General features: G+C 41.0%; 46 protein-coding genes (1 of these 46 cut by a window edge). 45 read left to right on the forward strand and 1 reads right to left on the reverse strand.

Features of this window, described 5'->3' with window-relative positions; genetic code table 11:
• The 39 genes from dprA to C4S54_RS08735 all read left to right on the forward strand — a co-directional run.
• Positions 1 to 61 carry the 3' end of a DNA-processing protein DprA gene (dprA, locus tag C4S54_RS08545; protein WP_160110731.1) on the forward strand. It extends 1,142 nt beyond the left edge of the window, so 61 of the gene's 1,203 nt are visible here — the last part of the coding sequence; its start codon lies off the left edge, out of view; its stop codon occupies positions 59 to 61.
• Positions 62 to 279: 218 nt separating this feature from the next.
• A complete protein-coding gene (locus C4S54_RS08550) occupies positions 280 to 1,611 on the forward strand; it encodes an extracellular solute-binding protein (RefSeq protein ID WP_103869157.1) in 1,332 nt (443 codons plus the stop codon).
• Between the two features lie 106 nt (positions 1,612 to 1,717).
• A complete protein-coding gene (locus C4S54_RS08555; protein WP_103869158.1) occupies positions 1,718 to 3,115 on the forward strand; it encodes a carbohydrate ABC transporter permease in 1,398 nt (465 codons plus the stop codon).
• A complete protein-coding gene (locus C4S54_RS08560; RefSeq protein WP_103869159.1) occupies positions 3,115 to 3,978 on the forward strand; it encodes a sugar ABC transporter permease in 864 nt (287 codons plus the stop codon). The genes C4S54_RS08555 and C4S54_RS08560 overlap by 1 nt, the downstream gene beginning before the upstream one ends.
• Before the next feature lie 158 nt (positions 3,979 to 4,136).
• The gene (locus tag C4S54_RS08565; RefSeq protein WP_103869160.1) at positions 4,137 to 5,135 is read left to right on the forward strand and encodes a LacI family DNA-binding transcriptional regulator; all 999 of its coding nucleotides are present in this window, start codon (positions 4,137 to 4,139) and stop codon (positions 5,133 to 5,135) included.
• A gap of 16 nt (positions 5,136 to 5,151) precedes the next feature.
• Positions 5,152 to 7,329, forward strand: coding sequence for a beta-galactosidase (locus tag C4S54_RS08570; RefSeq protein ID WP_103869161.1), 2,178 nt, complete (start codon positions 5,152 to 5,154; stop codon positions 7,327 to 7,329).
• 75 nt (positions 7,330 to 7,404) lie between these two features.
• The gene (locus C4S54_RS08575; protein ID WP_103869162.1) at positions 7,405 to 7,665 is read left to right on the forward strand and encodes a hypothetical protein; all 261 of its coding nucleotides are present in this window, start codon (positions 7,405 to 7,407) and stop codon (positions 7,663 to 7,665) included.
• Positions 7,666 to 7,685: 20 nt separating this feature from the next.
• On the forward strand, positions 7,686 to 9,638 hold the full coding sequence (locus C4S54_RS08580; protein WP_103869163.1) for an EAL domain-containing protein: 1,953 nt from the start codon (positions 7,686 to 7,688) through the stop codon (positions 9,636 to 9,638).
• A 2-nt stretch (positions 9,639 to 9,640) separates the two neighbouring features.
• A complete protein-coding gene (locus tag C4S54_RS08585) occupies positions 9,641 to 11,596 on the forward strand; it encodes an EAL domain-containing protein (protein WP_103869164.1) in 1,956 nt (651 codons plus the stop codon).
• A 78-nt stretch (positions 11,597 to 11,674) separates the two neighbouring features.
• The gene (hisS, locus tag C4S54_RS08590; protein ID WP_103869165.1) at positions 11,675 to 12,940 is read left to right on the forward strand and encodes a histidine--tRNA ligase; all 1,266 of its coding nucleotides are present in this window, start codon (positions 11,675 to 11,677) and stop codon (positions 12,938 to 12,940) included.
• A 65-nt stretch (positions 12,941 to 13,005) separates the two neighbouring features.
• The gene (gene rhaM, locus C4S54_RS08595; RefSeq protein WP_022773127.1) at positions 13,006 to 13,320 is read left to right on the forward strand and encodes an L-rhamnose mutarotase; all 315 of its coding nucleotides are present in this window, start codon (positions 13,006 to 13,008) and stop codon (positions 13,318 to 13,320) included.
• A 12-nt stretch (positions 13,321 to 13,332) separates the two neighbouring features.
• The gene (locus C4S54_RS08600; RefSeq protein WP_103869166.1) at positions 13,333 to 14,613 is read left to right on the forward strand and encodes an HlyC/CorC family transporter; all 1,281 of its coding nucleotides are present in this window, start codon (positions 13,333 to 13,335) and stop codon (positions 14,611 to 14,613) included.
• A gap of 81 nt (positions 14,614 to 14,694) precedes the next feature.
• Positions 14,695 to 14,841, forward strand: coding sequence for a six-cysteine ranthipeptide SCIFF (gene scfA, locus C4S54_RS08605; RefSeq protein ID WP_013281386.1), 147 nt, complete (start codon positions 14,695 to 14,697; stop codon positions 14,839 to 14,841).
• Between the two features lie 106 nt (positions 14,842 to 14,947).
• Positions 14,948 to 16,378: a thioether cross-link-forming SCIFF peptide maturase gene (scfB, locus tag C4S54_RS08610; protein WP_103869167.1), complete on the forward strand. Its 1,431-nt coding sequence runs from the start codon at positions 14,948 to 14,950 to the stop codon at positions 16,376 to 16,378.
• Between the two features lie 31 nt (positions 16,379 to 16,409).
• Positions 16,410 to 18,698, forward strand: a complete 2,289-nt coding sequence (gene secD / locus C4S54_RS08615; protein ID WP_103869168.1) for a protein translocase subunit SecD — start codon at positions 16,410 to 16,412, stop codon at positions 18,696 to 18,698.
• 143 nt (positions 18,699 to 18,841) lie between these two features.
• Complete coding sequence (gene msrA / locus C4S54_RS08620; protein WP_103869169.1) at positions 18,842 to 19,327, forward strand: peptide-methionine (S)-S-oxide reductase MsrA; 486 nt, start codon at positions 18,842 to 18,844, stop codon at positions 19,325 to 19,327.
• 202 nt (positions 19,328 to 19,529) lie between these two features.
• A complete protein-coding gene (locus C4S54_RS08625; RefSeq protein ID WP_103869170.1) occupies positions 19,530 to 21,392 on the forward strand; it encodes a single-stranded-DNA-specific exonuclease RecJ in 1,863 nt (620 codons plus the stop codon).
• Positions 21,393 to 21,554: 162 nt separating this feature from the next.
• Positions 21,555 to 23,042 carry a UDP-N-acetylmuramoyl-L-alanyl-D-glutamate--2,6-diaminopimelate ligase gene (locus C4S54_RS08630; RefSeq protein WP_103869171.1) on the forward strand — a complete coding sequence of 496 codons (1,488 nt, stop codon included), beginning with the start codon at positions 21,555 to 21,557 and terminating at the stop codon, positions 23,040 to 23,042.
• A 151-nt stretch (positions 23,043 to 23,193) separates the two neighbouring features.
• The gene (gene priA, locus C4S54_RS08635) at positions 23,194 to 25,440 is read left to right on the forward strand and encodes a replication restart helicase PriA (protein ID WP_022776156.1); all 2,247 of its coding nucleotides are present in this window, start codon (positions 23,194 to 23,196) and stop codon (positions 25,438 to 25,440) included.
• 90 nt (positions 25,441 to 25,530) lie between these two features.
• Positions 25,531 to 26,034 carry a peptide deformylase gene (gene def, locus C4S54_RS08640; protein WP_022776155.1) on the forward strand — a complete coding sequence of 168 codons (504 nt, stop codon included), beginning with the start codon at positions 25,531 to 25,533 and terminating at the stop codon, positions 26,032 to 26,034.
• A gap of 6 nt (positions 26,035 to 26,040) precedes the next feature.
• Positions 26,041 to 26,715, forward strand: a complete 675-nt coding sequence (locus C4S54_RS08645; RefSeq protein ID WP_022776153.1) for an amino acid ABC transporter permease — start codon at positions 26,041 to 26,043, stop codon at positions 26,713 to 26,715.
• 2 nt (positions 26,716 to 26,717) lie between these two features.
• Positions 26,718 to 27,458 carry an amino acid ABC transporter ATP-binding protein gene (locus C4S54_RS08650; RefSeq protein WP_103869172.1) on the forward strand — a complete coding sequence of 247 codons (741 nt, stop codon included), beginning with the start codon at positions 26,718 to 26,720 and terminating at the stop codon, positions 27,456 to 27,458.
• An 83-nt stretch (positions 27,459 to 27,541) separates the two neighbouring features.
• Positions 27,542 to 28,336 (forward strand): transporter substrate-binding domain-containing protein, encoded by a 795-nt coding sequence (locus tag C4S54_RS08655; RefSeq protein WP_103869173.1) that lies wholly within the window; start codon positions 27,542 to 27,544, stop codon positions 28,334 to 28,336.
• Between the two features lie 92 nt (positions 28,337 to 28,428).
• Positions 28,429 to 29,373 carry a methionyl-tRNA formyltransferase gene (gene fmt / locus C4S54_RS08660; protein ID WP_103869174.1) on the forward strand — a complete coding sequence of 315 codons (945 nt, stop codon included), beginning with the start codon at positions 28,429 to 28,431 and terminating at the stop codon, positions 29,371 to 29,373.
• 51 nt (positions 29,374 to 29,424) lie between these two features.
• Positions 29,425 to 30,135 carry a zinc metallopeptidase gene (locus C4S54_RS08665; RefSeq protein ID WP_103869175.1) on the forward strand — a complete coding sequence of 237 codons (711 nt, stop codon included), beginning with the start codon at positions 29,425 to 29,427 and terminating at the stop codon, positions 30,133 to 30,135.
• A 66-nt stretch (positions 30,136 to 30,201) separates the two neighbouring features.
• Positions 30,202 to 31,599: a 16S rRNA (cytosine(967)-C(5))-methyltransferase RsmB gene (gene rsmB, locus C4S54_RS08670; RefSeq protein ID WP_103869176.1), complete on the forward strand. Its 1,398-nt coding sequence runs from the start codon at positions 30,202 to 30,204 to the stop codon at positions 31,597 to 31,599.
• Between the two features lie 18 nt (positions 31,600 to 31,617).
• Positions 31,618 to 32,685, forward strand: coding sequence for a 23S rRNA (adenine(2503)-C(2))-methyltransferase RlmN (gene rlmN, locus C4S54_RS08675; protein WP_242973768.1), 1,068 nt, complete (start codon positions 31,618 to 31,620; stop codon positions 32,683 to 32,685).
• Between the two features lie 51 nt (positions 32,686 to 32,736).
• Entirely contained in the window at positions 32,737 to 33,498 is a 762-nt protein-coding gene (locus C4S54_RS08680; RefSeq protein ID WP_022776141.1) for a Stp1/IreP family PP2C-type Ser/Thr phosphatase, read from the forward strand.
• Positions 33,491 to 35,527 (forward strand): Stk1 family PASTA domain-containing Ser/Thr kinase, encoded by a 2,037-nt coding sequence (gene pknB / locus C4S54_RS08685; RefSeq protein WP_103869177.1) that lies wholly within the window; start codon positions 33,491 to 33,493, stop codon positions 35,525 to 35,527. Before C4S54_RS08680 ends, pknB begins: the two co-directional genes overlap by 8 nt.
• 7 nt (positions 35,528 to 35,534) lie before the next feature.
• On the forward strand, positions 35,535 to 36,455 hold the full coding sequence (rsgA, locus tag C4S54_RS08690) for a ribosome small subunit-dependent GTPase A (RefSeq protein WP_103869178.1): 921 nt from the start codon (positions 35,535 to 35,537) through the stop codon (positions 36,453 to 36,455).
• Between the two features lie 11 nt (positions 36,456 to 36,466).
• Positions 36,467 to 37,042, forward strand: a complete 576-nt coding sequence (locus C4S54_RS08695) for a histidine phosphatase family protein (RefSeq protein WP_022776137.1) — start codon at positions 36,467 to 36,469, stop codon at positions 37,040 to 37,042.
• A 113-nt stretch (positions 37,043 to 37,155) separates the two neighbouring features.
• Entirely contained in the window at positions 37,156 to 38,310 is a 1,155-nt protein-coding gene (nagA, locus tag C4S54_RS08700) for an N-acetylglucosamine-6-phosphate deacetylase (protein WP_103869179.1), read from the forward strand.
• Positions 38,311 to 39,249: 939 nt separating this feature from the next.
• The gene (locus C4S54_RS08705; protein WP_103869180.1) at positions 39,250 to 40,620 is read left to right on the forward strand and encodes a sodium-dependent transporter; all 1,371 of its coding nucleotides are present in this window, start codon (positions 39,250 to 39,252) and stop codon (positions 40,618 to 40,620) included.
• Positions 40,621 to 40,866: 246 nt separating this feature from the next.
• On the forward strand, positions 40,867 to 42,669 hold the full coding sequence (locus tag C4S54_RS08710; RefSeq protein ID WP_160110732.1) for an EAL domain-containing protein: 1,803 nt from the start codon (positions 40,867 to 40,869) through the stop codon (positions 42,667 to 42,669).
• A gap of 86 nt (positions 42,670 to 42,755) precedes the next feature.
• The gene (locus C4S54_RS08715; protein WP_103869182.1) at positions 42,756 to 43,583 is read left to right on the forward strand and encodes a patatin-like phospholipase family protein; all 828 of its coding nucleotides are present in this window, start codon (positions 42,756 to 42,758) and stop codon (positions 43,581 to 43,583) included.
• Positions 43,584 to 43,596: 13 nt separating this feature from the next.
• Positions 43,597 to 44,607, forward strand: a complete 1,011-nt coding sequence (locus C4S54_RS08720; protein ID WP_103869183.1) for a glycoside hydrolase family 5 protein — start codon at positions 43,597 to 43,599, stop codon at positions 44,605 to 44,607.
• 28 nt (positions 44,608 to 44,635) lie between these two features.
• Positions 44,636 to 46,699 carry an oxidoreductase gene (locus C4S54_RS08725; protein WP_103869184.1) on the forward strand — a complete coding sequence of 688 codons (2,064 nt, stop codon included), beginning with the start codon at positions 44,636 to 44,638 and terminating at the stop codon, positions 46,697 to 46,699.
• 144 nt (positions 46,700 to 46,843) lie between these two features.
• Positions 46,844 to 47,899 carry an FIST signal transduction protein gene (locus tag C4S54_RS08730; RefSeq protein ID WP_103869185.1) on the forward strand — a complete coding sequence of 352 codons (1,056 nt, stop codon included), beginning with the start codon at positions 46,844 to 46,846 and terminating at the stop codon, positions 47,897 to 47,899.
• An 11-nt stretch (positions 47,900 to 47,910) separates the two neighbouring features.
• Complete coding sequence (locus C4S54_RS08735; protein WP_160110733.1) at positions 47,911 to 48,876, forward strand: methyl-accepting chemotaxis protein; 966 nt, start codon at positions 47,911 to 47,913, stop codon at positions 48,874 to 48,876.
• 637 nt (positions 48,877 to 49,513) lie between these two features.
• On the opposite strand, the gene C4S54_RS08740 is transcribed toward C4S54_RS08735, so the two are convergent.
• The gene (locus tag C4S54_RS08740) at positions 49,514 to 50,395 is read right to left on the reverse strand and encodes a hypothetical protein (RefSeq protein WP_103869187.1); all 882 of its coding nucleotides are present in this window, start codon (positions 50,393 to 50,395) and stop codon (positions 49,514 to 49,516) included.
• 242 nt (positions 50,396 to 50,637) lie between these two features.
• On the opposite strand from C4S54_RS08740, the gene C4S54_RS16305 reads away from it, so the two are divergent.
• The 6 genes from C4S54_RS16305 to C4S54_RS08765 all read left to right on the forward strand — a co-directional run bounded on the left by C4S54_RS16305 (position 50,638) and on the right by C4S54_RS08765 (position 57,665).
• The gene (locus tag C4S54_RS16305; RefSeq protein WP_278308908.1) at positions 50,638 to 50,760 is read left to right on the forward strand and encodes a hypothetical protein; all 123 of its coding nucleotides are present in this window, start codon (positions 50,638 to 50,640) and stop codon (positions 50,758 to 50,760) included.
• Positions 50,757 to 51,338 carry an ABC transporter ATP-binding protein gene (locus C4S54_RS08745; RefSeq protein ID WP_103869188.1) on the forward strand — a complete coding sequence of 194 codons (582 nt, stop codon included), beginning with the start codon at positions 50,757 to 50,759 and terminating at the stop codon, positions 51,336 to 51,338. Before C4S54_RS16305 ends, C4S54_RS08745 begins: the two co-directional genes overlap by 4 nt.
• Positions 51,339 to 52,107: 769 nt before the next feature.
• Entirely contained in the window at positions 52,108 to 54,921 is a 2,814-nt protein-coding gene (locus tag C4S54_RS08750) for an ATP-binding protein (protein ID WP_103869189.1), read from the forward strand.
• A 40-nt stretch (positions 54,922 to 54,961) separates the two neighbouring features.
• Positions 54,962 to 56,275: an ABC transporter substrate-binding protein gene (locus C4S54_RS08755; RefSeq protein WP_103869190.1), complete on the forward strand. Its 1,314-nt coding sequence runs from the start codon at positions 54,962 to 54,964 to the stop codon at positions 56,273 to 56,275.
• Between the two features lie 25 nt (positions 56,276 to 56,300).
• On the forward strand, positions 56,301 to 57,317 hold the full coding sequence (locus C4S54_RS08760) for an HD-GYP domain-containing protein (RefSeq protein WP_103869191.1): 1,017 nt from the start codon (positions 56,301 to 56,303) through the stop codon (positions 57,315 to 57,317).
• A 12-nt stretch (positions 57,318 to 57,329) separates the two neighbouring features.
• Positions 57,330 to 57,665: an STAS domain-containing protein gene (locus C4S54_RS08765; RefSeq protein WP_146059976.1), complete on the forward strand. Its 336-nt coding sequence runs from the start codon at positions 57,330 to 57,332 to the stop codon at positions 57,663 to 57,665.
• Positions 57,666 to 57,671: the final 6 nt, after the last annotated feature.

Here is a 57,671-nt window from a genome sequence, read left to right on the forward strand (position 1 = left end):
TCTGACCTATAAAAGATTGATCATCCAGGACGGCGTTTATTACAGAAAACGCATAGGATGAGCTTTTGTGGCACCGATTGCGCAAAACGTTTCCGGCAACGATGCCGAAAACGTTTCCGGTGAAAAAGTCAATGTGCAATCTGTATAAAAGTGTGAACGTTTTATCATAAAAAATGCTTTATTGACAAAAAAGTGCACAAGACCTAAACTTTTTTACAGAGCAACCGATTGCGCGATAGTGCGCAATGTGGAAAGGTACGAAAAAACGGAGGGATAAAAATGAAAAAGAAATTGGTTTCTGTTTTATTGTCAGCAGCAATGGGCGCTACACTCCTTGCTGGATGTGGACAGCAGGCAGCTCAGGAGGCTGCAGAAACAGCTCAGGAAACAGCTGAGACTGTAGCTGAGACAGCTCAGGAGACAACTGAGGCTGTTCAGGAAGCTGCAGAAGAGATTACAGATTATGGCACAGGCGAAGTTAAGGTTTGGGTTGCTGATGCTGTAGTTGATTTTACAAATCAGCAGATCGCTAAATTCCAGGAAGCACACCCTGAAATGTCAGGTTACACATTCACAGTTGAGGCAACTGGTGAAGGTGATGCTGCCGGAAACATGATCACAGACGTTGAGGCTGGTGCTGATGTATATGTATTTGCACAGGATCAGATCGCAAGACTTGTTTCTGCAGGTGCTCTTGAAGAGGTTGAGCCAGCTAACGCAGAGATGGTTAAGGCTCAGAACGATGCAGGTGCTGTTGGCGCTGCTACAGTAGGTAACACACTTTATGCTTATCCTCTTACATCAGATAACGGATATTTCCTTTACTATGATAAGAGCGTTGTAACAGATCCTTCTTCTCTTGAGAAGATCGTTGCAGATTGCGAAGCAGCAGGAAAGAACTTCTACTTCGAGATCAACTCAGGCTGGTACCAGACAGCATTCTTCTTTGGAACAGGTGCACAGCTTACATATGACACAGATGATGCAGGTAACTTCACAAAGTGCAATTCAACATATGCAAGTGATGCAGGTGTAGTTGCTCTTAAAGAGATCATTGAACTTGCTCAGTCAAAGTCATTCCAGAATGGTTCATCAGTTTCTAACGCAACAAACTGCGCAGCAATCGTTGATGGAACATGGGATTCAGAAGCAGCTAAGGCAATGTTTGGTGACAACTATGCATGTGCTAAGCTTCCTTCATTCGAAGGCTCTGATGGAAAGACATATCAGATGAGCGGTTTTGGTGGATTCAAGCTTCTTGGTGTTAAGCCTCAGGAAGATGAGCTTAAGCTCGCTGTATGTGATGCTCTTGCTGCATACCTTTCAAGTGAGGAAGTTCAGCTTGCAAGATTCGAAGCAGTAGGCTGGGGCCCTTCAAACTTAAATGCACAGCAGTCTGATGCTGTTAAGGCTGACGAAGCACTTTCAGCTCTTGCTGATCAGCTTCAGTACACAATTCCTCAGGGTCAGTATCCTGGTGATTACTGGTCACTTGCTACATCACTTGGTGATTCTGTAATTTCCGGTGAGATTGCAGCAACTGCAAGCGATGAGGATATTTTAAAGGCTCTTACAGATTTCCAGACAACTTGCGAAAGCTATGCAAAATAATTAGCTGAAAATTGTATCAAAGCTATGATTTCAAGGCTCGGAATACCTATTATTCCGAGCCTATATTTTCAGTAGAGCACTTAAAGTTAAGAAGGGAGGTCCAGGCATGGCAGGAAGTACTGGAAAAAAGAAAACTAAAAACGTTGGCTCTGGTCTTGAATCTGTTAAGCAGGTATTTAAGAATATTGGGGTGACATTTGTTGAGGGGGATTTTAAAACCAAATTATCATATTTGATCTTTGGTTTTGGTCCGATGCTTAGGGGACAAATTCTTATAGGAGCAGTACTTCTTTTACTGGAAGTTCTATTTTTCTGGTACATGACCGGATTTGGCTGGCAGTACCTTTCTAAAATTTCAACACTTGGAACAGTAGCAACTCAGAAAGTAGGAAGAAAGACTGTTTACGGTGATAACAGCTTCCTTATCCTTTTGTTCGGTGTACTGAGTGCATTCGCAGTGATCGCATTTTTTGTAGTGTGGTATCTGAACATCAGGGAGAACAGAAAAGAAGAGCTGCTGCTAAAGGCAGGAAAAAAACTTCCTTCAAACAAGGATACATTCTTATCTCTTTTTGATAAGAACTTTGATAAGACACTTCTTTTCTTACCTGTTACAGGAATATTTGTATTCACAGTTTTACCTATCGTTTTCATGATCTGTGTCGCTTTTACAAATTACGATGCAAATCATCAGGCGCCATCCAATCTTTTTACATGGGTTGGACTTGAAAACTTTAAAAACCTTGTTTCATTCGGAACAGAGGGCTTTGGACCCACATTTTTACAGGTTCTTTTGTGGACACTTGTGTGGGCTTTTCTTGCTACATTTATAGACTATTTCCTTGGTCTTGGAGTAGCAATACTTATCAATAAAAAAGGAGTAAGATTCAAAAAGCTCTGGAGAACCATCCTGGTTATGACTATTGCGGTTCCTCAGTTCGTATCACTTCTTTATATCATGAAAATGTTCGCTAATGACGGACTTATCAATGGATACCTTATAAAGTGGGGCATCATTAAAACTGCTATTCCTTTCTGGACTGATCCTTTACTTGCCAAGATAACGATCATTGTCGTCAATATCTGGATTGGTATTCCATATCTTATGCTGATTGCAACGGGACTGCTCATGAACATTCCTGAGGACCTCTATGAGAGCGCCAGGATCGATGGTGCCAACGGTTGGCAGATGTTTAAGAGTATCACCCTTCCATATATGTTATTTGTGACTGGACCATTTATCCTGACTCAGTTTACCGGAAACCTCAATAACTTTAATGTTATTTACCTTCTGACTCAGGGCAAACCTCAGTCAATGAATCTTGCCGGCAACGCCGGAAACACAGACCTTTTGGTAACATGGCTTTACAAGATGACTGTAAATGACACTAACTACAAGATGGCAGCAGTAATAGGTATCATGGTATTTATAGTAACTGCTATATTCGCACTTGGTGTATATGGCCTGCTTCCATCAGTAAAGGATGAGGAGGGCTTCCAATAATGAATAAATCATATAAAACAAAAAGAACAATAGGAAATGTGATCGCATATATTGTTCTTATACTTATCAGTATCATATGGCTGTTCCCTTTTGTGGGACTTGTTCTTCAGAGCTTTAGATCATATGCAACAGAATATGGCGGAATGGTTGATTACCTTTTGCCCAAAGCTTTTTCACTTGATAATTACAAATTCCTGTTTTCAGGTGAGACAAACTATGTCAGATGGTATAGCAATACCCTTATAATCGCATTCTTTGTCACTGCTTTCCAGACTATCATTATCCTCTGTGTAAGCTATGCACTTTCAAGAATGAGATTTGCAGGAAGAGAACTACTTATGCGCTTTTGGCTTATTTTAGGTCTTTTCCCCGGATTCCTTACTATGATCTGCCTGTATTTCCTTTTAAAGCAGTTTGGACTTACTCAGGCAGGTGCTATCCCGGGCCTTATCCTTGTATCGGTAGCAAGTTCAGGTATGGGATACTACGTATGCAAAGGATATTTTGACACAATTCCTAAGGCTCTCGACGAAGCAGCAAGAATTGATGGCGCTACAAGAGCAAGAATATTCTTTACAATGATCATTCCTATGTCAAAGCCTATCATCATTTACACAGCACTTGTTGCCTTCATGGCACCATGGTGTGACTATGTATTTGCTTCTTATGTTGCTTTTGGCCACGATCAAAGTTACAATGTAGCAGTTGCCATGACCAGATGGGTATGGACAAACGACTACCAGGGCTACTTTACAAGGTTCTGTGCAGGCGGCGTTCTCATCGCCATTCCTGTAACATTACTGTTCATGTTCCTTCAGAAATATTACGTTGAAGGTGTAACCGGCGGAGCTGTGAAGGGCTGATTTTACTAGATTTTTAAAGCGCAAGCGCATAAAAATCTTAGTAAAATCGTGTTAAGGCTCACATGCTTGCATGTGAGAGCTTAACTTCCTTATGAAAAACATGTGTAGAAGAAATCGTGTTAAGGCGAGCAAGGCGAGCGAAGCGAGAAAAGAGTGTTATGAACAATCCAAAACTCACAATTGATGATGTTGCCAAGGCTCTTGGGATTTCCAAGACCACCGTATCCAGAGCTATTTCCGGAAAAGGCAGAGTTGGAAATTCCACTAAGAGCAAGGTAATGGAATATATTGAAAAGCATAATTACAGACCAAATGTTATGGCAAGAGCTCTGGCAAAACAGAGAACCTATAACATAGGCGTAGTATGGCCTGATGACTATAACGCTGTCGATCTGCCTTTTTTTCAGAGATGTATGGTCGGCATGAGTGAAATAACCTCATCCTTTGGCTATGACATTGTGGTTTCGCTTATTGCCGGCGATGACATTTCAGGTCTTAAAAGAGTTGTTGAGAACCATAAGGTAGATGGCATCATTCTTACCAGAACTTTAGTGAATGATAAGCCGGCTGCTTACCTCAAGGAATGCGGAATTCCTTTTGTGGCTATAGGCAGTTCAACGGATCCTGATATCATTTGTGTAGATAATGCCAACTATGAAGCATGTAAGGAGCTCACATCTGTTCTTATTGCCAAGGGTCTTAAAAAACTTGCACTTATCGGTGGTTCCACAGAGCATATCATCACAAGGACAAGGCATAATGGCTTTGCGTCTGCTTTTGTGGATGCGGGTCTTGAAATGGATCCGGCTCTTGTTTACCTTGATGTTGAAAAGACAGCTAAAGTGGGCGGAATATTAAAAGAACTGCTTAAGAAAAATATAGATGGAGTCATCTGTATGGACGACAATCTTGCAGGAGAGGTTATTGCAAGGTGCAGGGAAGAACATATTCTTGTTCCGGAAAAGCTTAAAGTTGCTTCTTTTTACAACAGCTCCATTTTGGAAAGTTCAGTTCCTTCAGTTACGTCGCTTAATTTTGACGATAGAAATCTTGGAGCGACGGCGGCCAAAAAGCTGCTTGAGCTCATAGATGGGCAGGATGTTTCAAACACTGTTCTTACTAACTACGAAGTAATACTAAAAGAAAGTACTAAATAAGAAACGGGGAGTTTTTATGAAGATATTGTCAGATTCAAAGGTTGGATTTGACCCGATCAGTCTGATTGTTGATGGGAAAAGAGTATTCCCAATGATGGGAGAGATGCACTTTAGCAGATATCCCCATCAGTACTGGGAAGAAGAACTCTGCAAGATGAAAGCGGGAGGAATTGATATAGTTTCTCTCTACGTCATCTGGATCCACCATGAGGAAATCCATGGTGATTTTGATTTTAGCGGAGACAGAAATTTAAGACTGTTTTTGGAAACAGTTAAAAAATGTGGCTTATATGCAATATTGAGAATTGGCCCATGGGCACATGGAGAGGCAAGAAACGGTGGATTTCCTGACTGGCTTTTAAAAGATTCAGTGGATAATGGCTACGAAGTCAGGACTGATGCGCCACGCTATCTTGAACATGTAAGAAAGTTCTATGAAAAGACATTTGAACAGGCGAAAGGTCTTTTGATAAAGGACGATGGTCCCGTGATCGGAGTGCAGATTGAAAACGAATACGGGCACTGCGGTGGAAAAAATGGCGAAGAGGGCGAGCAGCACATGAGAACTCTTCTGGCTATGGCAAAAGAGATTGGCTTTGAAGTACCGATCTACACAGCTACAGGCTGGGGCGGAGCTGTCACAGGCGGAATGATCCCTGTTATGGGCGGTTACTGCGAGGCTCCATGGGATCAGAGAACTACAGAGATCGAGCCAAGCGGCAACTACATTTTTACAAGAGAAAGAAATGATCACAATATTGGCTCAGATCATGGCCTGGGTGATGGAATTACCTTCGACATGAACAAGTTCCCGTTCCTTACTGCTGAACTTGGCGGAGGACTTCAGGTTACAAAGCATAGAAGACCAATAGCGACAGGACTTGATACAGCGGCTATGACCATGACCAAGCTTGGAAGCGGGGCTAATCTTTTAGGCTATTACATGTACCACGGAGGAACCAATCCTGAGGGCAAGCTTACTACTCTTCAGGAGACAAAAGAGACAGGATACCCCAATGATCTTCCTGTATTGTCCTATGATTTTAATGCACCTCTTCGTGAATATGGACAGATGGAGGATACTTACAGACAGGTGCGCCTCCTTGCTTCATTTATTCACGATTTTGGAAGTGATCTTTGCGACATGGCTTATGTGGAGCAGCCTGGCAATCCATTAAAACCTGACAATTTTAATGACCTTAGAAGTGCTGTAAGATGCAAGGAAAGAATCCTTCCAAATGGGGAAAAAGTAAAGTCAGGATACCTCTTTGTTAATAACTATCAGCGCAGATATATCATGGCTGACCATAAAGATACAGCTCTGAAAGCCTATGATGAAGATGGCAGTGTTCTTGCAAGCTTTGAGAGCAGGGATGTTGCAAATGGAGACTTTTTCTTTTATCCATTTAATATGCCGATTGGAGACAAGGCAGTTATCACAACTGATGCTACTCCTGTTTGCCGTATTGCTGACTTTGATGGAAATGGACACGTTGCTTACATTTTCTATAAAGACTCAGAAAAAGAGCCGTCTCTTTCAGTAAAGGGAGATCTCGACGGCAACAAAGTGGTATTTATTACCAGGGAAGAAGCTGTTCATGGAAGCAAGGTTACAATAAATCGAAAAGAGCACTTTGTCATAAGCAGTGGCGATGTTGTAACAAATGCGGATGGAAAGCCGGAGCTTTATTTCGAGGTTTCGGATAATGAGACTAAACATGCTGTATTCAAGGCATTTCCGGAGCTGCGAGTTACACAAGGTGGCTTTGATACTTTGAAAAAAGATGACGAGGTCTTTACGGTCTATAAGAGCAAAAACAGTTATGAAAACAAGGCTGCAGCTCTTTTGACTAAAGATGAGCAGGACGGTGGGCTAAAAGCATCATTAAAAGTAACAGATATGCCTTCCGGTAGAAATGAAATGCTTTTGAGCATAGATTATGAAGGCGATACAGCTCAGATGTACCTTGATGGCAAAATGATCGCAGACAGCTTCTACACAGGCCAGAAGTGGGAAGTTGGACTTAAGCGTTTTTGTGGTAATGAATCCGGTGAATTTGCCTGTGAAATATCTGTTGATCCGCTGAAAGAAGATACAAAGCTGTATCTTCAGGAATGGCCTAAGATGACAGACGGAAAAGCCTGTAGAATCAACGGCGTACATTTAATAGCGCAATTTAAAACAGAAATATAAAAATATGTGTTAAAATAGTGTTATCGAGATGATAAAATTTCGATAACACTTTTTGTTTTTACTTGTGGTGATAATATGTCTGATGAAGAGATGAGAATGACTTATTCTGCAATTGTTACCGGAAAAGATAACAAGAAGATGGTAAGGGTTTCTTTTGAACGGAATGGTAAAAACGGAAAAGAGATTGCAGAAGGTGTTATTCCTGACGGTAAGATAGTTAAAAATAACGGGTATTCTCAGGACGAAATTGCAGGCCTTGAGGTATATCTTAAAGCAAATGCCGATGACATTATTTCCAAAGCAAAAGTCATCAGCAATCCGCTTAAGTGGTTATAAAACAAAGCTGGAGTCTGTGGATGCAATATAATATTTATTTTGATATTTGCGCATTATTTATATTGATCACTATCGCTGTTACTTCCATGTCGAGAAGAGCTGTGCCTTCCTATCGACAGAGAGCTTACAGTGCGCTTTATTTTGCCATTTTCATGGCGACTTTGTGTGAAAGAATAGAAACATATCTGCAGATGCATCCTCTGACCTTTTCTGAGTACGGCATTCTTGAAAAAATAGCCGGAAGTACTTTTTTCTTTTTCCATCTTGGGTCAGCAGTTTTTTATCTTTTATATATCATGTCTGTATTGGATATTTATGTGCCTATAACCACCTGGAAAGGCTTTTGGTATCTCTGGTTCGGGTATATTATCTGCACAGTTCTTTTAGTGGTCAACTGGTTTGAGCCGATCCTGTTCAGCTACTCTGTAGACGGTATCTATCACAGGGGTAAATACCTTTTCCTCTTTTATATCATCGCAACGTATTATCTGATTGTCAGCCTTGTTTTGTTGTTAAAATATAATAATCTCATGCGCAGAAGGACAAAGGTGGTTGTGGCATCATATGTTCTTTTTGTTCTTGCAGGAATACTGATCCAATACTTTTATCCAACTCTGCTTGTCGAGAATTTCTGTAATACCATCAGTGTGACCTTTATTTATATAACCCTTCAAAATCCCAGTGAGATGGTAGATGAAGTCCTTGATATCCTTAATAAAAAGGCTTTTCTGGAGGGACATGATCTTAAGACAAAAAGAAAAGGAGAGCACTTTACAATCTTCCTTACCATAAAAAATATCCGTACTCTCAGTGATGAGATTGGCTATGGAAATGGACAGGATGCGCTTAAGACCATAGCAAAGTATTTAAAGAGTGTAGGCCGCAGGGAACTACACCTTATTACCTATGCTTACAGATATTCCGAGTATGTATTTGCTTTGACTGTTCATACAGATGATGCAGATAAAGCAAAGGCTTTGATGTATAAGATTTCTTACAGGATGCGTGAACCCTGGAGTTTTGGCAACATGAAGCTGAAAGTGGACGGGCAGCTCTTTTTGCTTCATTATCCTGTACATTACAAGACTACAGCTGATCTCATAAACAAGATAGAGATGATGGTTGAGCATGTAAACGATGACCACAATCTTATTATTGATGTGGATAAGGTTGACTTTGAGGCTATCAGAAGAGAAAGCGACTATGATAATCTTGCGAGGGGCAATCTCGACAGCAAGCTGGCGACAATAAAGTTCCAACCATTTTTATCCAAGATCTATAAGATCAATTATTGTGCTGATGTACTTTGTTTCCTTCATGATGCAGCCGGAAACGAAATTGATATGAGGGGAAAGATTCCTGATATTAAAGTTACTCAGGCACTTATGGACGCGGATGAGTTTGTTTTCAGAAGGGCTTGCAGGGCGCTTTCATTTTGGAATGCCGGCGACAAAAACGGCAAATACAGGGCTGTTGTCGCAATGTCTCAGGGTGAAATATCAAAGAATGATTTCATAAAGCGTATAAAGAAAATACTGCGCGAAGAGAATGCTGTAGCATCATGGATCAGCATCAAGCTCACTGAGACAACAATTTCTACCATGAACTCCATCGCTGAGCGAAATATAAAGATGCTTGGCGATTTAAAGAGCTCTATCATTGTTGATAAATTTGGAAGCGGCTATGGAGACCTCAACAGAGTACTCTCACTCCCAGTTTCCCAGATTAACTTAGACAGCTCAATCCTTCACTCTGCCATGGAATCTGAGAAGATGATGCTGGTCGTACAGGGCATTGTCAATCTTTTCCATGACATAAGCATATTTGTCTGTGCCACAGATATTGAGAATGAGACAGACAAAAAAATGGCTGAAGAGCTGGGTTGCGACTATCTTATCGGAGATTATATGGGAGCTCCGATGAAGGATAGTTCTTACGTTAAGTTTATTGATGCATATTTTGAGGAAAATTGATTATGACTCTTTTAACAAATCCACAAAACTACGAAATATGCTTTGCTATATGCTCAATGGTGGTTCTGCTTATCACTGTTTTTGTGCATCTTTTTGGAGAGCATTACTACAGCAGGCAAAATGACATATTTGGCGGGCTGCTCTTTAATGCTTTTTGCATGAATTTATTGGGACTAATACATAAAGTTTGGATACAGTCTGATTTTTTTAAAATGTCCCTCAGCTATGAGGCAGTCTGTGTTCTTGTAATGCTTGAAAAAGTGTGCATTTATATAATGCCTCTTTTATCGGTCATCTATGGGATGGCTATTTTCCGCATTGAGTTCCAGAGCTTTGTCAAAAAGATCCTTATTGGTATTCCTACTATCTGCTCGCAGGTTGTTATCTTCAGCGTTATTTTTACCGGATTCTTTTACAGGTTTGATGAAAATGCTGAAACCAGGTACATATATCCGCAGGCTGTCACCATATATCTGAGTGTCTGGTTCTATCTCATTGTTGCAGCTTACATGATCATTAAGTACAAAAAGTCTTTGAGCACTGAGAAACAGATGGCCCTTGTGGTCTATTATTTTTTGATGGCAGCAGGGGTTCCTATCAGAATACTGACAAGGTCCAGCTCAATCTTTGAGTTTTCAGTTTCGATAGCTCTTTTGCTGTGCGTCTATACATTCCAGAATCCAAGTGAGTTTGTGGACTTAACTTCCGGTGCAGGAACAAAGAAAGCTCTGGATTTCACCATTTCTACCAATCTTTTACAGAAAAAGACATTTTCACTTCTGGGAATATATGTGGATAAGCTTGATGTGTTCCTGAGCGAAGAATCCATTGAGAACTCCTCAGAGCTCCTTAGACACATATCGGATTATCTAAAGAAAATGTGTCCGGAAGGAGGATTGTTTTATCCGTTTGACAGCACGTTTATTCTAATGCTTCCCGGGGCAGACCCAGATGAAACAGTGATAGAAAAAACTGTAGAACAGATAAAGATAAGGTTTAAAGATCCGTGGGTACTAAAAAATGAGGAAATAAAATTATTCCAGAGCCCGTGTGTTTTGGGCTTCCCTACAGAAGTAGATTCTCTTGAGAGATTTAATGAGATATGGAATGTAATGCAGAAGGCTTTCCTGAGGCACAATAGGGATGTTTTAAGGCTTTCTGATCTGAATCTTAAATATGTTGAACATGACAAGAAGATTGATGGGATAGTGAAAAGAGCTCTCGAAGACGGGCTTTTGGATGTTTACTATCAACCGATATATTCTCCGGCTGACGGCAAATATACATCCTGTGAAGCCCTTGTGCGTCTAAAGGACCCTAAGCTTGGATTCATCTCACCTGCAGTATTCATGCCTGTTGCCGAGAGGAACGGAAGTGTTCTTGAAATAGACAGATATGTGCTGGACAGGGTGTGCGAGATGATATCTTCATCCCGGATCATGGACTATGGAATAGAATACGTGGAGGTTAATCTTTCCATAGTTGATTGCATACAGACCAACCTCGCAGAGAATATACTTGGAACTCTTGAAAAATATAATGTCGATCCCAAGTTGATAAATCTGGAGATAACAGAGACCTGGGAAAAGAATATTACTGATGTAATGGACATGAATCTGGGAAGACTGTTAAAATCAGGAATTACTTTTTCTATGGATGACTTTGGAACCGGGTATTCCAATCTTTCAAGGATTGCCATGCTTCCTTTAAAGCTCTTTAAACTTGACAAGAGCATTGTCCAGTCTGTATTTGACTCAGAGACATCCTATATGGTGATGCTCAATATGATCAGGATAATCAAGTCCCTTGGAAAAGAAATTGTTGCCGAGGGCGTGGAAACCGCAGAGCAGGCAAAGCAGATCATAAGGCTTGGCTGTGACCACGTGCAGGGCTTCTTTTACGCAAGGCCCATGTCAAAAGAAAGCTTTATAGAGTTCATAAAAGAGCACAACGCTTAAAGCCATTGCAAAGAAAATGCGGTAAGTGTAAAATATTTCGTGTTTATTATTTATTTCAAGAATTAAGGATGGTTATTTATGGCACTTATTAAGAAACCGGTTACCGGAATGAAGGATATTCTGCCTTCAGAAATGCAGCTTAGAGATTACTGCATCGGAGTTATTAAAAAGACATATGCAGAATTTGGTTTTACTTCTATAGAGACACCTTGTGTTGAATCACTTGCCAATCTTAACAGCAAGCAGGGTGGAGAAAATGAAAAGCTTATCTTCAAAGTTATGAAAAGAGGAGAAAAGCTGAATTTAGAAACTGCCAAGGCGGAAAATGATCTTACAGATTCAGGTCTTCGCTATGACCTTACTGTTCCTCTTGTTCGTTTTTATGCAAATCATGCAAGCGAACTTCCTTCTCCATTTAAGGCGCTTCAGATGGGCAATGTGTGGAGAGCTGACAGACCACAGAAGGGCAGATACCGTCAGTTCATGCAGTGCGATATCGATATTCTCGGCGAAGCAACCAATCTCGCAGAGATAGAGCTTATCCTTGCAACAACAACAACTCTTGGAAGACTTGGATTCAAGGATTTTAAGATAAGAATAAACGAGCGTCGTATTCTTAAGGCTATGGCAGCTTACAGTGGATTTCCTGAAGAGAGCTACGATGATGTGTTCATAACTCTCGACAAAATGGACAAGATCGGTATCGATGGTGTTTCAGAAGAGCTTGAAAAAGAGGGCTTTGAAAGAGCATCAATAGACAAATATCTTGATCTTTTCAGAAGTGTTGAAGGTAAGACTGATATCTCAGGTCTTAAGATAATCGCTGATAAATTAGGTGACTTCCTTGACGCAGAGGTAAGAGAAAGCCTTGAAGAGATCATCACAAGTGTTGATGCTACCAAGACAGCTCAGTTTGAAATGGTATTTGATCCTACACTTGTAAGAGGAATGTCCTATTATACCGGTACTATTTTCGAAGTATCAATGCCTCAGTACGGCGGAAGCTGCGGTGGCGGCGGACGCTATGACAAGATGGTTGGAAAGTTCCTTGGACAGGACACTCCTGCATGTGGATTCTCAATCGGTTTTGAGCGTATCATCATGATCATGATGGATGAAGGCTTTAAGATCCCTGGGGAGGGAAATAGAAAGGCTTACCTCATCGAGAAAGGAATCAAGGGAGAGAGACTTTCCGAGATCATCTCAGAAGCTCAGAAAGAAAGACTTGAGGGCAATCAGGTTCTTGTTGTTCGCATGAATAAGAATAAAAAGTTCCAGAAACAGCAGCTTTCAGAGCAGGGTTACGAAGATGTTAAGGAGTTCTATCTCAATCCGCTTAACTGACAGGTCTTTTGCTAAAAACAGCCATTGGCTGTATGAATAAGAGAATAAAAGGGGAGTAAGAAGGTATGATCAGAAAAGGTTTTAAAATGAAGCTTTATAAGGGGATGGAAAAGGAGTATGAGAAGAGACACAATGAGTTGTGGCCTGAGATGCAGGAAATGATCCATGAGCATGGTGGACGCAACTACAGCATATTCCTTGATGAAGAGACAGATGTTCTCTATGGCTATATCGAAATAGAGGATGAAGAGCTTTGGGCTAAAGGAGCTGATACAGCTATCAACCGCAAGTGGTGGGATTTTATGGCCGACATTATGGAGACCAATCCGGACAATAGCCCTGTAGCTATCGATCTTCACCCGGTATTTCATTTGGATTGATAGGAGGAAGTTTTGGACACTCACGCGATACAGCTCGCAGTATTAATTGTACTTGTTTTGTTATCTGCGTTTTTTTCATCTGCTGAAACAGCCTTTATGACTGTTAACAAGGTGAAAATGAAATCCCTTTCAGATGAAGGGAACAAGCGGGCAAAAAGAGTTCTCTCAATTTGTGAAGATACTCAGAAAATTTTGTCTGCGATCCTGATTGGTAACAATATCGTCAACCTCAGTGCATCTGCTTTGATGACGGTTTATGTTACGGATGTGTTTGGCAGTTTTGCAATCGGCATTGGTACCGGTGTACTTACTTTAATCGTTCTTATATTTGGAGAGATCATTCCCAAAACGGTAGCGACAGCCTATGCAGAGAAAATGTCATTGTGGTATGTGAATGTTATCTTGTTTATCATGGCCATAATACATCCTTTAAGCTTTATCATAAACGGTGTTGCAACACTGATACTAAGGCTCTTCAGGATCGATACCAAAAATAAGCAGACCATGACTGAGACAGAACTTAAGACTTATGTGGATGTCAGTCATGAGGATGGCGTTATCGAGAGCGGAGAAAAAGAAATCATTTACAATGTATTTGATTTTAGCGATGCTCATGCAAAAGATATCATGATACCCAGGATCGATATGTGCTGTGTCAGCTCTGATGCTGATTACAATGAGGTCATGAGAGTTTTCCGCGAGGATATGTACACAAGAATTCCTGTTTATGAAGGCGGAGAGCAGGACAATATCATTGGTCTTATAAATGTAAAGGACCTGGTGCTTATTCAGGACAAAGACAATTTCAAGATAAAGGACTGTCTGAGGAAAGCTTATTATACCTATGAGTATAAAAAGACTGCCGACCTTCTCATGGAAATGAGAGAAAGAAGCCAGAATGTTGCTTTCGTTTTATCAGAATACGGTACTACAGTCGGAATGATCACTTTGGAGGACCTTCTTGAAGAGATCGTAGGAGAGATCAGAGATGAGTATGATTCTGATGAAGAAGAGCTTATAAGGCATGTGGGCGGCAATAAGTATCTCGTCGAAGGAAACATGAAGCTGGACGATATAAATGATGCTCTTGGAACAGAACTTGATTCAGAGGATTATGATTCCATAGGCGGACTTATGATCGAAAAGCTTGACAGACTGCCGGGATATGGTGAGACCGTTACACTTGATAATGGAATTACGCTAACAGCCCGTGGAATAAAGCGAAACAGAATTACCAAAGTTCTGTTAACTGCTAATACTGTCGCAAAAGAGGATGAAAAAGAAACACTTTAATAATTTACCAATATATGGTATACTAGGTCGATGTAAAAACTCGAAAGTGGAACAGTTCACATTTCAAGTAGGAGGCAATTTATGAAGCACGTAAAGTCATTAGTAACAAGAAATCTTAAAGAGTCAATGAAAAAGGGCGGATGTGGCGAGTGCCAGACATCATGCCAGTCAGCATGCAAGACATCTTGCACAGTAGGAAACCAGAGCTGCGAGCAGCTTAGCAAGTAATCTAACTGGAAGAATATTGGTTTTTGTAGGATTAAGTTATCGGGCAGCGGCCGAGGCCGCTGCCTAGTTTTTGCACAACTCGCAGAGTTTAGTTTTAGGAGATTTTATGATTCACGCTTATAAGAACAACGGTTATAACATTGTTCTGGATGTTAACAGCGGTTCAGTACACGTTGTTGATGATGTTGTTTTTGATTTAGTAAATATTGTAGAGGAGAAGCTTGCTGCCAAGTATGGTACTGCAGCAGTTTCAGACGGACAGGAAGAAGCTTCAAAAGAGGATTTTGGATGGCTGTTTGATGAAGTTAAAAAGCTTTCAGAGATAACAGACAAGTACTCTGTAGAAGATATCAAAGAGGCAGTTGATGAGCTTTTAGAGCTCAGAGCTGCACAGGTTCTTTATACTGACGATGTATATGAGAACTATGTAGATGAATTCCAGAACAGAGAGACAGTTATCAAGGCTCTTTGCCTTAACATAGCACATGACTGTAATCTCAGATGTAAATATTGTTTTGCCGATGAGGGAGAGTATCACGGAAGAAGAGCTCTCATGACAGAAGAGGTCGGTAAGGCAGCACTTGATTTCCTTGTTAAGAATTCAGGAAATCGCAGAAATCTGGAAGTAGATTTCTTTGGCGGTGAGCCACTTATGAACTGGGAGGTCGTTAAAAAGATCGTTGAGTACGGCCGCCAGATTGAAAAAGAACACAATAAGAATTTCCGTTTCACAATAACAACAAACGGAACTCTTTTAAACGATGAGATCCTTGAGTATGTAAATAAGGAAATGGGCAATATTGTCCTTTCAATTGACGGACGTAAGGAAGTACATGATGCTATGCGTCCTAAGCGCGGCGGACAGGGAAGCTATGATGAGATAGTTCCTAAATTCCAGAAAGTTGCAGAGAGCCGTCATCAGCTCAGATACTTTGTAAGAGGAACATTTACTCACAATAATCTTGATTTCTCAGAGGATGTTAAGCATCTTGCAGATCTTGGATTTAAGCAGATCTCGGTTGAGCCTGTAGTTGCCAAGCCTGAGGACTGGTACTCATTAAAGGATGAGGATATTCCAAAGCTTTGCGAAGAGTACGACAAGCTTGCCAAGTTCTATCTTGAGAGACAGAAAGAGGGAAAGGGATTTAATTTCTTCCACTTCAACATCGATCTTGAGGGTGGCCCTTGCGTAGCCAAGAGACTTTCAGGATGTGGTTCAGGATGCGAGTATTTGGGAGTTACACCATGGGGTGATCTTTATCCTTGCCATCAGTTCGTTGGTAATGAAGACTTCATCATGGGTAATGTATTTGAAGGTATTACCAGACCTGATATTCAGGAAACATTCAAAAAGAGCAATGTTTATTCAAGACCTGAATGTGAGAAATGTTTTGCCAGATATTACTGCAGCGGTGGATGTGCTGCAAACGCCTATAATTTCAACGGCAATATCAATACGACATATAAGCACGGTTGTGAGCTTCAGAGAAAGCGTATCGAGTGTGCGATTATGATAAAGGCGGCTATGGCCGAATAAGTTAATAAGCTATATGGGAGGATGTATTACAATGAAACGCTTAAAGTCAGTTTTAGCGCTTATCATCGTTCTGTTACTGCTGGGGGGAGTTGGATATTCAGCAGTGTACGGACTTGGTGAAGACAAGTCAGGTTCTTTATCCAGTATCAATTTAGGACTTGATCTTGCAGGTGGTGTCAGCATCACTTACGAAGTTGTTGGAGATGAGAATCCTGATAAGGAGGATATGTCTGATACAATCTACAAGCTTCAGCAGCGTGTAGATCAGTACAGCACAGAGGCTCTTGTTTATCAGGAAGGTTCTAACAGAATCAATATAGAGATTCCTGGTGTCTCAGATGCCAATGCGATCTTAGAGGATCTCGGACAGCCCGGTAACCTTTACTTTATTGCCCAGACTGATGCAGAAGGCAATGAAAACTACACATACCACTCAGGATTTACAGCAGAAGGTGGTCTTGAGACTGATGAAGATGGCAACATTCTTTTTGGTTATGTTCTCAACAAGACACTTGAAGAGCTTCAGGCAGATGGTTCTATAGTTCTTTCAGGAGATCAGGTATCAGTTGCTCAGGCTGCAGCTCAGCAGGATTCATATGGTTCACAGGAACCTGTTGTTTCTCTTGAGTTTACAGAAGAGGGCAAGACAGCGTTTGCTGAGGCTACCAAGAAGGCATATGCAGCTGGAGAGACAATCGGTATCTACTATGATGGCCAGTTCATTTCTGTTCCTAAGGTTCAGGCAGAAATTACTGATGGTAAGGCCGTTATCACTGGAATGAGCTCATATGAAGAGGCTCAGAACCTTGCTTCTATGATCAGAATCGGTGGACTTAAGCTTCAGCTTAACGAACTTAGATCAAACGTTGTAGGTGCTCAGCTTGGTTCAGATGCTATCAGAACATCACTTATTGCAGCAGCTGTTGGTTTCGCTCTTATAGCAGTTCTGATGATCATATTCTTCAGACTCCTTGGTTTTTCAGCTACACTTGCACTTGCATTCTACTGCGGACTTATGGTATTCCTTCTTTCCGCATTTGATATGACACTTACTCTTCCTGGTATAGCAGGTATTATTCTTTCAATCGGTATGGCGGTTGATGCTAACGTACTTGTTTTCTCCAGAATTAAAGAAGAGCTTGCTGTTGGCAAGACAGTTGATGAAGCTAGAAAGAACGGTTACAACAAGGCTCTTTCATCAATCCTTGATGGTAACATCACAACTCTTATCGTAGCTATCGTTCTTAGAATTGGCGGAACAGGTTCAATCAAGGGATTTGCTGAGACACTTATGCTTGGTATCATCCTTTCAATGTTCACAGCTCTTGTAGTTACAAGACTTATTACTTCAATACTTTATGGCCTTGGACTTGAGAATCCTGTTCTCTACGGTAAGGCAAAGGCAGTTAAGAAATTTGATTTCGTTGGAAAGAGAAGAATCTTCTATCTCGTTTCATGTGCAGTACTTGTAGTTGGTATTATCACAATGGCAGTTAACGCATCAGCAGGAAAGGGGGCATTCAACTACAGCCTTGACTTCGTTGGTGGTACATCAACAACAGTTACTTTTGACAGATCATATGAGCTTGCTGAGCTTGAGAGCACAGTAGCAAATGATATCAAGAGCGCTGCAGGAATCAATGAGATTCAGATCCAGACAGTATCTGGTACAAATCAGGTAATCTTTAAGACATCTACTCTTAATGTTTCTCAGAGAGAAGCAGTAGAGGATGTACTTGAGAGCAATTACGGAGTATCTGCTGATAATGTTGCAGCTGAGACAATCAGTTCAACAATCAGTGGTGAGATGAGATCAAGCGCCATCAAAGCTCTCCTTGTAGCCCTTATCCTTATGCTTATCTACATTTGGATCAGATTCAAGGATATCAAGTTTGGTGCAGCTGCTATCATCGCCCTTGCACACGATACACTTATTGTAATTACAGCTTATGCACTTACAAGACTTTCAGTTGGTAATACATTCATCGCTGTAATCCTTACAATCATCGGTTACTCAATCAACGATACAATCGTTACATTCGATCGTATCCGTGAGAACCTTCACAATGCAACAAACAGAAAAGAAGAGGCAGAGCTTGTTAATAGCAGTGTAGCTCAGACAGTAACAAGAAGTATCTTTACTTCAGCAACAACATTCTTCACTGTAGCTGCCCTTTATGTATTTGGTGTAGCAGATATTAAGGCATTTGCACTTCCACTTATGGTTGGTGTTGTTTGTGGTACATATTCATCAATCTTTATTGCATCACCAATGTGGTATGATCTTAAGACAAAGTTCAAAACATTGTTTGCAAAGTAATTTTCGTAGTATAAAATGTTGGAGATATGGTTTATCCATATCTCCATTTTTTATGTAATTGGAAAATGAATGCTAAAGCATTCGCGCTCGGCGCGAGAATGTCGCAAGCGACATTCTAATTAAACTAGAAAGGATTTCAGATTATGAAAGAGGCATATTTTGCAGGGGGATGTTTTTGGTGTGTGACACCTATTTATAAGATGTACGGCGTTGATAAGGTTATTTGCGGCTACGCAGGTGGTGATGAGGAGAATCCAACCTACGAACAGGTTAAACATCAGGAGACTGGCCATCGTGAGACCATAAAGCTTGTATATGACCCTGAGAAGGTATCATATGATAAGTTACTGGATATTTATTTTGCAAATGTAGATCCATTTGATGCTGAGGGACAGTTTATCGACAAGGGATTTTCTTATACTCTGGCAATTTTCTATGGCAATGAAGAGGAAAAGGCTCTTGCCCAATCTAAACTTGATAAAATAGCAGCAGATTCAGGCAAGGAAACATTTGTTGAACTGTTGCCTTATAAAAACTTCTATGAAGCAGAAGAGTATCACCAGGATTATTACTTGAAAAATCCTGAGGCCTTTGAAAAGGAACTCATCGAATCCGGAAGAAAGAAGTAACAATGGGCTGATTTGAAAGACTTGCATCAATTTTAGGCAGTGAGGTAGTAAAATAATCAAACATAAATGATTTATTCATGATGCGGAACGGATAGTATAATCTGTTCCGCATCTTTTTATAAAATATGGTAATATATACAAAGCGCACCGCATAAAATACAAGGTGGTGCGCATTTATTATTATGTAACAAAGAGGATAGATATGGCAAAATGGATGATAGCAAATAAGAAGGCTGATTTTGATGGAATCGCTGCTAAATATGGCATTTCCAATATCACAGCCAGACTTATTGCTAATAGACTTATAAATTCCAGAGAGACAGAAAAAGAAGACTGTTCCTTGGAAAAGGTGGATGAGTATCTGAACGGCGGCGTTTCGATGCTCCATGATCCATTTAAAATGGCAGACATGGAAAAGGGCGCCAGGGTGATGCTCTCCAGAATAGCTGAGGGAGCAAAGATCCGTGTTATAGGCGACTATGACGTAGATGGTATATGTTCTTCATACATACTTGTTGATGGACTAAGGCTCTTTGGAGCAGATGTGGACTGTGTTCTTCCTGACAGGATCAAGGATGGCTATGGCCTTAGTATCAAGCTTGTTGATGCTGCTATTGAAGACGGTATTGATACTATCATTACCTGCGACAATGGAATTGCAGCTTTTGAGCAGATCAAACATGCAAAAGAAAAAGGCATGACTGTAGTTGTTACAGATCACCACGAAGTTCCTTTTGAGACGGCTCAGGATGAAGCAGGTGATGATTCATTTGGACCTGAGACTTGTGTGAAAAAAGAGATATTACCGCCTGCAGATGCGGTTATAGACCCCAAGAGAGCTGAGGGTGAGTATCCTTTTAAAGAGATTTGCGGAGCAGTTGTTGCTTATAAGTTCCTGCAGGTTATGGCGCAGATAAAGGCTTCTGAAAAAGAAGACCCAGAGTTTGATGAGCTGATTGGAAGATTTTTTGCTGAAAAGATCATCTTTGCGGGCATTGCAACAGTTTGCGATGTCATGGAACTTAAGGATGAGAACAGGATAATCGTAAAAGAGTCTTTAAAGCGCATCAGATTTACAGAAAATAAGGGTCTTAAAGCTCTTATTGATGTAAATAGCATTGATGCGAGCGCTATGACTGGATATCACTATGGTTTCATCATAGGTCCCTGTCTTAATGCCACAGGAAGGCTTGATCTGGCCACAAGAGCATTATCATTGTTTTTTGCTGAAGATGAGGCTGAGGCCGCTATGATTGCCGGAGATTTAAAGGCCCTTAACGACAGCAGAAAAGACATGACTAAAGAGGGTGTTGATGCGGCTATAGAAATTGTGGATGAAGAGGCTGGTAAGGGCGAACTTCCCAAGGTTATTGTGCTGTATCTTCCCAATGTCCACGAATCTATCGCAGGTATAATAGCAGGTAAGATAAAGGAAAAGTACTACAGGCCTACGATCGTTCTTACAAAGGCAGCTGATGGAGGCGCAAAGGGCTCCGGAAGGTCTATTGAAAGCTATGATATGTTCCAGCATCTTTCAGCATGTAAAGAGCTCTTTACAAAGTTTGGCGGACATAAGATGGCTGCGGGACTATCACTTCCTGAAGAAAACATTGAGACCCTTCGCACAAGACTCAATAATGAGTGTGAGCTTACAGCCAGCGACTATGAGAGAATAGTCCATCTTGATATGGTAATGCCCCTTAAGTATGCGAGCATGGAGCTTGTTAAGGAATTTAGTAAGTTGGAACCTTTTGGAACAGGTAATACCAAGCCTATGTTTGCCCAAAAGGATGTAAAGCTTTTATCGGGAAGAATCCTTGGTAAAAACAAAAATTGTGGAAAATACAGAGTATCTGATGATTCAAATAATTATTTTGATATGATGTATTTTGGAGATATGGATAAGTGGCATGAATTCCTCAGAGAAAAATATGGCCAGAACGCTGTAGATGAGCTTTATGATGGAAGAGCTTACAATATGAAGGTGAGCATTGCGTATTATCCGGATATTAACAGCTATCAGGGAAGAGAATCAGTTCAGATAGTTATGAGCGACTTCACATGATATAAAAAAACTCCCCCTAAAACCACAAAAACACACGCGAAGCGTGTGTCTGCGGTTTCTTATGAGGGGGAGATAGTGAGCCTTAGCTCATATCTTTAAATATATATTACTCCTAAATTGTGAATAAAATGTGACGAAAAAATAAAAAATGGGAGGGCTTACATGAAGCTTAGTAAATTACTGGAAAATCTCGAATACAAAATCACAAAAGGAAACTCTTTTGAAGAAATCAGTGCTGATTCAGTAGAGATAAGGGACGTTGTAAACGATAACCGTAAAATTTCAGAAGGATCTCTTTTCATCTGTATCAAGGGAGCAAATTTTGACGGACATTCCTGTGCAAAAGAAGCGGCAGAAAAAAAGGCTGCAGCAATTGTTGTAAGTCAGGATGTTGAGCTTCCTGAAAATTCAGAAATAGCAGTTGTCAGAGTTGAGGACACAAGATATGCAATGGCCTTTATTTCAGCAGCATATTTTGACCATCCTGCAAGAAAACTTAAGACAATCGGTATCACAGGAACAAAGGGTAAGACTACAACAACATATCTTATCAGAAACATGCTTGAGAATGCCGGACACAAGGTTGGCCTTATCGGAACAATAGAAGTAATTATCGGTGATGAGCATATCCATGCAGAAAACACAACACCTGAGTCCTATAATCTTCAGGAGTACATGGCTAAAATGGTAGAAGCAGGCTGTGACAGTGTTGTTATGGAGGTTTCTTCACAGGGACTTATGCTACACAGAACACAGGGCTTCATATTCGATATCGGCATCTTTACAAACATTGAGCCAGATCATATCGGACCTAATGAGCACAAGGATTTCGACGATTATATGCACTGCAAAGGTCTTTTGTTCAAACAGTGTAAGGTAGGTATCTGCAATGGTGATGATATTCACACAGACGACATTTTGGAAGGCCATACCTGCGAAGTTGAAACCTATGGATTTGGTGAGGGCAATGATATAAGAGCTATAAATCTTGCTTATATCCACAAACCGGGCCAGCTTGGCGTGTTCTTTGATACAGACGGACTTATAAAGGTTCATGCTGAGGTTGAAACTCCCGGTAAGTTCAGCGTTTTAAATGCTCTTTGCGCAATTGCTGTTGCAAGACACTTTGGCTGCAGTGAAGCTGAGATTGCGCCAGCCCTTAAGGGAGCCAAGGTAAAGGGAAGGATCGAGATGGTAAAGGTTTCTGATGACTTTACACTTATGATCGACTATGCCCACAACGCTATGGCACTTAAGAGTCTTCTTACTACACTTAGAGATTATCATCCAAACAGACTTATCTGCCTCTTTGGATGCGGTGGAAACAGAAGTAAGCTCCGCAGATTTGAGATGGGCGAAGTGAGCGGTAAGTATGCTGACTTTACAATCATTACTTCAGATAACCCAAGATTTGAGGAGCCTGAAGATATCATGAACGATATTGAGACAGGTATGAAAAAGACAGATGGTAAATACATTAAGATCACTGACAGAAAAGAGGCTATTGCTTATGCCATTGATCACGGCGAGCAGGGCGATATCATAGTTCTTGCAGGTAAGGGCCATGAGGACTATCAGGAGATCAAAGGTGTGAAATACCACATGGATGAACGTGAACTCATTCAGGAAATCCTTGAAGAACGTAAGTAATGAGAAGCATATAAAATAACTTGAAAAATGTGTATCTGTTTTTTACATAAGTGGATACACATTTTTTTATTAATGACTGTCATGAGAGCTTTTACGTTATGATAAAATAATCTTTGTAAGTTGGATCAGAGGAGAAATAAAGGTTAGATTTATGTACGCTAACGTTATTATAGATATTTCACATGAAAAAGTTGATAGGACGTTTCAGTATAGGATACCGGACAGGCTCCTTGAGGTGTGTGATATTGGAATGCCTGTGAAGGTTCCTTTCGGAAGGGGAGATAATGTACGAACCGGGTATATTGTTGAACTTACAGAGGAACCCAATTGGGACCCTGACAAGATTAAAGAGATAATTGATGTGGAAAGGGACCTTATTTCCGCAGAGGATATTTCAATAAGGCTTGCTGCCTGGATGAAAAGACAGTACGGCTCTACCATGATAGCTGCCCTTAAGACTGTTCTTCCTGCTTCTAAAAAGCAGGCAAGACAGATACACAAATTTATTTCTTTAAGACTTCCTGAAAGGGAGGCAAGAGACCTCTACAACGAGTGCGTAAGGAAAAAGCAAAAGGCTAGAGAGCGTCTTTTGAAGGAGCTTATAGATAATCCCGATGACAGGATTCCCTATGAATTTATCACAGGCAAGCTAAATGTGTCTTCACAGGCCATAAAGAGCCTTAGTGACAAAGGAATCATTGCCATAGAAAGTGAAGAGTATTACAGAAAACCCATAGCTGCTGATGGTGAAAGGTATGGCAAAAAGACTTTGAGCGATGAGCAGCAGCATATCGTAGATACTGTTAAAAGAGATTATGACGAGGGCAAAAGAGATACTTACCTTATCCACGGAATAACAGGAAGTGGTAAGACAGAAGTGTACATTGCCCTTATTGATGATGTGATAAAAAGAGGAAAGCAGGCGATTGTCCTGATTCCAGAAATTGCCCTTACTTATCAGACTCTGATGCGCTTTTACAGGCACTTTGGCGACAGAGTATCAGTAATGAATTCCACGCTTTCACCGGGAGAAAAGTTTGATCAGATGGAGAGAGCCAGAAATGGGGATATTGATATTATCATCGGCCCAAGGTCAGCTCTTTTCACACCATTTCCAAACACAGGAATTATTATTATCGATGAGGAACATGAGGCCACTTACAAGAGCGAGACTATGCCCAAATACCACGCAAGGGAAGTAGCAATAGAACTATCACACCTTCTTCCTGACGGGGCGGCAGTTGTGCTTGGCTCAGCTACGCCTTCACTTGAGGCCTACTACAAGGCAAAGACCGGGCAGATAAAGCTCTTTGAGCTTAATAAGAGACTTACAGGCGGAACGCTTCCTACCGTTGAGATTGCGGATTTAAGGGAAGAGCTTCGGGCCGGAAATCGGTCCATTTTTTCCAGAAGGCTCTTTGAACTTATGGAGGACAGATTCCAAAAAGACGAGCAGGTCATGCTGTTTATCAACAGAAGAGGACTTGCGGGATTTATCTCCTGCAGGGGCTGCGGCCATGTATTTAAGTGCCCGCACTGCGATGTTTCTTTGTCAGAGCATCGGGGTGGAAGACTTGTATGCCACTACTGCGGATATGAGCAGGCACGGCCCAAAATATGCCCTGAATGCGGCTCAAAATACGTCTCATCTTTCAGAGCAGGAACGCAGCAGATTGAAGATGAGGTAAAAAAATATTTTCCGGATGCTAAGGTCCTTAGGATGGATGCTGATACCACGAGGACAAAGGGAAGCTATGAAAAGATCCTTGGAGCTTTTGCCAACAAGGAAGCAAATGTACTGGTAGGAACTCAGATGATAGTAAAGGGCCATGATTTCCCTGACGTTACCCTGGTGGGGATACTTGCAGCGGATATGTCACTTTATGCCAGCGACTACAGGGCAAGTGAGAGAACTTTCCAGCTGCTTACCCAGGCTGCGGGAAGAGCCGGCAGAGGAGAGAAAAGAGGAAACGTGGTGATCCAGAGCTATCAGCCTGACCACTACAGCATTCTTGCGGCAGCAGATCAGGATTACAAAGGCTTTTACGAGGAAGAGATTGCTTACAGAGACCTTCTAAGGTACCCACCGGTTTCACATATGATGTCTGTTCAGATCCAGTGTAAAAATGAGGCAGAAGGGATTGCATTTGCCACAAAGCTGAGGGCAGTCATGGAACAAAAAAAGATTCCTAATGTTGTCTATATAGGCCCTGCATCAGCAGCTATAGGAAAGATAAACGACATATACCGAATGGCTATCTATGTCAAGGCAGATGATATGGACATTTTGGTGAAGTTAAAAGATATGGTCGAAAAGTATATAAGAATGCTTGAAGACAGGGGATATCTTAAGAATATCACTACCCAGTTTGATTTTGATCCAGTCAATGGATTCTAATGGGATATTGACATTTCTGCTTAAATTGATATCATATAATGAATTGTATAAAATCTAATGTTTTTTGAACAATAAATAAAGGAGGCCAAAATGGCACTTAGAACTATTAGAGAATATGGCGATGAAGTACTTGAGCGTCGCTGCAAAGAAGTTAAGGAAGTAACACCAAGGATCAGAGAGCTTGTAGAGGATATGCTCGAGACTATGTATGATGCAAACGGAGTTGGTCTTGCAGCTCCTCAGGTTGGAATTTTAAAGAGAATAGTAGTTATTGATGTTTCACCTGAAGCTGATGATCCTATAGTTATGATAAATCCTGAGATCCTTGAGACTTCAGGCGAGCAGACAGGATATGAGGGATGTCTTTCTATTCCTGGTAAGTCCGGCGTTGTTACAAGACCTAACTATGTTAAGGCAAAAGCATTTGACCTTGATATGAACGAATTTGTTATTGAAGGAGAGGAACTCCTTGCAAGAGCTATCTGCCATGAGCTCGATCACCTTGACGGACACATGTATGTGGAGAAGGTTGAGGGCGAACTTGTAGACAACGAGGAACTCATGCAGGAGCAGGAGTCAGAGGACGAAGAATAATAATACATGTTTAATGCGCAGACATTGGAGCTTTTGATCAGCTCTTTTCCCAAGATATTAGTATATGGACTTAAGGTTTCGGTACCTCTTGCACTAATAGCTTTCGTGCTTTCAACTGTCATTGCTGTATTTGTGGCAATGGTTCAATATGCAGGGGTTCCGGTAGTCAGACAGATCTGCAGATTTTATATCTGGATCATCAGAGGAACACCGCTTTTGGTACAGCTTATGGTGGCATTTTACGGACTTCCCTTATTCGGTATAAATGCCAATCCCTTTTTGGTAGCGGTAATAGTTTTTTCGATATGTGAAGGTGCTTACAGTGCTGAGACTATGAGAGCAGCCATGGAGGCAGTTCCCGCCGGACAGCTTGAGGCAGGCTACTGCGTTGGAATGAGCTATATGCAGATCATGTGGCACATTATATTGCCACAGGCCTTCAGAACAGCTTTTCCATCTCTTTTCAATGCGCTTATCAGTATGGTAAAAGATACATCACTGGCATCAAGCATAACTGTGGTCGAGATGTTTACAAGGACCAAGCAGATTGCAGGACAGTCCTACAATTATTTTCCTTTGTACATAGAAGTTGCAGCTATATATCTGCTCTTTTGTACAGTTCTTACCTTTGTTCAGAAAAAAGGTGAGAGAAGACTTGGAAATTACGGAGTTCGCAAATAAGTATGGCATTACTAGAGGTAAAAAATCTAAAAAAGTCTTTTGACAAAACTGAGGTTTTGAAAGGCATAGATTTAAAAGTAAATAAAGGCGATGTGGTTTCAATACTGGGACCATCGGGCTCGGGCAAGACGACACTTCTTCGCTGCATAAATTTTCTTGAAAAGCCTGACGGAGGAAAGCTTTCTTTTGATGGGAAAGACTATGATCTTTCCGGGATTTCCAAAAGTGATATAGCTGCCATCAGGAAAAAGACGGGATTTGTTTTTCAGGGCTACAATCTTTTTGCCAATAAGAACGTATTGGAAAATGTGACTTTGGGTCTTACATCTGCGAGAAAGATTCCTAAAAATGAGGCTGACGAGAAGGCTCTTGAAGTATTAAAAAAGGTCGGAATGGACGGCTATACTGACTACTATCCCAGTCAGCTTTCAGGCGGACAGCAGCAGAGAGTTGCAATAGCAAGGGCACTTGCCACTGACCCGAGCATAATATATTTTGATGAGCCCACATCGGCTCTTGATCCGGAACTGACTTCAGAAGTTCTTGAGGTTATGAGAGAACTTGCAGATGAGGGTATGACTATGATAGTTGTCACCCATGAAATGGGCTTTGCAAAAGAAGTATCATCCCATGTGGTATTCATGGCAGATGGAAATGTTGTTGAAGAGGGCAGCTCAGCAGACTTTTTTGACAATCCAAAAGAAGTAAGAACAAGAGAATTTTTAAGACTAACTGAGCACTAATCTATAAGAAATATAATTACCAGCTGTGATAATTTAAGCTAGGTTTTTATATACATTGTTTGTACTCACAAAGGAGGATATTTATGAAAAGGATTCTATCACTGGCACTGACAACAATTCTTGCAACATCTCTTTTGGCCGGATGCGGCGCTAAAAAAAGTGATGACCACCTGGCTCGTATCAAAGAGGCCGGCAAGATCACAATAGCTACTGAAGGTGTGTGGGCGCCATTTACATACCATGACCCTGATACAGATGAGCTCGTTGGATTTGACGTAGAAGTGGCAGCAGCTATCGCTGAGAAGCTCGGTGTTACACCTGAGTTTAAGGAAGTTGCTTTCGACGGCGGTCTTACAGGTGTTTCAACAGGTACATTTGACATGATGGCTAACGGCGTTGATGTTACTGATGAGCGTTCCAAGACCTATGATTTTACTGAGGCCTACGCCTATGACCACGCTGTGGTTGTTACTCTTGCATCCAATACAGATATCGCATCTTTTGAGGATCTTAAGGGACACACAACAGCCAATTCTGCAGGCTCAACCTACGAGGCTATGGGAATCGAGTATGGAGCAGCAGTTTCAAACGTTGATACCATCGGTGAGACAATGACTCTCGTACTTAATGGTACAGTTGATGCTACTATAAATGCCAACACTTCAGCTCAGGACTACTTCAATACAACAGGAACTACAGAGCTTAAGGTTGCAGCTGTTGATCCAGAAGTTACAAAGTACGCAGTTCCTCTTGCAAAGGGAAGTGATAATGATTCTCTCAGAGAAGCTATCAATCAGGCAATTGCTGATCTTCGCGCAGAGGGAAAGCTTGCTGAGATTTCAAAGAAATACTTTGGCGCAGATATTACTGCAGAGTGATTTGCTTAAGCACCTTGTCGATGTACAAAAGAAGCCTGAAATGGTAAACTAATATTTACCGTTTTAGGTTTTTTTTATTAAGGAGATTTGATATGAAGATAATATTTATGGGCACTCCGGACTTTGCAAGGACGGCGCTTGAGAAAATTATAGAGGCAGGGCACGAAGTTACTTTAGTTGTTACTCAGCCCGATAAACCAAAGGGAAGAAGCGGAGAGCTTCAGGTATCTGACGTTAAGGCATGTGCTCTTGAGCACAATATCCCTGTATTTCAGCCTGTAAGGATAAAGCTTCCTGAGAACGTTGCGGAGCTGAAAAAATATGAGGCTGATATTTACGTGGTTGCAGCCTTTGGACAGATCCTTTCACAGGAAATCCTTGATATTCCTAAATTTGGATGTGTAAATATCCATGCATCTCTTTTACCAAAATACAGAGGAGCTGCGCCTATTCAGCAGGCAATTCTTGATGGTGAGGAGAAAACAGGCGTGACTATCATGCAGATGGCAGCAGGTATGGACACCGGTGATATTCTGATCCAGAGAGAGATCACAATTGACCGCGATGAAACAGGCGGCGGCCTTTTTGACAAGCTTTCAGTTCTTGGAGGAGAGCTCATTGTAGATGCGCTTCCTATGATCGAAAGAGGCGAGCTCACACCTGTTCCACAGGATGAGGCAAAGGCTACAAAGTGCGGCAAGCTTTCAAAGGACATGGGAAGGATTGATTTTAATAAAGACGCTGAGACTATTTTCAATCTTGTGCGTGGTCTTAATCCATGGCCTTCAGCCTTCACTTCACTCAATGGCAAGATGCTTAAGATCTGGAAGGCAGAGGTGGTAAAAGAGCTTGATGGCGTAGATGGAGCTGATGCAGCGCCGGGAGAAGTTGTGGCAGTTTATAAGGACAGCTTTGCTGTTAAGACAGGCTGTGATTATCTGAAAGTTGAGGAGCTTCAGCTTGAAGGTAAAAAGCGCATGCTTGTAAAGGACTTCCTTCTTGGATATAAGCTTGAAGAGGGCACTAGATTAGGCTGATAGCATTATATGTGGTAGAATTAATTTATTCATAGGAAAGAGGCGATTTGAATGTATTACGGATATGGTTATGGATATGGATATGGCATGGACCCAATGTACATATTGGTCATTATTATGGCGATACTTTGCATGGTTGCCAGCTATAGAGTTAATTCAGTTTATAAAAAATACAACAGAGTCCGCAGCATGAGTGGTATGACAGGTGCACAGGTCGCAATGGAGATACTGAGGCGAAACGGCGTAAGTGATGTAACTGTTCAGCATGTTCCCGGGGATCTTACAGATCACTATGATCCAAGGACCAGAGTTGTGAATTTATCAGATGCAACCTATGGTTCCAATTCAGTAGCAGCTATAGGGGTAGCTGCCCATGAATGTGGCCATGTAATGCAGCATCAGAATGGATACCTTCCGCTTCAGATAAGGTCAGCCCTTGTTCCTGCAGCCAATATTGGTTCCAAGGCAGGTGTTCCCCTTATCATTTTGGGAATGTTCCTTAGTATTTCACCGCTTATTTCTATAGGAATCTGGGTATTTTCATTGGCAGTTCTTTTTCAGGTTGTAACACTTCCTGTTGAGTTCGATGCATCTCACAGAGCTCTTGTGATGCTTGAAGAGTATGGAATCCTTGGTCACGAGGAAGTAGCGGATTCAAGAAAAGTGTTATCTGCTGCAGCCATGACATATGTGGCAAGTGCAGCGGCAGCAGTTGTTCAGCTTTTAAGGCTTGTAATGCTGAACAACAGAAGAAGAGACTGATGAGTTTTTTTACGGTATCAGATCTTTTTTGATCAAATGAGGGGAGTTCCCGTTTAGGGAGAGGTTATGAGTAATATCAGAGAAATAGTTTTAAGTATACTAATGGAATATGACAGGGATGGCAAAAAAAAGCCATCCCTTTTAAAGGATGCGCTGGAAAAGTATGACTACCTTGAGACAAGGGACAAGGCCTTTATCAAAAGAGTTGTAGACGGATGCCTTGAAAGACAGATACAGGTAGATTACGTTATTGATCAGTTTTCCAAGACGAAAGTTTTAAAGATGCAGCCACTTATCAGAAACATCATCAGGATGGGAACCTATCAGATAATGTTTATGGATCAGGTCCCTGACAGTGCTGCCTGCAACGAGGCTGTAAAGCTTGCTTCAAAGCACAAGTTTGATGGATTAAAGGGCTTTGTCAACGGTGTTCTGCGAAATATAGCAAGGAACAAAGACAACATAAAGTATCCTGATAAGGATGGCTCTTCGAGCATAGAGTATCTGTCAGTATTTTATTCAATGCCGCAGTGGCTCTGCAAAATGTGGGTTCAGGAATACGGTTTTGAGAAAACTGAAAAGATTCTTCAGTTCTTTTTAGAGACAAGACCAACTGTCCTTAGGATCAACATGTATGAGGCAAAAGACACAGAGTCTCAAAAGAAGATCAAGGATGAGCTGGTAGAAGAGATCAGGAAGGCAGGCGCACAGGTTAAGGACAATAATCTCCTTTCCTATGCGATAGAACTTGAAAAGACTGATAATATCAAGTTTTTACCGGGCTTTGATGAGGGCAGATTTGCTGTGCAGGATGTAAGCTCCATGCTTGTTGCGGAGATTGCAGGAGTAACTGAAGGCCAGACTGTAGTGGATGTATGTGCAGCTCCCGGTGGAAAAACCACCCACGCTGCAGAAAAAGTGGGGAAAAGTGGCCGTGTTCTTTCAAGAGATGTATCAGACAGAAAGTGTGAGCTGATACTTGAAAATGCCGAGAGACTTGGCCTTGATAATATCGAAGTAAAGGTTTCAGATGCAAGGATCCATGATGGAAACCTTGGTGATATGGCGGATGTTCTGTATCTGGATGTTCCCTGCTCAGGCCTTGGTATCATCGGAAGAAAGAGCGATATAAAGCTTAATACTTCTCAGAAAGCTCTGAGCGAGATTGAAGCTTTGCAGTGGGAAATCGTAAAGGCTTCCTGGGATTATGTGAAAAAAGGCGGTACAATGATCTACTCAACCTGTACTGTCAACAGGGCTGAAAATCAGAAAGTAGTTGAGAAAATTTGTCGCGAGTTTCCTTTCGAAATGGTGGATATCTCAGATGTTGTTTCAGATATCTTTAAGCCTGAAAAAGACTCAGATATCCTGAAGTCCGCCAAAAAAGGATATATTCAGCTGCTCCCGGGGGAGTATGGCACTGACGGATTCTTTATTGCAAGACTTCGAAGGAAAAGTGATTGAAGAAATAAGGTAAGTATAGTGAATAAAGATTTAATAAAAGCACCAAATGGAAAAACAGATATCAAATCCCTTACGCTTCCTGAACTTACAGAATGCGTAAAAGAGATGGGCGAGCCTAAGTTTAGGGCTGGTCAGCTCTATGAGTGGATGCATAAAAAGCATGCTGCGGGCTATGATGATATGTCAAATATATCAAAGGCCCTGAAAGAAAAATGCCGTGAAAATTTTGAGTACACTTCACTTAAGGTTGTGGAAGTTCTTGAGTCAAAAGTAGATGAGACCAAAAAGTTTTTGTTCGGGCTTTCTGACGGAAACATAATTGAGAGCGTGTACATGAAGTATAAGTTTGGCGTCAGTGTATGTATCTCATCTCAGGTAGGATGCAGGATGGGATGCAGGTTCTGTGCATCAACACTTGATGGCGTTGTGAGGAATCTTTTACCCTCAGAGATGCTGGATCAGATCTATTCGATCTCAAGATATACAGGTCAGAAGATTTCCCGTGTGGTTGTTATGGGAAGCGGAGAACCCTTGGATAACTATGACAATCTCTTAAGGTTCATAGATCTTTTGACCAATGAGGATGGACTTAATCTTGGCCAGAGAAATCTTACGGTTTCCACATGCGGAATCGTGCCAAATATCCTTAAGCTTGCAGACAAGAATCTGTCCATAAATCTGGCCCTTTCTCTCCATGCATCCAACAATGACAAGAGAAAAGAGCTGATGCCTATTGCCAATAAATATAGCCTGGATGAGGTTCTTTCTGCCTGCAGGACTTATTTTGAGAAAACAGGAAGACAGCTTACTTTTGAGTACTCCCTTGTAAGTGGTGTCAATGACACGGATGCAGATGCAAAAGAACTGTCGGAGCTTTTATCGGGATTTAACTGCGTGGTGAATCTTATTCCCGTAAACCCTATAAAGGAGAGAAGTTATCAGCCTACAGACAGGACAGGAGCGCTTGCTTTTAAAAATAAACTTGAAAAAAGCCGAATAAATGTTACTATTAGAAGAGAAATGGGCAGGGATATTAATGGAGCCTGTGGACAACTTCGTAGGCGCCATTTGGAGGAGACAAATTAAGTACCTGCTTATTTTGTTTGATGAAAAAAGTAATTGCTTGGGAGGCAGGATTTGCTAAAAACTTTTTCCGTTACGGATATTGGAAAGAAGCGAAAACTTAATCAGGATTATGTATTTTCTTCTGACAGGAAAATAGGAAATCTTTCTAATGTGTTTATTGTTGCTGATGGTATGGGCGGACATAATGCCGGTGATTACGCATCAAGGTTCACAGTGGACACAATGGTTGAAGAGATAGAAAAGTCTTTTGAACAGAGCCCTGTTAAGATTCTTGAAAATGCTATCAAGACTGCTAATCACAAATTGAGGGAAAAGGCAGCAGAAAATCCCAGCTTATTTGGTATGGGAACGACAGTTGTGGCGTGTACCGTCCTTGGCAGATATCTTCAGGTAGCGAATGTTGGAGATTCAAGGCTCTACGTCATCAATGACAAAATCACCCAGATTACCAGAGACCATTCGCTTGTGGAGGAAATGGTCAGGATGGGAGGCATTGACAGAGAAACAGCCAGAACCCATCTTGATAAAAATATAATAACCAGGGCAATCGGTGCCACTGAAACAGTAGACATCGACTTTTTTAACGTTGAATTAAACCGTGGTGATATTGTGCTCATGTGCTCTGACGGACTTACGAATATGCTTGAAGATGAAGAGATACGAATGATTGTAAGTGGTCAGAGAGATATTATAGAGAAGGCCCAGAAACTTGTTGTGGCAGCTAATAACAATGGAGGTAAGGATAATATAGCCGTTATCCTGATTGAACCCTTTGCTGAAGAACTGACACGCGACGGAGGACTTAATGATTAAGATAGGAATGATTATCGGCGACCGATATGAGGTACTTGAAAAAATAGGTACCGGCGGAATGTCCGATGTTTATAAAGCAAAAGATCATAAATTAAATCGTTTGGTTGCAGTTAAGATTCTCAAACAGGAATTTTCCGAGAATGAGAACTTTGTATCCAAGTTCCGCGTAGAGGCGCAGTCTACCGCCGGACTTATGCATCCAAATATTGTTAATGTGTATGATGTTGGAGATGAGGATGGCGTCAACTACATTGTTATGGAGCTGGTTGATGGCATTACCCTCAAAAAATATATCGAGAAAAAAGCACGTCTTTCTGTTAAGGAAGCAGTCAGCATAGCTATTCAGGTAGCTATGGGACTTGAGGCAGCTCATAACAACAATATTATCCACAGAGATATCAAGCCTCAGAATATTATGATCTCCAAAGATGGTAAGGTTAAGGTTACAGATTTTGGTATTGCTAAGGCTGCAACCAGCAACACTATCACTTCCAACGTTATGGGATCCGTGCATTATACTTCACCTGAGCAGGCAAGAGGCGGATATAGCGATGCCAAGAGTGATATTTATTCACTTGGTATCACACTTTTTGAGATGCTTACAGGAAGGGTTCCGTTTAACGGAGACACCACAGTAGCTATCGCGATCAAGCATATCCAGGAGGATCTTCCAAGTCCTGCTGATTACAACGATGATATTCCTATCAGTGTTGAGAAAATTGTACTTAAGTGCTGCCAGAAGAGCCCTGACAGAAGATATCAGAGCGCAGCAGAGCTTATTACAGACCTTAAAAAGTCCCTTATCACTCCGGATAAGGATTTTGTTTCACTTGTTGATCCTGATGAAGAGGGAGCAACAAGAGTTGCCACAGCAGAAGAGAGCAAGGCAGTTAAGGGTGAGGACAGATTATCTGATACAGAGCAGATGCGTCTTAACCGCGATGTTGTCAGAGAGTATGACAACAAGGATTATGATGACTACGACAGGGATAAAAAGAAATCCCGCAGAGACTATGATGATTTTGATGATGATTACTACTACGAAGAGAGAAGAAAACGTTCATCATCAAATAGTGGAAGCCAGGATAGCAGCAGAATAGAAAAGATGACAGTTGTCATGGCGATTATTTCAGCTATACTGATCGGCTTTATAGTTATAGTGCTTGTAGGAAGAAGCATCGGAGTATTTGGCTCGGAAAGTGCCAGCGAGAGCTCTACGGATGCTTCAAGTGCAGCTTCATCTGCCACATCAGAGGCAGAAACAGCTGATGGTATCTTGATACCTGATGTAAATGGCAAGACCTATGCTGAAGCCAAGTCAATTCTTGATGAAAAGGGCTTTAATGTAGAAAAGGCTGAGGATACAGCCAATACAGCTGCCAAGGATACTGTAGTATCCACAAGTCCGGCAGCGGGAGATCGTGCAAAAGCAGGTTCCAAGATCACTGTTTATGTTAGTAATGGAGCCAACTACAGCGCAAGTGCTGCAACTGAAGTTTCTGTTGCAAAGGCTGATGGACAGGTTACTGTTCCAAATATTATCGGAATGACTTCTGAAGAGGCTGTTATTACTCTTGTCGAGGCAGGACTTCAGGAAGGCACAATTGTAGAAACCAACAATGAAGATTCAAATCTTACAGGTCTTATCTGTGCACAGAGCATAGCTTTTGGTACCTCTGTTTCTGCGGGAACAGTTATCAATATGGAACTTTCAATTGGACCTGCAAGTGTTACATACAGTTATAACGCTGATATATCAGCACCAACTGAAGGTGAGAATTATACCTATGGTATCCCGGTCAAGGTTACACTTGTAACATCTGATGGAACAACACTTCTTAGCACAACAACGTCAGATTTCCCGGTTCAGGGAACTTATAAGGGTATCACATCACCTACCGGAACTATTACTTTTGTTTATACTGCAACTACTCCGACAACTACCAATGCTGAGACTGGTGAGACTACCGGCGGAGAAAGTGTAGAATATACAGTTACAAGAGCTGTTACATTCACCCAGGAGAGTTGATCATTAGATGCGAGGAAAGATTTTAAAGGGGATTGCCGGCTTTTACTACATAGAGACTGTTGAAGAAAAAATCTATGAGTGTAAGGCAAAAGGCATCTTTCGCAAAGACAATATAAAACCCCTTGTTGGTGATGATGCCAATATCGACATCATTGATGAGGAAAAGAGGTTAGGCAATATAACCGAAATTCTTCCAAGAAAGAGTCAGCTACTTAGACCGCCTGTTGCCAATGTGGATCAGGCGGTTATTTTGTTTGCTATAGTTAAGCCTAATCCGAGCTTTAATCTTTTGGACAGATTCCTTATCATGATGAGGGGTCAGAACCTTCCTGTCATCATTTGCTTTAATAAGCAGGATATAGCCACAAAAGAGGAACAGGAAGAACTCACAAAAGCCTATGAAAAATGTGGATATAAGGTTCTTTTCATAAGTGTAAAAGAGGAAAAAGGGTTAGATGAGCTTAAGGCTCTTTTAAAGGGAAAGACAACTACTCTTGCTGGTCCAAGCGGCGTTGGCAAGTCGTCTCTTTTGAATAAGCTGGTTCCGGATGCTGATATGCAGACAGGAGAGCTAAGTAAAAAGATTGAAAGAGGAAAAAATACTACCAGGCATTCAGAGCTCTTTTACGTAAAAGAGCTATCTGATGGTGACGGATTTGATACATTTGTCATAGATACTCCGGGATTTACATCACTTGAGCTTCGTGATGTTACCAAGGAAAATCTGATGGAGTACTATCCGGAGTTTGAAGAGTATGAGCCCCAGTGCAGATTTGGAGGCTGTTCTCATATAGCAGAGCCTGATTGCGGTGTAAAAAAAGCCCTTGAAGAAGGCAAAATTTCAAAAGTAAGATATGAGAACTATAAGGTTTTGTATGATGAGCTTAGAAATGCAAGACCGGATTACAGCAAGAAAGCAAGGAGATAAGAAAAGCTTTTATGAAGATATATGTAACAAGACATGGACAGACTGATTACAACGCAGAGAGCAGAATGCAGGGAAGACTTGATATTCCTCTTAATGAAAAGGGTAAAGAGCAGGCAAGAGCTACCAGAGAAAAGGTTAAGGATATAAAGTTCGATGCTGTTTACAGCAGCCCTCTTATCAGAGCAGTTGAGACTGCTTCGATCGTAGGAAATATTGCAGAAGATCAGATCATAAAGGATGAGAGGATCTTAGAGGCAAATTTTGGAAAATATGAAGGTGTTGTGTATGGTAAGGTTGGCCTTCCTATGACAGGATACTGGGGAATACCTGAAATATTCCCGGCACCACAGGGAGTTGAGACAATTCCTGAAATGATAGAACGTACAAGTTCATTTTTGTCTGAACTTGAAAAGAAGGATTATGAGAATGTTCTTGTGGTTTGTCATGGCGGTATCATCAGAGTTTTAAGAGGATATCTTCAGGATATTAAAAGAGGTTATATCTGGAGACCTCGTCCAAAGAACTGCGAGATTTTTGTTTATGAATCAATTGATGGAAAACACAGACTTGTAGATGACATTAAGTGATGAATTAATCAGGCAGATATAGAGTCATAGATGGCATTAGATGATGAATTGATTAGTGACAGATATAGAGTTATAGATGACATTAAGTGATGAATTGATGGGAGGAAGATGTCATGATCATTGCTAATGGATATGTTTATAGAGATAACAGTGAATTTGAAGATTGTAACGTAGTGGTGAGTGATGGCAGGATAAGCAGGATATCACCTAAAGCTGTGACTGGTGAAGATGAGATCATTGATGCTTCAGACTGTTTTGTTATCCCGGGGCTTATTGATCTGCATTTTCACGGTGCTGTAGGCGAGGATGTATGCGATGGCACCATAGAGGGTTTTAAGAAAATCGCAGAGTACGAGTTGAAAAACGGTATTACATCCATTTGCCCTGCAATGATGACACTTCCTGAGGAAGAACTCATAAGTGATATAAAAACCGGTAAAGAGTTCAGGGATGGTGATGGCAAAGATCATAGTCGCTATGCCGAGCTTCTTGGCTTTAATATGGAGGGACCCTTTATCAGCCCTGTCAAAAAAGGAGCGCAGAATGAGGAATTCATAAAGAAAGCCGATGTAGCTATGGCAGAGCGTTTCATAGAAGCAGGTGATGGGCTTGTTAAGATAATAGGCCTTGCTCCGGAAGAATCGCCAAACTATGAGAGCTACATAGATGCTGTAAAGGACAAGGTTATTATATCTTTGGCACATACTGATTCCGACTATGACACAGCTATGAATGCCATTAAGCATGGAGCAAGCCATGTGGTTCACCTGTATAATGCTATGACCGGCCTTACACATAGAGCTCCCGGAGTTGTCGGAGCTGCTTTTGACAGCAAGAAGGTCACCAGTGAGATCATCTGTGATGGAATCCATATTGCTCCGGCAGCAGTGAGGATTGCCTTTAATGAAATAGGTGCCGACAAAATGGTGCTTATTAGTGACAGCATGAGAGCGACAGGCCTTGAAGATGGCATCTATACTCTTGGAGGACTTGACGTTGAGAAAAAAGGAAGCCTTTGCACCCTTAAAGGCACAGACACCATTGCAGGTTCTGCGACAAATCTATTTGACTGCATGATAAACTGTCACACCAAGATGAACATTCCTCTTGGAACAGCGATTGGAGCTGCCACCTTTAATCCTGCCAAAGTCCTTGGAGTATCAGACAGACTTGGTAGCTTTTCAGAAGGCAAGCAGGCAGATATGCTTATTCTTGATAAGAATTTCGGACTTAAGCATGTTATCAAGAATGGAATCGTCGTTTATTGATTGATAGATGAGTTATTAGAATCAATTTTTAGACAGATACATTCGAAATAAGCTTCACTACAGAATCAGTGAGAGTATTTTGTCGTAAACTATGTGTTTATGATAAAATGCTCTTTCTTTGTATATGCGTAAGTGACTTCTCTAACTCTCTAAAAATTTTAGATTGCGGCTGCGTACGCCACCATTGACTGAGCCTGAGGAAAACGCCGTCTATACCTCGCCGACGGTGAGGATGATGGGAACAGTAGATTTTCACGCACCGTCGGATTCAGCATTGTAGCGTTTTCCCCAGAACCAGTCAATGGCAAGCACCTGCGGTGTGGCTAGGTACAAGTTGCCTCGGGCTCTGAATCCGAGAACAGTAGGGATGGCTACTTTAAGGTGCTTCGGGCATATAGCTCGTTTTCAATAGCTCAGCCACCTGCAACAAAACTGTTTTTGGCCTCGCAAAAAGTTGCTATAAGGACAAATTATTAAAAATCAAAGGTGGCTGGAAGCTTTAAAAAGCACTATATGCCCAAAGCAATTGCTATTGGTTACCGATTCAAATTGGATAAACGTGAGATTAACTGAGATGTGGGATAAAACCTGAAATTCTATCGAAGTTATCCTACAATTTCGGCCTTCTGAACACTACGATTGAACGAAAAGTAGGATAATCCTGACCGAAAACCATTGATTTATCCCACATTTTTCAGTCAGAACTATGAGAAATGTGGGATAAAAGAATAAAAAGTCGGTCATTTATCCTACTCATGAGCAAAATTCACTATCAGAATGGTTAAGTCTATAGGATAAAAAACGATAAAGACTCATGTAATAGTATGGCATATTTCTTGGCATATTTATTTTACGCTTTTCGCTATAGTAGCTGGTATTAAAATGCATTGTATGGTATTATGAAGGTCTGTGTAAAAAATAATTTAGGGGTTTAAAGCGATGAAAGAACGTGAAAGTTTGGGAAGCAGACTTGGATTTATTCTGTTATCAGCCGGATGTGCTATAGGTATTGGGAATGTTTGGAGATTTCCTTACATGGTTGGTGAAAATGGTGGTGGGATCTTTGTTTTATTCTATATACTGTTTTTGCTGATCCTGGGAGTTCCAATCATGACTATGGAGTATTCCATGGGCAGAGCCTCGAGAAAGAGTATCATGCCGGCCTATAAGATGCTTGAAAAAAAGGGCAGTAAATGGCATTTGGTCGGATACATGGCCATGGCAGGTAACTACATTCTGCTTATGTTTTATTCAGTGGTTTCGGGGTGGATGCTTAGATATTTTGTGCTTATGGTGACAGGAGCTTTTGATAAGGCTGATCCTGATGGAGTACAAAATATATACAAGAACATGATGAGTAGTCCGTATATCATGATACTGTACATGGTCATTACTATGGTGATCACGATTGTCATTTGTTCATCAGGACTTCAAAACGGTGTTGAGAAGATCACCAAGTTTATGATGATAGCTCTTATATGCATCATGATAGTTCTTGGAATCAATTCACTTATACTTCCATCTGCAAAAGAGGGCATAGCTTTTTATTTAAAGCCTAACATTGCTAATGTAAAGGCAGTGGGAATTGGAAAAGTTTTGTATGCTGCACTTAACCAGAGCTTTTTTACTCTTAGTCTGGGAATAGGCAGCATGGAGATTTTTGGAAGTTATATCGAAAAGGACAGGAGCCTTGCTGGCGAAGCCATTCTTGTAGCAGGTCTTGATACCTTTGTTGCGGTAGTGGCAGGACTCATTACTATCCCTGCATGTTTTGCCTATGGTGTTGCACCAAATAGTGGACCAAGTCTTATATTCCTTACACTTCCTAACGTATTTATCTCACTTCCTGCAGGAAGAGTATGGGGAAGTTTGTTCTTTCTCTTTATGTATTTTGCGGCGCTTTCTACTATGGTAGGTGTATTCGAAAATGACGTAAGCTTTTTCATAGATATACATAACACAAACAGAAAAAAAGCTGCATTTATTGCAGGGGCCATAATTACAGTAGGTTCTGTGCCATGTGCCCTTGGCTTTAATATTCTTAGTGATTTTCAGCCTCTTAAGGCAGGAAATACAGTGATGGATCTTGAGGATTTTATACTGAGTAACCTTATGCTTCCGATTGGAGCGCTGATATGCTGTATTTTCTGTACGACCAAATATGGCTGGGGATTTGATAACTATCTTAATGAGGTCAACTGTGGCCAAGGACTTAAGATAAGCAGGAAGCTAAGCTGGTATTTTAAGTATGTTCTTCCTGTGATCATAGCATTCTTGATAGTATATGGACTGGTAACATATTTTAAGTAATATAAAAATCCTGACTTCTTTGAGAAACTAAAAAGAGTTTTTCAAGAAGTTAGGATTTTTTAATAGTATTAGTATAAAAAGAGGTGTATCATGATTGTATGAATAAATATACTTAAAAACGACTATATTATTGTGTAACTCTTAGGGAGAGTTCTTATGTACGATTTGAGCTATGCAATTCCAAGTTTATTGCTTTTGAGTCTTTTTGTTGGGTATTTTTTCTTGCTCCCACGAGTTCCCAACAGAATGAATCATACTTTTTTCATGCTTCTTCTCGTGGAAGTGAGTACAATTGTTCTTAATCTTATTTCCTCATGGGCAGATATGTATTACATGGACTACTCAAAGGAAATCGTTGCTATTTCTAATGCGTTATTCTTTTGCATGTTCTATCTTAGAGGCTACGTGTTCTTTTTGTTTACCTTGTCAGCTGTCAAAGTAGAAGAGTATTATACAGGGGCTTTGGGTTTCCTTAAGCGTATCCCGCTTCAGCTTTGCATGTTGCTTGCCATTACAAGTCCGTGGACCCATTATATCTTTTGGATTGGTGATGACGGGTATCATTCAGGACCGTATTATAAGGTTCTTTATCTTGAATTCTGGATGTATATATTGCTTTCTGTACTTATTATCCTAATCAACAAAAATATGATCCAAAGAAGAGAAAAGATAAGTCTCTTGTGGTGCAATGCAATTCTTTTTCTAGGCACTTTGTTCAGACTGTTTCTTCCGCAGATACTTATGATGAATACTTTCTGCGTTTTAGCAGTTACCATTTTGTACCTTTCATTTCAAAATCCTGATCTCTATCTGGAAAGACGGTCAAAAGTATTTAACTCAAGGGCTCTTAGAGACTATATTGAAGAGGTAAACGGAAAAAGACCTTACAGGATACTATCATTAGTCATCCATAATTACAGGGACATAAGAGACATATATGGCGCAAGGCAGATGAATGAAGGCATTGACATGATCGGAAGCTATCTTAGAGAAACCTTTCCTAAGGTCATGGTATTCTATTTCAGCAACGGACGATTTGCTCTTATTGCAGGCGAGGAATTAGAACTTGAGAATGAAAAGATCAGACATACCATTGAAGAGAGATTTGATTCCCCATGGATTTCTGATAATGCAGAGCTGTATCTGGATGTGAGTATGGTATATATATATCCCGGAAATAAGGCTCAGTCTGCAGATGTTGTATTTAATGTCCTTACAGAGAGTCTTTCACAGGTTTCAAGGGCAGGAAGTGAGTCTTTTGTTACTTTAGGTGAAAAAGAAATTCGTGACAGCGAAAAAGGAACAGTAGTAAAAAGAAATCTTGAAGCAGCAATTGATAACGATCTTGTTGAGGCATTTCTTCAGCCTATAGTCGAAGTAAAGACCCATAAGATCGTTGGGGCAGAAGCACTTGCAAGGATCAGGGATAGTGAAGGTAAGCTTATTCCCCCTGGACTTTTTATTCCTATAGCAGAGAGAAATGGCAGCATAAATCAGCTTGGAGAACAGGTCCTTGACAAGGTATGTAAATTTATTGCCGAGAATGACATTAAAAAGATGGGCCTTAACTGGATAAATGTTAATCTTTCCCCTATTCAGTTTATGAGGCAGGATCTTAATCAGAGGCTGACTTCAATAGTATCTGCGCAAGGAATAAACTCGTCATACATACATTTAGAGGTGACGGAGGAATCCATGGTAGACGATTATCTTTTGTTAAAGCAGATCAAGTCTATTCAGGAAAGCGGATTCTATTTTGTTCTTGATGATTATGGAAGCGGCTATTCTAACCTTGCAAGGCTCAGGAGATGCCCTTTTATCAATGTAAAAATAGATATGAGTCTGGTGTGGGAATATGTAAAGTGCCCGGATGAGATGCTTCCCAATATGGTCTCTACCTTCAAAAATCTTGGTTTCTCCATTACAGCAGAGGGAATAGAAGATGAAGGAATGGCCAAAATGATGGCCGATATCGGGTGCGATTATCTACAGGGATACTATTTTGACAAAGCCCTTACTATGGATGAATTTATCGCAAAATATTCATAGAAGTGTGATAGAATAGTTAAGAAAGCTAAAAGAGCTGTCCTTTAGTGGGACGGCTCTTATTTGGGTAAGAGACTTTGGAGAATCATATGAAGACAGCACTGGTTATGGAAGGCGGCGCAATGCGCGGTATGTTTACCTGCGGCGTGTTGGATGTCCTTATGGAGAATGGTATTTCTTTTGACGGGGCAGTAGGAGTGTCCGCCGGCGCGACATTTGGATGCAATATCAAGTCTAGGCAGATTGGAAGAGCTTTAAGGTACAACAAAAAGTACTGTAAAGACAAAAGGTATCACAGTATAAGATCTCTTTTAACTACAGGTGATATCTACAACGTGCCATTTTGCTACGATGAACTTCCCTATAAACTCGATAAATGGGATATAGAGACTTTCAGTAAAAACCCAATGGAGTTTTACTGCGTTGCGACTGACATAAATACAGGAAAGCCTGTTTACCACAAGTGCGAGACAGGTGGAAAAGAAGATATCATATGGATCCAGGCCTCTGCGTCAATGCCGCTGGTTTCAAGACCTGTCGAGATAGACGGAGGAGTTTACCTGGATGGAGGCATATCAGATTCCATTCCTCTTAAGTTTATGGAGGGCCTTGGATATGATAAAATCTTAGTTATCGAGACCCAGCCCAAAGACTATGTCAAGGGCAGGCAGAAGTACATGCCGCTTGTCAGATGGATGCTCAGAAAGTATCCCAATATGATAAAGGCCATGGAAGAGAGATATCTCATGTACAATGAGCAGAAAAGGTATGTGAGAGAAAAGGAAGAAAAGGGTGAGATTGAGGTTATAAGACCGCTTGCGCCCCTTAATATCAGTCCTGTTGAGACTGATGAAAAAGAGCTGGAAAGAGTATATCAGCTTGGAAGAGCTGAAGCTTTAAAATACTTAAACAAATAGACGGAGGTAGTGTATGAAGAGGTTTGACGGATTTATGTTTGGCGCCAATCTTGGTGGCTGGCTGTCACAGTTCGATGAAGACACAAAAGAGCATTTTGACAGCTTTATCACAGAAAAGGATATTGTAAGGATCAAGGAGGCTGGTTTTGACCATGTCCGTGTTCCTGTTGATTATGTAGTGATCGAAGATGAGCAAGGGGAGCCCATCGAGAGCGGCTACGAGTATCTTGAGAATTGCGTTGAGTGGTGCAGGCGCGCAGGACTTAACATGGTTCTTGATCTTCATAAGGCATATGGTTATTCTTTTGATCCACTTGATAAGGGAGAGAGTAAGGAAGCTTTCTTCTATGATGAGAAGCTTCAGAAGCGTTTTTACAATACATGGGACACAATCTCAAAGAGATTTGCAAAAGACGCTGATATGATGGCTTTAGAGCTTCTTAACGAGATTGTATCACCTAAGGTTGTTAAGGAGTGGAACGAGATAGCAAAGCAGGCAGCTCTTACTATCAGAAAGAATGCGCCTACTGCCTATATCATCATCGGCGGTGTATGCTACAACAACGTAACAAGCGTACCGCTCCTTGATAAACCAATTGATGACAGGATCGTTTACAATTTCCACTGCTACGAGCCATTTATCTTTACTCATCAGAGAGCTTACTGGGTAGAGAATATGCCTAAGGACTTCGTGGTTGAGTATCCTGGCTCACTTGAGGATTACAGAGAAAAGTCCAAAGAGCTTTCACCTGATCTTGCAGATGCAATCAACAGAGGAGAGATCACTGAGATCGGACCATCATATTTTGAGAGGATCTTTGTTCCTGCAGTTGAGAAGGCAAAGGCTGAGAATGTATGCCTTTACTGCGGCGAGTATGGCGTTATCGAGCTTGCTGATGTGGAGTCTGCAAAGAGATGGTTTGCTGATATCCACAGCGTTTTTGAGAAGTATGAGATAGGCCATGCTGTTTGGAATTACAAGGAAAAAGATTTTGGAGCAACAGTAAATAAGTGCTTTTTTTAATAAATTGACTTTGGGAGATTTACAGGCTATGGATAAGAGATTAGAACCACTTTTTACAAAATGGAAGATTGGAAATGTGGAGATTAAAAACCGTATTGTTTTAACTTCCATGGGTGGAACTGATTTATTTGGATGGATGGAAAAGAACCATTTCGACAAGGCTGGAGCTGACTTCATACTTGAAGTGGCTAAAAATAATGCGGGACTTGTTCTTCCCGGATGTCAGCCTGTTTACAATCCAATGTTTGGTCAGTGGCTCTACAGCAATAAAAAAATGTATCAGGAACTAAAAGAATGGATGCCAAAGCTTCATGAGACAGGCGCCAAGCTTTTTGTTCAGCTTACTGCCGGCTTTGGCAGGTCTTTTACCGTAAGTACCATGATGGAGACCTTGTACAATAATAAGGCACTCAGAGTTTTATCAAAGCCATTTATGGACCTTGATAAGATAACAGCTTCCGCAAGTGCTTCACCTAACAGATGGTCTGATAAGCTGCCTTCAAGGGCACTTACTGTAGAGGAGATCAGGGAGTATGTCACAGCCTTTGGTAAGACTGCGCTTCTTTTGAAAGAAGCCGGAGTTGACGGCGTGGAAGTACATGCTGTTCATGAAGGTTACCTCCTTGATCAGTTTACTTTGCCTTACGTGAATAAAAGAACTGACGAATACGGTGGAAGTTTTGAGAACAGATACAGGTTTGCTGTGGATATCGTAAAAGAAATAAAGAAAACCTGTGGAAAAGACTTCCCGGTTTCTCTGCGTTACAGCGTTGTCTCCAAGACAAAAGGCTTTAGAGAAGGCGCACTTCCCGGTGAAGACTATGTAGAAGCAGGAAGAGATTTTGAGGAGTCCAAAAGAGCTGCAAAGTACCTTCAGGATGCCGGCTATGATATGCTCAACTGCGACAATGGTACGTATGATGCCTGGTACTGGGCTCATCCACCAATCTATATGCCTGAAAACTGTAACCTGGAAGATGTTGAGAATCTTAAAAAGTACGTGGATATCCCTGTTGTCTGTGCAGGACGACTGGATCCAAGAGTTGCTGCAAATTCAATAAATGAAGGAAAGCTCGATGGAGCCGGTTTTGCAAGATCATTCCTTGCTGATCCTGAATGGGTTACAAAACTCATAGCAGGAAAAGAAGAGGATATAAGACCATGTATTCTTTGTCATAATGGCTGCTTTAACATGTGCCATTATAAGGGCGTTCCTAATGATCAGAAATTATCTGATTCTCTTCACCTTGCAAGATGTGCTGTAAATGCCGAAACTATGCAGAAGGACAAGCATCACATCAAACCTACCAAACACCCAAAGAAGGTTTATATCATCGGCGGTGGAATTGGCGGAATGGAAGCAGCAAGAGTCCTTAAGCTCAGAGGCCATGAGCCTGTTATTTATGAAAAAGCGGACAGACTTGGCGGAACATTTATTGCTGCAAGTGCTGAGTCATATAAGGGAAAGCTCAGAGATCTTTTGGCGTGGTATCTTAGAAAAATGGATGAGCTTGGAATAGAAGTTCATTTGAATGAAGAGATAACTGATCTTAAGAAGTTTGGTAAGAGCGATATCCTGATCGCCACAGGTTCCAAGGCAAGGGTGTTGAGAAGCGTTCCGGGACATGAAAAAATGGTGGAAGCATGCGAGTTCCTTACCGGTACAGAGGTCGGAGAGACAGTAGCTGTAATAGGCGGTGGACTTACAGGATGCGAGATTGCATATGAGCTTGCACTTAAGGGCAAAAAGCCTGTTATTGTAGAAATGAAGGACGACCTTGTTTCACAACCGGGAGTATGCCTTGCAAACAGCTCATACCTCAGAGAATGGTTTGCTCTTCACAAAGTTCCGGTTTACCTTGAGACTTCTCTTAAAGAAGTCAGGGATGGCAATATCCTTGTAAAGGACAAAGAAGGCAAAGAATTTGAAATAGAGTGTGATAGTGTTATCAGCTCTGCGGGTTATATTCCTAATCCTCTCATAAAGGACAGTGATAGAACCAGCAATATTGATTTTATTGGTGACTGTAAACAGATAGGTAATCTTAGAAGCGTAATCTGGAGAGCTTATGAAGTTGCCATGAGAATATGATAATAGCCCCCTATGGAAACATAGGGGGTTTATTAAATTTTAATATAATTTTAATCGAAATACAGTATTTGAGCGAACGTTTTTTTTCATATTGATGGTACAATATTTATGATGCCTTTTAAATATTTTCAAAGGAGATGTTCTATGAAGACCTTTTATGGAAAAAACGCTCAAGGTAGCGTATCAGAAGCAGTACATGGGCTTGTTTCGCCTAAGCTTATTATCATGATGAGCAATGCCGATAAGTTTGAAGCAAATGTTGAGACACTTGAGAAACTCTATCCGGGTGTGCCAAGTATTGGCTGTATTGCCATGGGATATGATACAACAGTTGTAGAAAACGGCGTTGCAATCACAGCATTTACTGATGGGGTTACAGTCTGCACAGGTGTTCTTGAAAATGTTTCTAAGGCGCCTGCAAGGTATATCAAAAGAATTACCGCTGACGTTGAATCAGTAAGACCCGGAAAAGACAACACAGCAATCATCGATTTCTGCGCTGCCAATGATGCTGCAGTTCTTACAACTCTTTCAACTCTTGTAGAAAAATATAATCTACAGGTCATGGGAGCTACAGGTGATGCCGGAAAGGTATCAGTTAATGGCAAAGTATATGAAGATGCCATGGTATATGCAGTAATTAAGAATAACGGCGGCAAGGTAAAAACATATAAGGAAAACATTTACGCTCCACGAGATAATACTCAGCTTATCGCATCTAAGACAGATAAGAGCAAATATTATCTTGGAGAATTAAACGGACGCCCTGCAAAGCAGGTATATATCGAGCTTACGGGAGCTCCTGAGAACGACGTTGTAAACCAGACCTTCAAAAATCCTTTTGGAAAAATGGTCGGTGATGACGTTTGTATCGTTTCATTAAAGGACGTATCAGGAAATGGTCTTATTCTGTACAGACAGATCAACGACTCGGATATCCTCACAATTCTTGAGATGCGTGATCCTTCTGAAGTAGCTCAGGCTACCATAAATAAGATCAAGAATGATTTCAATCATGTATCAGCTATCTTTTCAGTTAATTGCATATTCAGATATCTTGTATTTGAGGAGAGAGGTGGCCTTTCTACATACCTTAACAAGATAGGAACCCTTGGAGCCTCATGTGGACTTGTAGGATTTGGCGAACATTATAACACGCAGTTTGTTAATCAGACCATGACATGTGTGGTATTCGAATAAGGGAGATAAATATGTTTGAAATGTTTGGTAAAAAGAAAATTGAGACAGTAAACGAGAATGTAAATAAAAACGCTGAAGAGAAAAAGGCGATGGAAGAAAAGATGGATTCTTTGGTTTATATCGCAGATTCCATTAAGAGTTTCCAAAAAGACCTGGTTCAGAATGAAGTGAATTCTCTTACTGAGATTCATGACATGGGAGAAGCTGTTGATGATGTAATTGACAGCAACACCAAATTAAGAGACAGGATGGAAAACTTTAACGAGAAGTTTGCTGAGGTTAATCAGAGCGCTTCTAAGTTTGAAGATGTTAAGCAGAATATCTTAAACAGTGTTCATAACGCACAGGATAAGGTTGGAGAGCTTAAAGACAATTCCAATGAAGTAAGAGCCAGCTTCGATGAGATGGCGCAGGGCTTTGAAAACTTCAAGGAATCGGTTAATCAGATTTCTGATTATATGAAAAAGATCATCAGCATTGCATCTCAGACAAACCTTCTTGCTCTTAATGCTTCAATTGAGGCTGCAAGAGCAGGTGCTGCAGGAAAAGGATTTGCTGTAGTTGCTACAGAAGTAAGAGAGCTTGCAGATGAGATCAAGGTAATGATTGATCAGGTAAATGCTTCTATTGACAATGCAAATACTGAGAGTGAGAAGTTATCTGTTCTTATGGAAAATTCCATTGCAGCAATGGACAAGTCACTTCAGGGCGTGGAAGAGACAAAAGAGACTTTCGATGAGATCATCGAGAGTACCGACGGAGCCAATGCCGTTCAGCAGGAGATTGCAGATACCACTGATGTAGCTGCAGATGAGCTTCATCTCATCGGATCAAATATCGATGACATCAACAGAAAGTACGATGCCCTCGTAAACCAGCTTGAAAGAGTTAATCAGCTTGGAACTACAAAGAGTAGCGTATTTGAGCACATCGATAACCTGGTTTCCCAGATCGAACCTATCGTAAAGTCCAAATAAGTAGTAAGAACTTCTAAGTCGGAGCAGTCGCCAGGCCAAGAGCCATTTGCGTGACATTTCGAGTTTAGAAGTTCATGGCAACAAATTTTTACTTTGGGATTCCTTGGATCAAACTCACCGCTGACTACCGGCGCTTTTGGACAGTGGGCTCCATTTTTCTCTGTCGCAAGAAAACGCCATTTTTCCTGTGCTCTTGGGCACCTTTGAACCGCGCATGTGGAAGCACATGTTTGAGCAGGGCGTATAGATATGAATAACGTGGTCTTGGCCCGCTAAAGCGGGCAACAAGGCAAAATAAAAGAATCATCTCTCAAACTCATGAGTTTGGAGAGTGATTCTTTTTTTATTGCCTATGGTGCGTACGCACCGTAGACCACGTTATTCATATTAGCCCTGCGAGTTTTTGCTGTAACATGCGCATTAAAGAAAAAGGTGCCTGAGCACTTGGAAAAAGTTTCGTTTTCTTGTCAGAGAAAAATGGAGCCCACTGTACCTAAAAGTGTCTGGTGTCAGCGGCTCAGACATGTGATCCAAAAACGGAATCCCAAAGTAAAAATTTGAATGCTCATGAACTTAACTAAACTCTCTTAGACACGCAAATGGCTCTTGTCCGGCGGTTGCTCTCTCTTTGGATTTCTTAAGATTTTATATTATTAAGGAGCATGTCTTCTGTAACTCCGGTGAGTTCCATAGCTTCTTCTTTGGAGTGACCTTTGTTTATCAGATTGTTGAATATAGCAATTGCTGCATTATCATAACCTGTGTCGTATCCTTCATCATAGCCTTCTTTTTTGACATTTTTAAGGTGGAGTTCTTCATTATAGTCCCACATACTTGCCTCCTGAACTTTGGCTCTATGCTTTTTTAAGAATATAGATAGAGTTCCATCTGCAATGCATTTATCAATTGCTTTACTTATAGCATTACCAACCGCGTCGTTTCGGTCATCAACATTTTTAGGAATCTCTTTTATATATTGTCGCACAATGGAGACAAAAAGTGAATATTCCTTTAAGGTGTCACATGCTTCCATAAGCTCCTTATTGTGACCATTGTTTATATTGAGTGCAGTGACAATAAGCTCAAGTTCAGGCTCTTCTATGATAGTCTCAAATTGTTCGGATAATTTGTATACTTTCCTGTCTTGCATTGGAGAAGTACCATTATAAAACACAAAAAATTTTGGCGCAGGAATCTTTATGAGTTTACTGGTATATAAGTCTTCTTCGGTTGTGATCTTTTTGAGAAGCTTTGCCACATAGAAAAAATCCCTTAAAGGCATATTGGGGCATAACGATGATTGATGTTCAAAAATGTTGAGCTGTGAGTTGAAGATAAATGATACATCATTTTTTACCTTCATAAAGGTGCTGTCACCTATAGTATTGATGATAAGGTCATCTTCGTTGGTGTAGGATGTTTTATTTAAGGCATTATACAGTGATAATAGCTCTTTTTTGTTGTTAAATAACATCCTGAATACTGTGTCTCGGTAGTTTTTGTTTTCGATTTCTGACATAAATGTCCTCCTAAAGTTTGTTTTTTGCTAAAGGAATTATCCGGCTGAAATGCCTTAAGAATATCCAATAGAATATGCATGAAATTGCATTTACTGATAAGAAAATCAGCAAGAGATAAATTATCATAGATCAAGTTATATGTAAAGGAGTTTTTAATATAAGCGTAGGAATGGTATTATTTAATATGGTTTAAAGAAATAAGCTTATTATTTTAGGACTACAATGAACAGGGAGAAGATTTATGGACAGCAGATTTAAGCAGCTTTTGGAGATGGCGAAGGTTTACAGAATGCCGATGGACAGGGTTATACGATACATTTATATTCCTGAGTTTTTTAATATGTTCAGGAGGAAAGACAAATGATCATTGAGGTAAAAGATGTATCGAAATCCTATGGTGAAAAGAAAGTACTTGATAAGTTTAATCTGAATATAGAGGATGAACACAGCTATATAATTACAGGCGGAAGCGAATCAGGAAAGACAACTTTGCTTCGCCTCATTTTAGGACTTGAAAATCCAGATTCAGGAAAAGTGGGACTTCTTGGAGATTACAAGTACCCCTATATAAACGCAGGAGTAGTCTTTCAGGAAGACAGGCTTTGTGAGAGCTTTTCAGCAGTAACCAACTGCGCAATGGTAAGCAAGAAGGTCTTCAAGCAAACAGTAAGAGAAGAACTTTTAAAACTCCTTCCTTCAGACAAGGTTGATATTCCTGTCAAAAAACTCTCAAGCGCAGAGAGGCGCATGGTCTGCATAGCCAGAGCCTGCTGCATTCCAAGCGATGTCCTCGTTATGGATGAGCCCATCAAAGGCCTTAACGCCTCCCAAAAAGAAAAGGCAATTGCCTTCATCAGGGACAAGCAGGGCTCAGGCTCCCTCGTAATAGCCACAGAAGACGTTTCAGGGCTCGACTTTGGCAGAACCATTACCTTGCAGTAAAGCAGCCAAAAGCCTCTCGCAGACCGCCCCGCCCGTGTAGAAGCCATTTGCGTGTCTAAGAGAGTTTAGTTAAGTTTATGAGCATTCAAATTTTTACTTTTGGATTCCGTTTTTGGATCACATGTCTGAGCTGCTGACACCAGACACTTTTAGGTACAGTGGGCTCCATTTTTCTCTGACAAGAAAATGAAATTTTTTCCAAGTGCTCAGGCACCTTTTTCTTTAATGCGCATGCTACAGCAAAAACTCGCAGGGCTAATATGAATAACGTGGTCTACGGTGCGTACGCACCATAGGCAAAAAAAGAATCACTCTCCAAACTCATGAGTTTGAGAGATGATTCTTTTATTTTGCCTTGGTGCCCGCTTTAGCGGGCCAAGACCACGTTATTCATATCTATACGCCCTGCTCAAACATGTGCTTCCACATGCGCGGTTCAAAGGTGCCCAAGAGCACAGGAAAAATGGCGTTTTCTTGCGACAGAGAAAAATGGAGCCCACTGTCCAAAAGTGCCGGTAGTCAGCGGTGAGTCTGATCCAAGGAATCCCAAAGCAAAAATTTGTTGCCATAAACTTCTAAACTCGAAACGTCACGCAAATGGCTTCTACACGGGCGGGGCAGTCTGCGAGGGGCTTTTGGCTGCTTGAGAATCGTAATAATGGTATGTGAATAGACCATAAACCGTTTGTTTGGTATAATAAAATAGAAGTGATTGTCGGTTGAATTATGTGAGGATACGTGAGACGGCGGCTTTTGTGGAGGTAGTGGCGTGAAGAGAACGCTGATCATTATTGTTGATCTTTTGATAATGGGATTGATACTTTTCTTCATAGTTCAGTATGCCAATACTAAGATGAGGGAAAGCAATGAGAGAGTCGTTGAGGATTTTGAGAAGATGACGATCACTGCGGAACAGATCATTACGAATTACCTGGAGGATGAGCAACATCTTTGCGATATTTGGGCGAACTATATTAATCGGTCCGCTGAGGCTGGATCGCCAATGACCGGTGAAGAAGCAATTTCTTTTATCAGAAAGGCAAAGATATCTTCGAGTATTTATGGACATCTTATATTTCTTGATAAGACCACTCAAAGTGGGATATCTACTCATGCGAGCTCAAAGGATGCAAATGATTATTCGGTTTCATACCGCAATATTAACATTTTTGACAACATTGATGAGATAAGTAGAGAAGATGGTAAGATCAGCTTAACAAGAGCGTATACTAATCCCCAGAATGGAGTGCAGTCAATTGCATTTCTTAATTACGTAAAAGTTCTGGATGAGTCAGACGGGCAGCTTTCAGAGGCAATTCTTATGCGCGTGGAGCCTGTCAGTATGCTTGAGGATAAGCTTGTATTTCTTAAAGGTGAGTATGAAAACGTTGAGATTTCTCTCATTAACAAGGAGGGAGAATATCTGGTCCATGGTAAATCGCTGAAAAATTCCAACTTTTTTGAATATTATAAATCCTATAACGAAGGTGACATTGCAGATTACAACGAAATGACAGTCAAGGTAACTTCGGAGACAGGAACCATGACAATGCTTAACTCAAAAGGAGAGGAATGTGTAATATCCTACACTCCTTTGAAATCAATGAATACATGGTTTCTTTTGGCTTATATACCAGCAGGTGAACTTAAGGCGGCAAATACAGTTGTTGACTGGCTGTTGCTGGGAATGGTGACACTTGGTCTTTTATCCCTCCTTACCTTCAATTACCTGATACTGATGCTCTATAACAAAAAGCTTGCTGAGGCGGCGGAGGCTGCTAATCAGGCAAATGAGGCAAAATCACATTTCCTGTCCACTATGTCCCACGATATCCGCACTCCTATGAATGCAATCCTGGGACTTAATGAGATGGTGCTGAGAGACAGCCATGAAGATGATATTGTTGCCTATTCTGAGAGCATAAGGACTGCAGGTAAGACTCTCATGGGAATCATCAATGACATTCTTGATTTTTCAAAGATAGAAGCAGGAAAAATGGATATCATCAATGTGGACTACAGCTTTGTATCCATGCTAAATGACCTTGTGAATATGGTTCAGGGAAAAGCACAGGATAAAGGCCTTTCTTTTGACCTTGAAGTAGACAGGAATATTCCGGTTATATTGCACGGAGATGAGATACGTATTAAACAAATCATCACCAATATTCTTTCAAATGCCGTTAAATACACGAAAGAGGGTTCGATCACCTTTAAAGCGGGATTTGAAAAGATGGAAGAAGCTCCCGATTCTGTAAAACTCATGATAAGTGTAAAAGACACAGGAATCGGAATAAAACCCGAAGATATGGACCGCTTGTTTGTTGCTTTTGAACGTATTGATGAGAATAAGAACAGAAACGTAGAAGGAACCGGCCTTGGCATGAGCATTGCCCAGAGCTTTCTGCGAATGATGGGAAGCAGCATCGAGGTTGAAAGCCAATATGGTAAGGGTTCAACTTTCTCTTTTGAACTGGTTCAGGGGGTAAAAGACTGGAGTCCTATTGGCAATTATGAGGAGACCTTTAAGCGAGCTGTTTCTGAGAGAAAGAGATATCGTGAAAGCTTTACAGCACCTGATGCAAGACTTTTGGTTGTTGATGATACAGAGGTCAATCTTTCAGTTTTCAAGAATCTGCTAAAACGTACTAAATTGCAGATAGATACGGCAACAAGTGGAAATGAAGGAATAGCATTATATAAACGAAATAAGTACGATGCTATTTTTCTTGATCATATGATGCCTGATAAGGATGGAATAGAGACTCTTACGGAGATGAAAGGAATCCAGGATTCGCCTAATACCCTGACGCCGATCATATGTCTTACCGCCAATGCAATTTCAGGAATGCGTGAAATGTATATAAACGCAGGCTTTGACGATTATATTACAAAGCCCATTGATCCCGAGAGGCTTGAAGTGCTGCTTTTTGAATATCTGCCAAAAGACAAGATTGCTCCTGCATCCGGCGATGGCGATGAGGAAGACTATTATATCCCGGATTTTGTTTGGAAGATCGGATCTCTTGATGTAAATGCAGGGATCATTCACTGCGGAAGCCAGAAATCCTATATGGATACGCTGAAGACTTATTATGATTCCGGGCAAAAAAATGCAGAAGAAATTGAAAAGTACTGGAATGAAAAAGATATTAAGAATACTACTGTAAAAATACATGCACTTAAGAGCACCTCCCGTGTAATAGGTGCGATGGAGCTTGGAGAATTTGCTGCCCGCCTTGAAAAGGCAGGAGAAAAAGGGAATGTAAGGCTCCTTGAAACAGAGATAGGAAATCTTTTGACAATGTATCGGAAGCTGCTTACAGAGATGGAGCTTTTGGGAAGTACAGATGGAGAAGAGGCGGGGAGTGATGTGCCTCTGATTTCAGAACAGGATATGAAAAAGACCTATGAAACTATTGCTGAGCTATGTGAAGCTTTTGATTTTGACGGCGTGGCAGAAACTGTGAAATCCCTTGAAAAGTATAGATTTCCGGAGAGCGAAGCTGCAAAATTTGAAACCATAAAAAAGGCTGTCGACAATTTTGATTATGATCTGATACCTGAAATCATATCAGGCTAAAGCAAAAGAGAAATTCTTTTGGATACGGAAAGGAGTCAGCATGAAGATTAAAACAGTGAGAATGGCAAAAAGGATGCTGGGATTAACATCGGCTGTAGCAATGGCGTTTTGCTTTACTGCCTGCGGACAAAAAGCGGAAGAAAGTACTGAGTTTAAACCTGCCTTGTCTTCTGAAACATCATGCCAGATAAAGGTGGCTGGAAACTATTCAAATTTTGAATCCCTTGAGAGCGAGTTTGAACGCTTTTATGAGTATTATCCGAATGTCAGTCTCAATTACGTAAATCTTGATGATTATAATAACACGATCACAAGCGCGATTATGAGCGATGAGGCTCCTGATATATATGTAACGGCAACATGGATGCTGGAAGATGATAAAATGGCTCCTGTTTTTGAAAATGCGGAGGTGCTTTCGGATCCGTCGCTTAATATCAATCTGGATTGTCTCAGAAAAGGCACCTGCTGGACACTGGAAAATGGAGATGTAGTCATGCTCCCTATTTTTACAAGGACCTATGGAATGCTTGTGAATATGGACCTTTTTGAGATGAACGGGCTTGAAGTTCCCAAGAATTACAATGAACTTGTTGATGTTTGTGACAAGCTCAAGGCAGCAGGCTATGAAGTTCCTATTATGGGAGCAAATGGCATGACAGTAGCGGGAATGTACTATGCTTTTGCTTTTCCGTATTTTTGTGATTATGTCATTAAAAATCCTGAATCAGTCGAAGCCCTCAACTCTATGGAAAAGTCTTCAGGGGAAATGATGAGGCCTGCGCTTGAGAAAATAAAAGCTTTTGTGGATGCAGGGTATCTGAATCCGGGGCTTTGCTCAGAACAGATAGAAGATGATTATAATGCAGTGATCATGCGCTTTTTCGAGGGTGATGTTCCCATAATGCTCGGAAGCGGAGATATGGTTTCCGGTACGCAAAAGCGCGAGAGCAAGTCTGAAGCTTTTTTGGCAAATTCTTTTAAGTATAAATTTTTCATAGTGCCAACCGGGGATGACGGCGGGTATTTTCTTGATTCTGTAAACCTGTTTTTTAGTGTAAATAAAAACAGTCAGAACCTTGATATGACTAATGAATTTATAAGGTTTCTTATGAGAGAAGAAGAGCTTGGTAACATGGCTGCAATTAAGCGACTTACCACACCGACAAACGATTTTTCTTTTGATGAAGTCTATTCATCACTTGAAGGGTTCCCTGAGGATAAGACTTTTAGCTATCAGGAGACAGGTCTAAATGATGCTGTTAACAAGGAGTTCAGGGCAGCGGCATATAATGTTGCAAATGGCATTATGACTGTAGATGAAGCTATAAGCGGGTACGGCAGTTTGTGGGAGTAACTGCTGCCTGCGGAAAGGAAATAGAATGGAAGAGCGCGTAGTTGTTGTGGATGATGATGTGATCATATTGAAAAATGCGAACACGGTTCTTTCGGAAGCGGGTTTTAAGGTTACATGCCTTAAGAGTGGCAAACTTTTACTGGACTATGTAAAAAAGAATGAGATAGATATGCTTCTTTTGGATATCAAAATGCCGGAACTTGACGGCTTTGAGACCATGAGGCTTTTAAGGAAATGGGAAAGAGAAAACGGGGTAAAAGAGATACCGGTGATCTTTTTTACTGCTAATGATGACTGCGAATCGGAGACTATCGGTTTATCACTTGGGGCAATGGATTTCATCAGAAAGCCCTTTGTTGCAGATGTTTTAACCCTTCGTGTAAGGCACCTTCTAGACCTTATCAGATTTCAAAATGATCTCCATGCAGAGGTGGAACGCAAGACCAAGGAAATAGAAGGGCTCTCACTCCATGTGGTACATACACTTGCAGATGCGATTGATGCCAAGGATGCCTATACTAAGGGCCATTCAGGGCGAGTTGCCGAGTATGCGAGAGAAATAGCAAAAAGAGCCGGTTATTCTTTTGACAGGCAGGAAGAAATATACATGATGGGGCTTCTTCACGATGTAGGCAAGATCGGCGTGCCTGACGCGGTGATCAATAAACCGGGTAAGCTTACGGATGAAGAGTTTGAAATAATAAAGACACATCCCGGAAGGGGTGCAAGGATCCTTCAGAATATTGAAGAAATGCCGAAGCTTGCCATAGGAGCCAGGTGGCACCATGAGCGCTACGACGGAAAAGGTTATCCTGACGGACTATCAGGCGAGGAGATTCCGGAAGAGGCCAGGATCATAGCTGTTGCTGATGCCTATGATGCAATGACCAGTAACAGAAGCTACAGAGGCATTATCCCTCAGGATGTGGTCAAAGGAGAGTTTGAGAAGGGCTTGGGAACCCAGTTTGATCCGCGTTTTGCGGCTATTATGCTTGAAATAATAAGTGAAGACGTGGATTACAAACTTCATGAGGGGACATAAGAAGGCGTGCCTTTGAGTTCAATAAATGTATGGCAGGAGAGATCAAAGATGCTGAATATTGAAAAAAGAATGGATGGACAGGAACTGATCGTGGAGCTTGAAGGAAGGCTTGATACCTTGACTGCACCACAGCTTGAAAAGGCTGTCAGCGAGGATATTGAAAAGGCGGAGTCGATTCTTTTTGACTTCGGAAAGCTTGAGTATATTTCAAGTGCAGGCCTTCGTGTAATAAATGCTGTTGATATTGAAATGAGTGAAAAGAAGGGAATGGCACTTAAAGACGTACATGGAAGTGTCATGGATGTTTTGGAGCTTACCGGTCTTTCTAATGAGCTTAAGATAATCTGATGACCG

The sequence above is a fragment of the Butyrivibrio sp. Su6 genome (assembly GCF_900108105.1).
Lineage (GTDB): Bacteria > Bacillota > Clostridia > Lachnospirales > Lachnospiraceae > Butyrivibrio.

Bases quoted from the DNA above. Each gene is read 5' to 3' on its own strand.
- C4S54_RS08550 (WP_103869157.1), top strand. From the start codon at position 280: ATGAAAAAGAAATTGGTTTCTGTTTTATTGTCAGCAGCAATGGGCGCT.
- C4S54_RS08555 (WP_103869158.1), top strand. From the start codon at position 1,718: ATGGCAGGAAGTACTGGAAAAAAGAAAACTAAAAACGTTGGCTCTGGT.
- C4S54_RS08560 (WP_103869159.1), top strand. From the start codon at position 3,115: ATGAATAAATCATATAAAACAAAAAGAACAATAGGAAATGTGATCGCA.
- C4S54_RS08565 (WP_103869160.1), top strand. From the start codon at position 4,137: ATGAACAATCCAAAACTCACAATTGATGATGTTGCCAAGGCTCTTGGG.
- C4S54_RS08570 (WP_103869161.1), top strand. From the start codon at position 5,152: ATGAAGATATTGTCAGATTCAAAGGTTGGATTTGACCCGATCAGTCTG.
- C4S54_RS08575 (WP_103869162.1), top strand. From the start codon at position 7,405: ATGTCTGATGAAGAGATGAGAATGACTTATTCTGCAATTGTTACCGGA.
- C4S54_RS08580 (WP_103869163.1), top strand. From the start codon at position 7,686: ATGCAATATAATATTTATTTTGATATTTGCGCATTATTTATATTGATC.
- C4S54_RS08585 (WP_103869164.1), top strand. From the start codon at position 9,641: ATGACTCTTTTAACAAATCCACAAAACTACGAAATATGCTTTGCTATA.
- hisS (WP_103869165.1), top strand. From the start codon at position 11,675: ATGGCACTTATTAAGAAACCGGTTACCGGAATGAAGGATATTCTGCCT.
- rhaM (WP_022773127.1), top strand. From the start codon at position 13,006: ATGATCAGAAAAGGTTTTAAAATGAAGCTTTATAAGGGGATGGAAAAG.
- scfA (WP_013281386.1), top strand. From the start codon at position 14,695: ATGAAGCACGTAAAGTCATTAGTAACAAGAAATCTTAAAGAGTCAATG.
- scfB (WP_103869167.1), top strand. From the start codon at position 14,948: ATGATTCACGCTTATAAGAACAACGGTTATAACATTGTTCTGGATGTT.
- secD (WP_103869168.1), top strand. From the start codon at position 16,410: ATGAAACGCTTAAAGTCAGTTTTAGCGCTTATCATCGTTCTGTTACTG.
- msrA (WP_103869169.1), top strand. From the start codon at position 18,842: ATGAAAGAGGCATATTTTGCAGGGGGATGTTTTTGGTGTGTGACACCT.
- C4S54_RS08625 (WP_103869170.1), top strand. From the start codon at position 19,530: ATGGCAAAATGGATGATAGCAAATAAGAAGGCTGATTTTGATGGAATC.
- C4S54_RS08630 (WP_103869171.1), top strand. From the start codon at position 21,555: ATGAAGCTTAGTAAATTACTGGAAAATCTCGAATACAAAATCACAAAA.
- priA (WP_022776156.1), top strand. From the start codon at position 23,194: ATGTACGCTAACGTTATTATAGATATTTCACATGAAAAAGTTGATAGG.
- def (WP_022776155.1), top strand. From the start codon at position 25,531: ATGGCACTTAGAACTATTAGAGAATATGGCGATGAAGTACTTGAGCGT.
- C4S54_RS08645 (WP_022776153.1), top strand. From the start codon at position 26,041: ATGTTTAATGCGCAGACATTGGAGCTTTTGATCAGCTCTTTTCCCAAG.
- C4S54_RS08650 (WP_103869172.1), top strand. From the start codon at position 26,718: ATGGCATTACTAGAGGTAAAAAATCTAAAAAAGTCTTTTGACAAAACT.
- C4S54_RS08655 (WP_103869173.1), top strand. From the start codon at position 27,542: ATGAAAAGGATTCTATCACTGGCACTGACAACAATTCTTGCAACATCT.
- fmt (WP_103869174.1), top strand. From the start codon at position 28,429: ATGAAGATAATATTTATGGGCACTCCGGACTTTGCAAGGACGGCGCTT.
- C4S54_RS08665 (WP_103869175.1), top strand. From the start codon at position 29,425: ATGTATTACGGATATGGTTATGGATATGGATATGGCATGGACCCAATG.
- rsmB (WP_103869176.1), top strand. From the start codon at position 30,202: ATGAGTAATATCAGAGAAATAGTTTTAAGTATACTAATGGAATATGAC.
- pknB (WP_103869177.1), top strand. From the start codon at position 33,491: ATGATTAAGATAGGAATGATTATCGGCGACCGATATGAGGTACTTGAA.
- rsgA (WP_103869178.1), top strand. From the start codon at position 35,535: ATGCGAGGAAAGATTTTAAAGGGGATTGCCGGCTTTTACTACATAGAG.
- C4S54_RS08695 (WP_022776137.1), top strand. From the start codon at position 36,467: ATGAAGATATATGTAACAAGACATGGACAGACTGATTACAACGCAGAG.
- nagA (WP_103869179.1), top strand. From the start codon at position 37,156: ATGATCATTGCTAATGGATATGTTTATAGAGATAACAGTGAATTTGAA.
- C4S54_RS08705 (WP_103869180.1), top strand. From the start codon at position 39,250: ATGAAAGAACGTGAAAGTTTGGGAAGCAGACTTGGATTTATTCTGTTA.
- C4S54_RS08710 (WP_160110732.1), top strand. From the start codon at position 40,867: ATGAATCATACTTTTTTCATGCTTCTTCTCGTGGAAGTGAGTACAATT.
- C4S54_RS08715 (WP_103869182.1), top strand. From the start codon at position 42,756: ATGAAGACAGCACTGGTTATGGAAGGCGGCGCAATGCGCGGTATGTTT.
- C4S54_RS08720 (WP_103869183.1), top strand. From the start codon at position 43,597: ATGAAGAGGTTTGACGGATTTATGTTTGGCGCCAATCTTGGTGGCTGG.
- C4S54_RS08725 (WP_103869184.1), top strand. From the start codon at position 44,636: ATGGATAAGAGATTAGAACCACTTTTTACAAAATGGAAGATTGGAAAT.
- C4S54_RS08730 (WP_103869185.1), top strand. From the start codon at position 46,844: ATGAAGACCTTTTATGGAAAAAACGCTCAAGGTAGCGTATCAGAAGCA.
- C4S54_RS08735 (WP_160110733.1), top strand. From the start codon at position 47,911: ATGTTTGAAATGTTTGGTAAAAAGAAAATTGAGACAGTAAACGAGAAT.
- C4S54_RS08740 (WP_103869187.1), bottom strand. From the start codon at position 50,395: ATGTCAGAAATCGAAAACAAAAACTACCGAGACACAGTATTCAGGATG.
- C4S54_RS16305 (WP_278308908.1), top strand. From the start codon at position 50,638: ATGGACAGCAGATTTAAGCAGCTTTTGGAGATGGCGAAGGTTTACAGA.
- C4S54_RS08745 (WP_103869188.1), top strand. From the start codon at position 50,757: ATGATCATTGAGGTAAAAGATGTATCGAAATCCTATGGTGAAAAGAAA.
- C4S54_RS08755 (WP_103869190.1), top strand. From the start codon at position 54,962: ATGAAGATTAAAACAGTGAGAATGGCAAAAAGGATGCTGGGATTAACA.
- C4S54_RS08760 (WP_103869191.1), top strand. From the start codon at position 56,301: ATGGAAGAGCGCGTAGTTGTTGTGGATGATGATGTGATCATATTGAAA.